The organism is Streptomyces sp. NPDC029122 (assembly GCF_055569445.1).
On the sequence record NZ_JBVHWK010000003.1, the window covers coordinates 250,220 to 292,761 of the forward strand.

The window sequence follows — 42,542 nt, forward strand, 5'->3', positions numbered from 1 at the left end:
TCTCCTCGGTGCCGTCGCCGAGGCGCAGCGTCCACTGCTCGGCGTGGTCCCGGTGGTAGGCGGTCTCCTTCACGGCCTTGGCCGCGAGCGGGGCGAACGGCCCGTCCCCGGCGGCGAGCTCCGTGTACAGCTCGTGCTGGTAGAAGGAGAAGTAGAGCTGGCGGGCGATGGTGTGGGCGAAGTCCCCGTTGGGCTGTTCGACCAGCTGGAGGTTGCGGAAGGAGCGCTCCTCGCGGAGGAAGGCCAGCTCGTCCTCGTCGCCCGCCATGGACAGCAGGAGGCGGGCCTGCCCGAGCAGGTCCAGGGCGATGTTGGCCAGGGCGACCTCCTCCTCCAGGACGGGGGCGTGGCCCGCCCACTCGCCGAGGCGGTGGGAGAGGATCAGCGCGTCGTCGCCGAGGGCGAGGGCGGCCGCGGTACGGGTGTCGGTGCCGGCGCTCACAGGTGGCGCACCCCCTCGGGGATCTCGTAGAAGGTGGGGTGCCGGTAGGGCTTGTCGGCCGACGGGGCGAAGAACGGGTCCCGCTCGTCCGGCGAGGAGGCGGTGATCTCGGTGGAGGGCACCACCCAGATCGAGACGCCCTCGTTGCGCCGCGTGTAGAGGTCGCGTGCGTTGCGCAGGGCCATCTCCGCGTCGGGGGCGTGCAGGCTTCCCGCGTGCGTGTGCGAGAGGCCGCGGCGCGAGCGCACGAACACCTCCCACAGGGGCCAGTTCTGCGTCATGCCTGTACCTCTCGTCCGGTGCTGGTGTGCTTCGCGGCGTACGCGGAGGCGGCCTCGCGGACCCAGGCGCCTTCCTCGTGCGCCCTGCGCCGCTGGCTGATCCGCTGTTCGTTGCAGGGGCCGTTGCCCTTGAGGACGTCCCAGAACTCGGCCCAGTCGATGGCGCCGAAGTCGTAGTGCCCGCGCTCCTCGTTCCACTTGATGTCCGGGTCGGGCAGGGTCAGGCCCAGCGACTCGGCCTGCGGAACGGCGATGTCCACGAAGCGCTGGCGCAGTTCGTCATTGGAGTGCCGCTTGATCCGCCAGGCCATCGACTGCGCCGAGTGCGCCGACTCGTCGTCCGGCGGGCCGAACATCATCAGGGAGGGCCACCACCAGCGGTCGACCGCGTCCTGCGCCATGGCGTGCTGGGCCTCGGTGCCCCGCGAGAGGGCGAGGAGCAGCTCGTAGCCCTGGCGCTGGTGGAAGGACTCCTCCTTGCAGATCCGGACCATGGCGCGGGCGTAGGGGCCGTAGGAGCAGCGGCAGATCGGCACCTGGTTGGTGATCGCCGCGCCGTCCACGAGCCAGCCGATGGCGCCGACGTCGGCCCAGGTGAGGGTGGGGTAGTTGAAGATCGAGGAGTACTTCTGCTTGCCCGAGTGCAGCTTGTCGAGCAGCTCGTCGCGACTGGTGCCGAGGGTCTCGGCGGCGCTGTAGAGGTAGAGGCCGTGTCCCGCCTCGTCCTGCACCTTGGCCATCAGGATCGCCTTGCGGCGCAGGGAGGGCGCGCGGGTGATCCAGTTGGCCTCCGGCTGCATGCCGATGATCTCGGAGTGGGCGTGCTGCGCCATCTGCCGGACCAGGGAGGCGCGGTACTCCTCGGGCATCCAGTCCCGAGGCTCCACGCGCTCGTCCGCCGCCACCGCGGCGTCGAAGTCGGCACGGAGCTGTGCGCCGAGGTCCGCGGACTGCCCGTCCACCGCGCCGTCCACCGTGCCTGACGTGCCCGTTTCCGGGGTCACTGCGACCATCCCGGTCCCCTGTCAGAGTGTGCCGTCCGCCCGACCGACCGATCGTTCGGTTCATCCTCTTCAATGGTGAGACGGCGGCCCGTAGGGTGTCAACCTCTGTGGGCAACCCTGTGGACGCCGGATGATCGGGGCGGGATGGATTCGAACGAGCGCGAGCCTGCGGAAGGAGCACTTCCGCCGGCCGCCGCGGCGGTTCCCGCAGCCCCGTCGCGCGCGCCCGGGCTGGCCGGTCTGTCCGCCCCGTACCGGGTCCTGGCGGCCCTCGCCGCGGCGGCCCTGGGCGTCGGCGCCTGCCTGCACCTGGGGCTGGTCTTCCTGCACGTCGCGCCCTCCAACACCGTCAGCAAGCAGCACGCGCGGCTCGTGGACGGATGGATCTATCCCGAGTTCGAACAGAACTGGAAGCTGTTCGCGCCCAACCCGCTCCAGCAGAACATCGCCGTCGAGGTCCGCGCCCAGGTCCGCACCGCCGACGGCGGCCTCGTCACCCGCGACTGGCGCGACCTGTCCGCCGAGGACGGCGCGGCGATCCGGCACGGCCTGCTGCCGAGCCACACCGAGCAGAACGAGCTCCGCAGGGCCTGGGACTTCTTCACCGGCTCCCACGACGAGGACAACAAGCCCGACGGCGAGCGCGGCGAGCTGTCCGAGCAGTACCTGAAGCGGATCGCCCTCGCCCGGCTGACCGCCGGGACCCCGGCCGTCAAGCCCCCCGAGACGCCCGACGGCGAGCGGATCGTACGGATCCAGCTGCGCTCGGCGACGCGGTCCGTGGCCCCGCCGCCCTGGAGCGAGGAGAAGACCGACACCCAGACGTACTACCGGGAGCTGCCGTGGTGGAACGTGTGACGGGCGCCCTCGCCCGGGCGGCCGCCAAGGCCACCGGGCAGGCGCTGGGCCCGTACCAGAGCGCCGTCGTGCGGATCGGCTTCGCCGCGACCTGGCTGTTCTTCCTGCTGCGGGAGTTCCCCAACCGGCACGAGCTGTACGGGCCCGACGGACCGTGGAGCTGGCAGCTGGCCGAGCGGCTGATCGCCTCGAACCGCGCCTTCACGGTGCTGATGTGGTCGGACTCCGCGCTGTGGTTCGAGACCGTGTACGCGCTCTCCCTGCTCGCGAGCGCGCTGCTGCTGCTGGGCTGGCGGACGCGGGCGACGTCGGTCCTCTTCATGGTCGGGGTGCTGTCGCTCCAGAACCGCAGCGTCTTCATGGGCGACGGCGGGGACAACGTCATCCACCTGATGGCGGTCTACCTGGTGCTGACGCGCTGCGCGCGGGTGTGGTCGCTGGACGCGCGCCGGGCCCGGCTGCGGGGCTCGGCCACGGCCGGGGCGGCGGGGCCCGTGCTGTGGACGGTGCTGGGCGCCCTGTTCGCGTACGGGGCGCTCGCCGGACACCTCGGCGCGCTCTGGCTGACCGCCTTCTCGGTGCTGTGGGCGGGAACGGCGCTGTGGTGGCTGGCCGACCGCCACGAACCGGAGGGCGAGCGGCGGGCGACGCTCGACGTGCTCGCGAACCTGCTGCACAACGCCGGGATGCTGGTGATCGCGGCGGAGGTCTGCCTGATCTACGCGACCGCCGGCTGGTACAAGATCCAGGGCTCGCGGTGGCAGGACGGGACCGCCCTGTACTACCCGCTCCGCCTGGACTACTTCACCCCCTGGCCCTGGCTGTCGGACGTGATGGCGGGCAGCGGGCTGGTGGTGATGCTGCTGACGTACGGGACCGTCGCGGTGCAGGTGGCCTTCCCGTTCGCGCTGTTCAACCGGCGGGTCAAGAACGTTCTGCTGGCGGTGATGATGCTGGAGCACGCCGGGATCGCGGTGCTGCTGGGGCTGCCGTTCTTCTCGCTGGCGATGATCGCCGCCGACGCGGTGTTCCTGCCCACGGGGCTGCTCGTGTGGGCCGGGGCGCGGGTGGCCGGGGCGCGGGCGGCGGCACGGGCGCGGGCCGCACGGGGGACCGGCGCACCGCTGCGCGGAGCCCCGGCCCCGGCTCTGGCCCCGGACCCGTCACCGCTTCCCGGGGTCCCGCCCCGGGCCCCGGTGGCCGCGCCCCGCGGCCCGGCCGGCGGGACCGCGCCCCGGGAGTCCGGCTGAGGCTCCCGCGCCGGGCCCGCGCCGGGCCCGCGCCGGGCCGCTCCCGGCCCCTTCCCGGCGGCTCCGGCGGCGGGCGTCGTAGGGTCGGGGCATGAGTGAGCGGCAGGGTTCCGGTGAGGTCCAGCGGGAGTGGCGCGAGTGCGCCGACCGGGGTGACGTGGTGCTGCTCGACGGGTTCCACGCGCTGAAGCACGCCCTGCGCTTCGGCGCCGAGGTGCTGGCGGTGGTCGCCGACGAGCCCGGCGCCGTACGGGAGCTCGCCGCCGGACTGGCCCCGGACGTGGAACAGGAGGTGGCCCGGCTCGTACGGCGGGCCCCGCTCAAGGAGCTGCTGCCCCGCGTGCACCCCACCGGGGTCGCCGCGCTCGCCGTACGCCCCGGCCGGGAGGCCGGACGGGCCGCGCTGGCGAGGACGCCCCGGCCGGCGCCCATCGTGCTGCTGGACCATCCGCGCAACCTGGGCAACGTCGGCGCGGTGGTCCGCCTCGCCGCCGGCTTCGGGGCCACCGGCGTGGTGACCCGGGGCGACCTGGACCCCTGGCACCCCAACGTGGTCCGCGCCGGGGCCGGGCTGCACTACGCGACCACCGTGGACCGGATGGAGCTGGAGGAGCTGCCCGCCGGGCCGGTGTACGCGCTCGACCCGGAGGGCGAGGACATCCGCGCCCTCACGCTCCCGGACGACGCCCTGCTCGCCTTCGGCTCCGAACGCCACGGCATCTCGCCCGAGCTGCGGGCGCGCGCCGACCACCTGGTCTCACTGCCGATGCGGCCCCAGGTGTCCAGTTACAACCTCGCCACCAGCGTGGCCATGACCCTCTTCCACTGGGGCGGTCCCGCCGCGCGCTGACAGCGGGGCGCCGGGCCGCCGCCGCGCGCTGACAGCGGGGCGCCGGGCCGCCCGCGCACAGGAGGCCCCGCGGGGCCGGCCCGGCGCGGGGCGCGGCACCGCGTACGGGCCCGGCCGGCGGGCGGGCCCGTACACGGTGGCCGGCGGCCGCCATCAGGCCTGGCGGCGGACCTCCACCACGCGGAAGCGGTTGGCGACGAACGCCCCGTCGCACAGCGCGGCATTGGCCGCCGGGTTCCCGCCGGAGCCGTGGAAGTCGGAGAAGGCCGCGGTCTGGTTGACGAAGACCCCGCCGGTCAGGTTCAGCGACAGCTGCGCCGACTCCTCCAGGCAGACCTCCTCCACGGCCCGCTCGGTGTCCGCGGAGGTGGTGTACGCCCCCACGGTCATGGCGCCCTTCTCCCGCACCGTACGGCGCAGCAGGTCGAGGGCGTCCGCGGTGGAGTCCACCGCCACCGCGAAGGAGACCGGGCCGAAGCACTCGGAGAGGTAGGCCGCCTCCGGGTCCGGCTTCCCGGCGTCGAGCTTCACGATCACCGGGGTGCGCACGACCGCGTCGGGGAACTCCGGGTTCGCCACCTCGCGGGAGGACAGCGCGACCTCGCCGAGACCGGCCGCCGCCTCCAGCCGTGCCTTCACGTCCGGGTTCACCAGCGCGCCCAGCAGCGCGTTGGCACGGGCGTCGTCGCCGAGCAGGCCGCCGACCGAGGCGGCGAGGTCGGCCACGACCTCGTCGTACGACTTGTGGCCGGCGTCCGTCGCGATGCCGTCGCGGGGGATCAGCAGGTTCTGCGGGGTGGTGCACATCTGGCCGCTGTACAGCGACAGCGAGAACGCCAGGTTGGACAGCATCCCCTTGTAGTTGTCGGTGGAGTCGACGACGACGGTGTTGACGCCCGCCTTCTCCGTGTAGACCTGGGCCTGACGGGCGTTGGCCTCCAGCCAGTCACCGAACTCGGTCGACCCGGTGTAGTCGATGATCTTGATCTCGGGGCGGACGGCCAGCGTCTTGGCGATGCCCTCGCCCGGCCGCTCAACGGCCAGGGCGACCAGGTTCGGGTCGAAGCCCGCCTCGGCCAGGACCTCGCGGGCGACCTTCACGGTCAGCGCCAGCGGCAGCACGGCGCGCGGGTGCGGCTTGACCAGGACGGCGTTGCCGGTGGCGAGGGAGGCGAACAGGCCCGGGTAGCCGTTCCATGTGGGGAAGGTGTTGCAGCCGATCATCAGCGCGATGCCGCGCGGTACCGCCGTGAAGGTCTTGCCGAGCTCCAGCGGGTCCTTCTTGCCCTGCGGCTTGGACCAGGCGGCCTGCCCGGGAACCCGGGTCTGCTCCTCGTACGCGTACGCCACGGCCTCCAGGCCGCGGTCCTGCGCGTGGGGGCCGCCCGCCTGGAAGGCCATCATGAAGGCCTGGCCGCTGGTGTGCATGACCGCGTGCGCGAACTCGTGCGTCCGCGCGCCGATCCGGGCCAGGATCTCGATGCAGACCAGGGCGCGCGTCTCGGGTCCGGCGTCGCGCCAGGCGCCCATGCCGGCCCGCATCGCGGGCAGCAGCACGTCCGGGTCCACGTGCGGGTACTCCACGCCCAGCTCCGGGCCGAACGGCGAGACCTCGCCGCCCGCCCAGCCGTCGGTGCCGGGCTGCCCGAGGTCGAAGCGGGAGCCGCGGACGGCCTCGAAGGCGGCGAGCCCGTCGGCCGGGGCGCTCTCCCCGTAGGCCTTGGGGTGCTCGGGGTGCGGGGACCAGTAGACGCGGCTGCGGATGGCATCCAGCGCCTGGTCCAGGGTGGTCCGGTGCTTCTCGGTCAGCTGGGGGACGGTGAGCTCGGCGGCCATCAGGGACCAACTCCTCGTTGAGCCGGGCGGGATCAGGCTGGTTCGCAGCACTGGGATCGGGCGGGGGCGGGTGAAGAAGAGCAGACTGGAGTTAGAGTAACCGAACGATCGGTCGGTACAAGAGGGCCCGGCGGGCCTGTGGACAACCGCGTGCGGGAGGATCTGGGCATGACAGCAATCGAGCGCGCTCGCACCGTGGCGGTCATCGGCGCCGGGACCATGGGCCAGGGCATCGCCCAGGTCGCCCTCCTCGCCGGTCATCCCGTACGCCTCTACGACTCCGCGCCCGAGCGGGCCCGCGAGGCCGTCCGGGCCGTGGCCGGCCGGGTCGAGCGGCTGGTCGCCAAGGGCCGGCTGGACCGGGCCGAGGCCGACGGGGCCGTCGGCCGGCTCGATTCCGTCGACGCCCTGACCGGGCTCGCCCCCGCCGCCCTGGTGATCGAGGCGATCGTCGAGGACGTGGCCGTCAAGCGCGAGCTGTTCACGGCCCTCGAAGCGGTGGTTCCGCAGGACGCGCTGCTGGCGACCAACACCTCCTCCCTCTCCGTCACCGAGCTCGCCGCCGGCCTGGCGCACCCCGGGCGCTTCCTCGGCCTGCACTTCTTCAACCCTGCCCCGCTGCTCCCCCTCGTCGAGGTGATCAGCGGCCACGCGACCGACCCGGCCGCCGCCGAGAGCGCGTACCGCACCGTGCTGGGCTGGGGGAAGACGCCTGTCCGCTGCGCCGACACCCCGGGCTTCATCGTCAACCGCATCGCCCGCCCCTTCTACGCCGAGGCGTTCGCGGTGTACGAGGAGCAGGGCGCCGACCCCGCCACCATCGACGCGGTCCTGCGCGAGAGCGGCGGCTTCCGGATGGGCCCCTTCGAGCTGACCGACCTGATCGGGCAGGACGTCAACGAGGCCGTCACCCGTTCCGTCTGGGACTCCTTCTTCCGCAGCCCCAAGTTCACCCCCTCGCTCGCCCAGCGCCGGCTGGTCCAGTCGGGCCGCCTCGGCCGCAAGTCCGGACACGGCTGGTTCCCGTACGCCGGGGACGCGCAGCCGCCCGCTCCGCACACGGCGGGCCCCGAGGAGGCGCCGGAGAAGGTCACCGTCGTCGGCGACCTCGGCCCGGCCGCCGCCCTGGCGGGACTCATGGAGGAGGCCGGGATCTCGGTCACCGCCACCGAGCACGGGGGCCCGTACATCCAGCTGCCGGGCGAGGGCCAGCTGGTGCTCGCGGACGGCAAGACCTCGGTCGAGTTCACCGACGTCGTCTACTTCGACCTCGCGCTGGACTACCGCGACGCGACCCGGATCGCGCTGTCCGCCGGCGAGGACACCACCGGGCGCACCCTCGCCGAGGCGATCGGGCTCTTCCAGAGGCTCGGCAAGGAGGTCTCCGTCATCGGTGACGTCCCCGGCATGATCGTCGCCCGGACCGTCGCGATGCTGATCGACCTCACCGCCGACGCGGTGGCGCGCGGGGTGGCCTCCGCCGAGGACATCGACACCGCGATGCGGCTCGGCGTCAACTACCCGCTGGGCCCCTCCGAGTGGCACGCCCGGCTCGGCCGGGACTGGGCGTACGACCTGCTGCACCACCTCGACGAGCGCTGCCCGGGCGGGCGTTACGCTCCCTCGCTGGCACTGTTCAAGCTGGGCTACGCCGGCGGCGAGGACGAGGACGCGGACGGGGAGGGCACCGCGTGACCACGGCCAGGCGGGACACCTACACCCCGGAGACGCTCCTGTCCGTCGCCGTCCAGGTCTTCAACGAGCGCGGTTACGACGGCACCTCGATGGAGCACCTCTCCAAGGCGGCCGGCATCTCCAAGTCCTCGATCTACCACCACGTCGCGGGCAAGGAGGAGCTGCTCCACCGCGCCGTCAGCCGGGCCCTGGACGGCCTCTTCGCGATCCTGGAGGAGCCGGGCGCCGTACGGGGCCGCGCGGTCACCCGGGTCGAGTACGTCACCCGCCGCACGGTCGAGGTCCTGGTCGCGGAACTGCCGTACGTCACCCTCCTGCTGCGGGTGCGCGGCAACACCCGCACCGAGCGCTGGGCGCTGGAGCGGCGCCGCGAGTTCGACCACCAGGTCGCGGAACTCCTCAAGGCCGCCGCCAACGACGGGGACCTGCGCGCCGACGTGGACATCCGGCTCGCCACCCGTCTGCTGTTCGGGATGGTGAACTCCCTGGTCGAGTGGTACCGCCCGCACCCGGGCACCACCCCCGACCAGCTCGCGGACGCGGTGGTCAGCATGGCCCTGGACGGCCTGCGCACCGCCCCGGCCCCGTAGTACGGCCCGGTGGCACCCCGGCCGCGCGGGTGCGGGGCCGGGGCGCCCGCGCGTCCTGCGTGAGGGCGGGGCCGGTCAGTCCTCGGCCAGGGCCGGGCCGCCGGACGGGCCGGGGTCCAGCAGATCCGTTTCCTCGAACACCAGCAGCGTCCGCGTGGACAGCACCTCCGGGATGGCCTGGAGCCGGGTCAGGACCAGTTCCCGCAGGGTGCGGTTGTCCGGGGTGTGGACCAGCAGCAGGACGTCGAAATCCCCGCTGACCAGCGCGATGTGCGCGGCGCCCGGAAGCTCGCGCAGCTTCTCGCGCACCGTCCGCCAGGAGTTCTGGACGATCTTCAGCGTGATGTAGGCCGAAGCGCCCTGGCCCGCGCGCTCGTGGTTGACCCGGGCCGTGAAGCCGCGGATCACCCCGTCGTCGATCAGCCGGTTGATCCGCGCGTAGGCGTTGGCGCGCGAGACGTGCACCTGCTCGGCCACCGACCGTATCGACGCCCGGCCGTCCGCCTGGAGCAACCGCATGATCGAACGGTCGATGGGGTCCAGGGGGCGGGGCGGGACAGGTGGGCCCGACGGTGCGCCCCCCGGTGGGACCGGTGCGGAACCCGCTCCGGCCATTTGTTCATCCGGCATTGCCCACTGCCTCCCTCTCCTGGACGTCCTGCACCCATCCCAGGGCCCCGCCGCCACTTTGTCCACAGCCTGGAGCCGCCTGTAGCCAAATTGCGCCAACGACCGAACAATCGGTTGGTGAGGCGCCTCACACGTGGCGTCCCCAGCCCGCTTCCCACGAGGAGGTGTACGCCGCCATGACGGTCCAAGAGCTGCCCGGTGCCGGTGCGCCGCACCCGGTCACCCCGCCGCCCGCCTGGAGGCCCCGTATGGAAGCCGCTCCGCTGCTTCCGGACCCCGAGCCCTACCGGGTGCTGGGCACTCCGGCGGCGGAGGGGCTCGACCCCGCCCTGATGCGCCGGTACTACGCCGAGCTGGTGCGGGGACGCCGGTACAACGCGCAGGCCACCGCGCTGACCCGGCAGGGCCGTCTCGCCGTGTACCCCTCCACCGTCGGGCAGGAGGCCGCCGAGATCGCGGCCGCCCTGGTCCTGGAGGAGCAGGACTGGCTCTTCCCGAGCTACCGCGACACCCTCGCCGCCGTGGCGCGCGGACTGGACCCCGTACAGGCGCTGACGCTGCTGCGCGGCGACTGGCACACCGGGTACGACCCCCGCGAGCACCGCATAGCCCCCCTGTGCACCCCCCTCGCCACCCAGCTGCCGCACGCGGTCGGCCTGGCGCACGCCGCGCGGCTGCGCGGTGACGAGGTCGTCGCGCTCGCCATGGTCGGCGACGGCGGCACCAGCGAGGGCGACTTCCACGAGGCGCTGAACTTCGCCGCCGTATGGCAGGCCCCGGTGGTCTTCCTCGTCCAGAACAACGGCTTCGCGATCTCCGTACCGCTCGCCAAGCAGACCGCCGCTCCCACGCTGGCCCACAAGGCCGTGGGCTACGGGATGCCCGGCCGGCTGGTCGACGGCAACGACGCCGCCGCCATGCACGAGGTCCTCACCGAGGCGGTGAAGCGGGCCCGCTCGGGCGGCGGACCGACCCTGATCGAGGCCGTCACCTACCGGATGGAGGCCCACACGAACGCGGACGACGCCACCCGGTACCGCACCGACGCCGAGGTCGAGGCCTGGAAGGCGCACGACCCGGTGGACCTGCTGGAGCGCGAGCTGACCGCGCGCGGGATCCTGGACGCCGAGGGCGTCCAGGAGGCGCGCGACGCGGCCGAGGCGATGGCGGCGGACCTGCGCGAGCGGATGAACGCCGATCCCGTGGTCGACCCGATGGACCTGTTCGCGCACGTCTACGCGGAGCAGACGGGCCGGCTGCGCGAGCAGGCCGCCGTGCTCCGCGCCGAGCTGGAAGCGGAGGGAGAGTGATGACGACCGTTGCCGCGAAGCCCGCGACGATGGCGCAGGCGCTCACCCGTGCCATGCGCGACGCGATGGCCGAGGACCCCACGGTCCACGTGATGGGCGAGGACGTCGGCGCGCTCGGCGGTGTCTTCCGGATCACCGACGGGCTCATGAAGGAGTTCGGCGAGGACCGCGTCACGGACACCCCGCTCGCCGAGGCCGGAATCCTGGGCACCGCCGTCGGCATGGCCATGTACGGGCTGCGGCCGGTCGTGGAGATGCAGTTCGACGCGTTCGCCTACCCGGCCTTCGAGCAGCTCCTCTCGCACGTGGCGAAGATGCGCAACCGCACCCGGGGCAAGATGCCGCTCCCGATCACCATCCGCGTGCCCTACGGCGGCGGGATCGGCGGCGTCGAGCACCACTGCGACTCCTCCGAGGCCTACTACACGGCCACCCCCGGGCTCACCGTCGTGACCCCGGCGACGGTCGAGGACGCGTACGGGCTGCTGCGCGCGTCCATCGCGAGCGACGACCCGGTGGTCTTCCTGGAGCCGAAGCGGCTCTACTGGTCCAAGGCCCAGTGGTCGCCGGAGGCACCCGCGGCCGTCCCGGGCATCGGGCAGGCCCTGGTGCGCCGGGCCGGCACGAGCGCCACCCTGATCACGTACGGTCCCTCGCTGCCGGTCTGCCTGGAGGCGGCCGAGGCGGCCCGCGAGGAGGGCTGGGACCTGGAGGTCGTGGACCTGCGCTCGCTCGTCCCCTTCGACGAGGAGACCGTCGTCGCCTCCGTACGCCGCACCGGGCGCGCGGTGGTGGTCCACGAGGCCGGCGGCTTCGGCGGGCCGGGCGCGGAGATCGCCGCCCGGGTGACGGAGCGCTGCTTCCACCACCTGGAGGCGCCGGTGCTGCGGGTGACGGGCTTCGACATCCCGTACCCGCCGCCGATGCTGGAGAAGTACCACCTGCCCGGCGTGGAGCGGATCCTGGACACCGTGGCCCGCCTGCAGTGGGAGAGCTGATGCCGCAGGTATTCGAGTTCAAGCTGCCCGACCTCGGTGAGGGGCTGACCGAGGCGGAGATCGTGCGCTGGCTGGTGGCCGTGGGCGATGTCGTCGCCATCGACCAGCCGGTCGTCGAGGTCGAGACGGCCAAGGCGATGGTGGAGGTGCCCTGCCCGTACGGCGGCGTGGTCACCGCCCGGTTCGGCGAGGAGGGTGAGGAGCTGCCGGTCGGCGCTCCGCTGATCACCGTGGCGGTGGGTGCGGAGCCGGCGCCCGCCGGGGCCGAGGCCGCGGAAGCGGAGGCCGAGGGCTCCGCCAACGCGCCCCGGCCGCTGATCGGGTACGGCTCCGACCACTCCCGCCCGGCGCGTCGGCGGCGGGTGCGACCCGTCACCGCCGCGGTGTCGGCGCCCGCCGCGGCGCCCGCTCCGGTCGCGCCCGCTCCGGTCGCGGCCGCCCCGGCCCCGGCGGCCGCCCCGGTGGTGTCCGCCGGGCCGGTGCCCGTCATCTCGCCGCTGGTGCGCAAGCTGGCCCGGGACAACGGGGTCGACCTGCGGTCGCTGCGCGGATCGGGGCCGGAGGGCCTGATCCTGCGGGCCGACGTGGAGGCCGCCCTGCGGTCCCCCGAGCCCGTCGCCGTGGCCGCCGTTCCCGCCGCGCCCGTATCGGCGCCGGCGGGGGAGCGGATCCCGCTCAAGGGGCTGCGGGGCGCGGTGGCGGAGAAGCTCTCGCGCAGTCGGCGCGAGATCCCCGAGGCCACGTGCTGGGTCGACGCGGACGCCACCGAGCTGATGGCGGCGCGGGCCGCGATGAACGCCGTGGACGGACCCAGGATCTCGGTGCTGGCGCTGCTGGCCCGGATCTGCACGGCCGGACTCGCCCGGTACCCGGAGCTCAACTCCACGGTGGACCTGGCGGCCAACGAGATCGTCCGGCTCCCGGCCGTGCACCTGGGCTTCGCCGCGCAGACCGAGCGCGGGCTGATGGTCCCGGTGGTCCGGGACGCCCACACGCGCAGCCCGGAGTCCCTGTCGGCGGAGTTCGCCCGGCTGACCGAGCTGGCCCGGGCGGGGAAGCTCGCCCCGTCGGACCTGACCGGCGGGACGTTCACCCTGAACAACTACGGGGTGTTCGGCGTGGACGGCTCCACGCCGATCATCAACCACCCCGAGGCGGCCATGCTCGGTGTGGGCCGGATCATCCCGAAGCCGTGGGTGCACCAGGGCGAGCTGGCCGTCCGTCAGGTCGTGCAGCTGTCCCTGACCTTCGACCATCGGGTCTGCGACGGCGGCACGGCGGGCGGCTTCCTTCGGTACGTGGCCGACTGCGTGGAGAACCCGGCGGTGCTGCTGCGCGGGCTTTAGGCCGACACGGCCTGGGCCGGGCGGGACTCCGACGGCAGGCCCGGGCCGTCGGAGGCCTCCCCGGCCGGGGAGGCTCCCCGGTCAGTGCCGCGCCGGGAGGGCGGGGGCGGTCCAGGCGGTGTGCCGGAGCATCGCGCTGACGCTCGCCCCCGAGGGGGCCAGCCGAAGCGCCGCGTTGCGGGCGGTCACCGCGAGGGGGTGGGCCAGCCGGTGGCCCAGCCGGCCGGCCCGGCGGGCCGCTCGGGCCACCGCCTCGGCGCGCGGCCGCCGCACGGCGTCGTAGCGGGCCAGGGCCGCCTCCACCGTCGGCCCGGCGGCCAGCTCCGCCGCCAGCACCACCGCGTCCTCCAGCGCCTGGCAGGCCCCCTGACCCAGGTTCGGGGTCATCGCGTGCGCGGCGTCCCCGAGCAGCGCCACCCGCCCGACGGCGTACGCGGGCAGTGGGGTCACCAGCTCGTGGACGTCGTGGTGCAGCACGTCCTCGGGTCGGGTCGCCGCCAGCAGCTCCGGCACGGGGCTGTGCCAGCGCCCGAAGCGGTGCCCCAGCGCCGCGAGCGGGTCCGCGTGCCGCAGGCCCGGCGGCGCCGCGAGCACCGCGTGCCATTCGGCACGGCCGTCCGCGAACGCGATGTGCCCGAATTCCGCCCCCGGCCCCCAGGTCAGCGCGAAGTCGCTGTCCGTCCGCACGGGTGCGCCGGTGATGGCGCGCAGCACCGTCGACCCGCTGTAGCGCGGGCCCGGGTGCCCGGGGAAGAGCCGCGCGCGGATGCCGCTGCGCAGCCCGTCGGCGGCCACGACCAGGTCCGCGTCCGGTCGGGCGGGCGTCCCGTCGAGGGTGCCCACTCCCGTCCGCAGGCAGGACGCCGGCAGGGCCTCGCGCAGCAGCCGGTGCAGGGCGGCGCGCGGGAGGCCGGTCATCAGGACGGCCTCCCCGTCCAGCCGGGAGAGCCACCGCCCGTCGGGAGTGCGGGTCCCGCCGGTGTACTGGCGGCGCGCGGCCTTCCGTACGTCCGGGCCGACGCCCAGCGCGTCCAGGGCGCGGATCCCGTTGGCGGCGAGGGAGATCCCGGCCCCCGCGTCGTCGAGCACGGGGGAGCGCTCCAGCACGGTGACGTCCCAGCCCGTGCGGTGCAGTCCGATCGCCGCCGCCAGCCCGCCGATGCCCCCGCCGATGACCAGTGCCGTCCGGCTCATCACACGCCTCTTTTCTACAGCTGTAGAAACCTTGGGCCGCAGCGTACACCCCCGCTTCTACAGCTGTAGAAGCGGGGGTGTACAAAGAGGGGGTGAGCGAAGAACGACGAACCCTCCTGGCCGACGCCGCCATCGAGGTCCTGGCCGAGCTGGGCATGCGCGGGCTGACCCACCGGGCCGTGGACCGGGCCGCCGGGCTGCCGCCGGGCACGACCTCGGCCTACCTGCGCACCCGGGCCGCCCTGCTGACCGCGCTCGTACGCCGCCTCGTGGCCCGGGACCAGGCCGAACTCCAGGCCGCCGGGGAGCGGACCCCGCTCCCCCGCACCCCGGCCGAACTGGCCGACGCCCTCGCCGCGCTGACCACCGCCCGGCTCACCGGCGAAGGGCGCCGGCGGTCCCTGGCCCGCTACGCCTGCGCCCTGGAGAGCGTCCGCGACCCGGAGCTGCGCGAGATCCTCGTCCCCCGCGAGAACGCCGGGCGCGACACCGTACGGGCCTTCCTGGCCTCGTACGGCGTCCCCGACCCGGAGGCCCGCACCCTCACCCTGCTGGCCTGCGTGGACGGCCTGGTCCTCGACCGTCTGCCGACCGGCACCGAGGTCCCCCGCGAGGCCCTGGAGGGGCTCGTCGCCGCAGCCCTGCGCTGAAGCCGCGGCGCGGCGTGGCGTCAGACCGTCAGCAGCAGCTTGCCCACGTGGGTGCCGGCCTCCATGACCCGGTGGGCCTCGGCCGCCTCGGCGATCGGGTACGCCGCGTGGACCACCGGGCGGACCCGGCCGGCGGCGATCAGGGGCCACACGTGCTCCCCCACGGCCGCCATGATGGCCGCCTTCTCCTCCAGCGGGCGGGTGCGCAGCGTGGTCGCCGTGATCGCCGCCCGCTTGGCCAGCAGGGTGCGCAGGTCCAGCTCCGCCTTCACCCCGCCCTGGAGGCCGATCACCGCGAGCCGACCGTTCACGGCCAGTGCGTCCAGGTTCCGCGCGAGGTACTTGGCGCCGATGATGTCCAGGATCACGTCCGCCCCGGCCCCGCCGGTCGCGGCCCGCAGCTCCTCCACGAAGTCCTGCTCGCGGTAGTCGATCAGGATGTCCGCGCCCAGTTCCGCGCAGCGAGCCAGTTTCCGCTCGCCGCCCGCCGTCACCGCCACCCGCGCGCCGACGGCCTTGCCCAGCTGGACGGCCATGGTGCCGATCCCGCTGGAGCCGCCGTGCACCAGCAGGGTCTCGCCCGGGCGCAGCCCGGCCACCATGAAGACGTTGGACCAGACCGTCGCGACGACCTCCGGCAGCGCGGCCGCGGTCACCAGGTCGACCCCCTTCGGCACCGGCAGCAGCTGCCCCGCCGGGACGACCACCCGCTCGGCGTACCCGCCGCCGGACAGCAGCGCGCACACCTCGTCACCCACCGCCCAGCCGGAGACGCCCGGCCCGAGTGCGGCGACGCGCCCGGAGCACTCCAGGCCGGGATGGACGGAGGCGCCCGGCGGGGGGTCGTAGAAGCCCTGCCGCTGCAGGACGTCGGCGCGGTTCACGGCGCTCGCCGCGACCTCGACGAGCACCTCCCCCTCGCCCGCCACCGGATCGGGTACTTCGGCCCAGACCAGGGCCTCGGGGCCGCCGGGCCGTTCGATCGTGATCGCATGCATGGCGCGGAATCTACCGGCCCTACTCCACCGGGCCCAGGGTGACCTGCGGACCGGCCGGGGGTACGGCCCGCACGATGGTGATCACGCGGTCGGTCAGCTGGAGCGGACTCGCGTGCGGGTCGTCGTACGGGAGCAGCCGGTGTCCGCGCAGGACGCTGACGACGAGGTCACCGGTGTCGCGGACACTGCGGCCCACCTCGGCCTTGGTAACGGGCCGTTCGATCAGGTCCAGGCCGCTGCCCTGCTGGATCAGGTCCTCCATCACGGTGCCCGCGCTGGGGCTGAGCACCGACAGGCCCAGCAGCCGTCCCGCCGCGCTCGCGCTCGTGATCACCGCGTCCGCGCCGGACTGCTTCAGCAGCGGTGCGTTCTCCTCCTCGCGGACCGCCGCCACGATCTTGGCGCCCCGGTTGAGCTGCCGGGCCGTCAGGGTCACCAGAACGGCGGTGTCGTCGCGCTGGGTGGCGATGATGATCTGACGGGCCTTCTGGAGCTCGGCCCGCAGGAGCACTTCCGAGCGGGTGGCGTCGCCGACGACGCCGGTGAACCCCTCGGAGTTGGCGATGTCGATCACCTTGGCGCTGGGGTCCACGATGACGACCTGCTCCCTCGGGAGGCCGGTCGCCAGCAGCGTCTGCAGGGCGGAGCGGCCCTTGGTGCCGAAGCCGACGACGACCGTGTGCTCACGCAAGTTCTTCCTCCAGCGGTTCAGCCGCCACTCTTCGCGGGTCCGTTCGGTCAGGACCTCCAGGGTGGTCCCGACCAGGATGATCAGGAACAGCACGCGCAGCGGGGTGATCAGCAGGACGTTGACCAGCCGCGCGCTGTCGCTGTGGGGGACGATGTCGCCGTAACCCGTGGTCGACAGGGTCACGGTCGCGTAGTAGACGCTGTCCAGGAAGTCGACCTTCCCGTTGGCGTTGTCGTGGTAGCCCTCGCGGTCCAGCCAGACGATCAGCACCGTCAGACACAGGACGAAGAGGGCCATCAGCAGTCGCCGGCTGACCTGCCGCAGTGGTTGTTCGACGATCCGGGTGGGGAGTTTGATGCGGCGTGAGACGAGCTTCTCGTCGGCGCCCCGCGCCATGGCGTCGTGACCGTGGAGTTTCACGTGAAACATCCTCCCGCAGCCCAGGGCAGATCGAGGATCTCCAGGTCCTGCCCCGACCGGGCACCGTGCGGCGGTACGACGGCCAGCGCGTCGGCGCCCGCCACCCCGCGCAGCATCGCCGGGCCGTTGTAGCGCAGCGGTACGGCGTGTTCGTCGGTCAGCAGCACCGGCACCAGCCGGGTGTCGTACGGGTGGCCGGGCACGTCGCCCTCCACCGGCACCGTGTAGCGGGGCCGCTGGCGGCGGCCGGCGAGGGCGCGCAGCAGCGGCTCGGCGAGGGTGAGCAGCCCGGACACGGCGGCGAGCGGATTGCCGGGCAGGCCGACCACGTGCCGGGCCTCCTCCCGGTCCCCGAGGCGGGCCAGCAGCATCGGATGCCCGGGGCGCACGGCGACCCCGTCCACGAGCAGCTCGGCCCCGGCGCGCTTCAGCACGGGGTGGACGTGGTCGACGGGGCCGGAGGCGGTGCCGCCGGTGGTGACGACGACGTCGGCGGTGGAGCCGGTGACCGCCTCCAGCAGGGCCTCGGCCCCGGCCGGGTCGTCGCCGAGCCGGCGCGTGCCGGTGACCTCGGCGCCGAGCCGGTTGAGCCAGGGGCCGAGCATGGGGCTGAGGGCGTCCCGGATCAGGCCGTCGTGCGGGCGCCCCTCGGTGAGCAGTTCGTCGCCGAGGACCAGGATCTCCACGCGGGGCCGGGGCCGGGTGACCAGCTCGTCGTACCCGGCGGCGGCGGCGAGGCCGAGCACGGCCGGGGTGACGAGCGAGCCGACGGGCAGCAGCAGGTCGCCCGAGCGGCACTCCTGGCCGCGCGGCCGGATGTCCTGCCCAGTGTTCACGGGCCGGTCGGCGTACAGCTGGGTGCCGGACTCGCGGGCGTGCTCGCTGCGGATCACGGCGGTGGTGTCGACGGGGACACGGGCGCCGGTGGCGATCCGTACGGCCTCGCCGTCGGCGAGCGGCGCGGGCGGCTCGTTCCCGGCGAGGATCCCGTCGCCGGGGCGGACGCGCCAGGGGCCGGGGCCCGCGACGGCCCAGCCGTCCATGGCCGAGGTGTCGAAGGACGGCAGGTCGCTGAGGGCTTCCAGGGGCGCGGTCAGCACCTCGCCGAGCGCGTCCGCGAAGCGCACCCGGTGGGTGCGGGCGGGCACGGCGGTGCCCGCCCGTGCGGCGGTCTCGCGGGCGCGCAGCCAGGGGACGGCGCGGTGGCCGCCGGCGCCGCCGGCGTCGGGGGTGCGGCTGACCAGGGCGAGGGCCTCGTCCAGGGCGCCGTCGGCGTCGGTACGGGTCATCCGGAGCCGGTCTCCTCGGGGTGGGGGTTCTGGGCCTCGGCGGCCCAGCGCAGTGCCAGGTCGGCGGCCTTGCGGGAGGCTTCCGCGACGGCCTGGACGGGGTCGGCGCCGGTGGCCTCGGCGCGGGCGGCCGCGTAGCCGACGAGGAACGTCGTCAGCGGGGCCGCGGGCCGGGCCACGCCGTGGGCGGCGTCACGGGCGAGGTCGAGCAAGGTCGCGACGTCGACGGCTACGTCGTCGATCCCGAGTTCGCTCTTGGCGGCGGTGATCCAATGCTCCAGCACGTTCCCATGCTCCCTGATCCGGGCGCGGGCCGCTGCCAGGTCCTCCCAGGTGTCGCAGTCGAAGGAGGCCAGGGGCGCGGCGGAGACCACCCGGGCCAGGTCGAGTTCGGCGGTGAGGGCGCGCAGCGGGAGGCCGTGGAGGGTGCCGTGCTCGGTGGCGAGCAGGGCGATCTCACGGCGCAGGGGCTCGGTGCGGTAGGCGGCGACGAGGGGCTGGTCGCGGCCGTCCGCGTCCCGCAGCAGGGCGCCGTCACCCGGGCCGTCGGCGGCGGCCGTGAGCAGGGCCCGGACGGTGTCCCGGTCCAGGAAGGGCAGATCGGCGGAGAGTACGAGGACCAGCCCGGCGGTGGTCCGGCGGATCCCGGCGTCCAGCGCGGCCACGGGGCCGCCGCCGGGCGGGTCCTCGCGGGTCCAGCGCACGGGGCGGGCCGTCGCCGTCCGGGCGCCGACCACGACGGTCTCGGCGGCGTCCGGGCAGGACGCCAGGACGCGGTCGAGGAGGGTGCGGCCGCCGACGTGGAGGGTGGGCTTGTCCGCCCCGCCGAGGCGCCGGGCGGCGCCGCCGGCGAGGACGATGGCGTCGTAGCTCATGCCCCTGAGTATGCGCGGCCCATCTCGCGGCCGTCACCGCCCTCTTGGGGGGCGCCCGACGGATCACGGCCGGACTCCCGCCCCGCAAGGAGCGGGCCGGAACGGACGCGGGCCCCGCCCGGCGGTGGCCGGACGGAGCCCGTTGCAGCGGTGGGGCGGCCGGTGCGGCGCCCCGGTCGGCACCGCGCGAGCGGTGCGGGGATCAGAGGTAGGGGCCGGAGCGGACGGCGCCGTGGGGGCCGTCCTCGCTGTCGTCGTCGTGCGAGCCGCCCGGCGGGAGGGCCCGGCGCATCTGTTCCAGCTGGGCCCGCGCCGCCATCTGCTGCGCGAACAGGGCCGTCTGGATGCCGTGGAAGAGGCCCTCAAGCCACCCCACCAACTGTGCCTGCGCGATGCGCAGTTCCGCCTCCGAGGGGACCGTCTCCTCGGTGAACGGGAGGGAGAGCCGCTCCAGTTCCTCGACCAGCTCCGGCGCGAGGCCGTCTTCGAGTTCCTTCACCGACGCCGCGTGGATGTCCTTCAGACGGACCCGGCTGGCCTCGTCCAGAGGGGCGGCGCGCACTTCTTCCAGAAGTTGCTTGATCATGCTGCCGATGCGCATGACCTTGGCGGGCTGTTCGACCATCTCCGTCACCGGGACCTCGCGCGACTCGTCATCGGTGCCGCCGACCGCCATCCCGTCCTGGCCCACGATCAGCACGTGCGGGGGGCTGTCCTGCGACCGTTCACTCCTCGGCATCTCCATGCCGTCATTCTCTCGCACACCTGCGTCTCACCACGGTGTGCCCCCGTACGGGCGTGATCCACCCTGTACGGGGGCAGTGACCTCAGCCCGCCGCCCGCCGGGCCAGCGCCCCGCTCGACCTGGTGACCAGCGCGGCCAGCAGCGCCGCGCCCAGCGGTACGAGGACCAGCAGGCCGGCCAGCGTCTCCCACGGCACCGCGATCGGTACGTACAGCTCGGTGTCGAGCGCCGAGGCGTTGCCCGATTCGATGCCGTACCGGATGAGCCGCAGCTCCTCCCGCTCCTGGGTGAGCCGCAGCCCGACCGCCGGCAGGATCCCGGCGGCGGAGCCGAGGACCACGCCCATCAGGGCCACGACCCCGCACTGGAAGCCGCTGAGCGTCCGCCGTACGCGCGGGGCCGCACCGACCGCCGCGAGGGTCTTCAGGTCGGCCTCCGAGTCGGCCTGGGCCAGGCCCGTCGCGATACCGGCGGCCCCGATGGTGACCATGCCCGCGAACACCCCGAGGATGAGCAGGCCCAGCGTGTGCTGCTCCTGGTAGCCCTCCTCCAGCTTGAGTTCGGCGTCGGCGCCCATCCGGTCGATCTCGCCGTCCATCCGCTGCCGTTCCTCGGTGGCCGCCTTGCGGTCGAGGCTGAAGTACGAGCCGACGGGGGCCGTCGCGAACCCCGCGGCGCGGGCGGCGGCGGGCGGCAGGACCAGTTCGACGCCCCAGGCCTTCGCGGTGTCGGGTGCCTGGTGGACGGCGAGGACCTTGTCCTGGCCGGGCGGTTCGGTGCGCCGCTCGGCGGCCTTCTCGGCGGCGGCCGCATCGGTGACGACCCGCAGGGTGACCTTCCCGTCCTTGACCTGGTTCCGGTTGAAGGAGACGGGCCGGCCCTCCTTCAGCGCGGCCGCGGAGCCCGGGTCGCTGACCGCCAGGACCTGCATCAGCTTCTCGTCGGCGACGACGGTCAGGAAGGGGGTGGGGAAACGCTTCTCCGCGCAGCGCGGGTCCTGCCGCAGCTCCCGTAGCCGGTCCGGCGGGAAGGAGGCCGCCCCGTGCTCGGCCTCGGAGATAGGACAGCGCTGTTCCTTCGGGACGATGACCTCGACCCGTCCGCACACCTGCGTCCCGCCCCTGGAGGAGCAGTTCGGGTTGCCCACGACCAGCCGGTCCACGTCGGCCCGTACCGCCACGGGCAGGGTCTTGGAGAGGGTGTCGCGCAGGGCCGGCACGTCCTTGTGACCGCTGTTGTCGCGACTCGTCAGATACCCGGCACCGGAGGGGAGTGCGGCCACGTACTCGTGCCGGTACTGGACGTCACGGCTGTGCTGGTAGGTGGAGACCGCCACCGTCCCCGCGACGGCGGCCAGTACGGCGGCCACCGCCGGGGCCGTACGCCCCCGGTTGCGGACGGCGTCGCGCAGGGCGAGCCGGGGCGACAGCGGCAGCCATCGCCCGAGCCGTCCGAACGCGCCGACCAGCAGCGGAGTGAGGGCGACGACGCCGAGCTCGGCGAGCGCACTGCCGCCCATCACGAAGGTGGTGCTGACCCGGTACCGGCTCCCGTACACGACGACCGCCGTGCCGCCGGCGATGGCGAGCACCCCGATGAGGGGGAGTATCCGGCCGGCGCGGCGCACCCCGCGCCGGCCGGTGAGGGAGGACAGCACCGTCTGTCGGGAGGCGGTGACGGCGGGGGCGACCGCGGCCAGCAGGCCGGTCACCACGGCGAGCAGGGCGATGCCGAGCAGTTCCAGCGGGCGCGCCTCGAAGCCGCCGAAGCGGGCGCCGAGCTTCTCCTCCAGCAGGGGCCGCAGCCCGAGCGTGAGGGCAACGCCGGTCAGCGTGCCGATGACCGCGGCCACCGCGCCGAGCACGATGCCGCCGGAGAGGACGACGGCCCGGATGTGCCGCCGGTCGCCGCCGTTGGCGCCGACCAGGCCCAGCTGGCGGCGTGAGCGTCGGGCGCCGACCGCGAAGGCGGGTCCGGCGAGCAGGCAGATCTCCAGCATGGCGAGGCCGACGACGGTGACCAGTACGGACCGCTCGGTCACCCCGCCCTGCTCCGGCAGGGTGAACTGCTCCTTCGGCTGCTGCTTGAACAGCGGTACCTCGGAGTCGGCCGGCGGGTGCAGGGCGACGGCGCGGGAAAGGACGAGCGCGCCCCGCTTGTTGACCTCCGTGACCATGTTCCACGTGAAACCACCGCCGCCCACCGAGACGAGGTAGGAGGACCGGGGAGTGATCCCGGGTGCTCCGGTGGCCTTGAGCGCCTTGTCGAGGGGGTCGAGCACGGCGCCCGGCAGGGCGAGCAGTTCGGGGTGCAGGAGCTTGTCGGGGATCTCGTACGCGCCCACGATCCGGTACGGCACCTGGGAGCCGCGCGGGGTCGTGGAGGAGCCCACGGACAGGCCCGAGGCCTTCAGGAAGGCATGGGTGGCGACGACCTCGCCCGGGCCCTCGGGCATGCGCCCCCGGCCGAGCGTGACCAGGCCCCGGGTCAGCGGGTCGCGCACGTCCAGCTCGCGCAGGTCGGTCCCCAGCAGTCCGTGCGCGGTGTGCATCTTGGCGAAGCCCTTGCGGTCCTCGACGGCCCGCACCCCGGGCGGGAGCGCCGACTTCAGCGGCTGCCGGTCCTCCTCCCGGCCGGGCCGGTACTTCTCGTAGCCGCCGACCGGGGCGTACTGCTCGCCGTTCGGGTGCTGGTAGACGGCCGCGTCCAGGCCGGAGGGGCTGATCCGGGCGTCGGCGGCGCCGAGCTCACGGGTCATCCGCTGGTCGGTGGAGAGCTGGGCACTGCGGAAGGTGAGGTCGAGGGCGCTCATCCCGATGACGGGCAGGGCGAGCATCGCGAGGACCAGGGCGCTGCGGCCCTTGGCGCGCCACGCGTCGCGGCGGGCGATGCGCAGGGCGGCGATCCAGGAGTGGTACCAGGCGGCGAGGGGGAAGGTCACAGGCCGGCCGCCCGCCCGGAGAGCAGCGAATCGGCCTGGCTGCGCAGGGTCTCGTCGACGACGCTGCCGTCGCGCAGGAAGACGACCCGGTCCGCCCAGGCGGCGAAGCGGGGTTCGTGCGTGACGAGGACACCGGCCGCGCCCGCGTCGCAGCGGGCGCGCAGCAGCGCGAGTACGGACTCGCCGGTCTCGGAGTCGAGGGCGCCGGTGGGCTCGTCGGCGAGGACCAGGCGGCGTTCGCCGACCAGGGCGCGGGCGATGGCCACGCGCTGCTGCTGGCCGCCGGACATCTCGTCGGGGAAGCGGTCGGCGAGCTGCGGCAGGCGTATCTCCTTCAGCGCGGCGAGGGCCGCGCGGCGCGCCTTCCGGGCGGAGGTCCCGTCGAGTTCGAGGGGCAGGGCCACGTTCTCGGCGGCGGTGAGGGCCGGTATCAGGTTGTAGTCCTGGAAGACGTAGCCGATGCTGCGCCGGCGCAGTGCGGCCAGCTGCCTGCGGGAGGCGGTGGTGATGTCGACGCCTTCGACCAGGACACTGCCGCTGGTGGGGGTGTCGAGTCCGCCCGCGAGGGTGAGCAGCGTGGACTTGCCGGAGCCGGAGGGGCCCATGACGGCGATGAGTTCGCCGGGGTGGACGTCGAGGTCGACCCCGCGCAGGGCGTGCACCTCCGTGGCGCCGCTGCCGTGAGTGCGTACGAGGCGGTTCAGCTGGAGTACGGGGCGTGAGCCGTGGTGCTGCTGGTGCTGGTCAGGCATGAGGGATCCCCCCTGGATCGTTCGTTCAGCCGCGCCGCGTGCGGGCGGCGGGGCTGGTGGGGCCGGTAAGGCTGGTGGGGCCAGTGGCGCCCGGGCTGATGGCGACCGCGGACACCGCGGACACCGCGGACCCCGCGCCGAATGCACCGCCCACGCGGCCGACGCCGCCCGCCCCCGCCGCGCCGCCCGTGCCCGCCGCGCCGCCCGTGCCCGGCGTTTCGGGTCCCGGGCCGGCCGCGTCCGCCGGGCCGAGCGCGGCCAGCCGGACGAGCCGGGACTCGCAGTGGTCGAGCCAGCGCGCCTCGGCCTCGGTCTGGAAGATCAGCTGTTCCAGGACCAGCAGCCAGGCCAGGTCGTCGCGTTCGCGCGCCTGCCCGCTCTCGATGGCGGTGAGGGCCCGGGCCTTGAGCCGGGTGTAGTCCTGCATCGCCTTGAGCGTGGCGTGCCGCTGGGCCTGGATGACGGCGCGGATGTCCACGCCCGGTGCGCCCACGGCCATGGCGAGCTTGATGGACAGCTCGTCGCGGGGCGGGTTGGTGCGGTCGACGGGGCGCTCGTACCAGTCGTGCAGTTCGGCGAGGCCGCCTTCGGTGATGGCGTAGAGGGTGTGGCCGGCCTCGTCCTCGCCGCCGGGGGCGACGAGCCCGTCGCGCTCCAGACGGGCCAGGGTCGTGTAGACCTGCCCGACGTTGAGCGGCCAGGTGGAGCCGGTGCGGGATTCGAATTCGGTGCGCAGCTGGGAGCCGTAGCGGGGGCCCCGTTCCAGCAGTGCGAGAAGGCCGTGACGGATCGACATACTCAGTATGTATACCGAGTATGCTCGCTGGTGCAAGCTCCCCCGGGCCGCCTCGGGCCGGCCGCGGAGAGCTGACGGGACCCGCTACCGGCCCCGTCGCAGCCGCATGCCCATGTACCCGAGGCCCAGCCCCATCAGGGCCAGCCCGGTGCCCAGCGGGAGCAGGTCCGCGGCCAGGTCGGCGGCCCGTTCGTTCTGCTCGGTGCCCAGCACGGTGAGGGAGGCCGTCGGGCTCGGGGCCGCACTCGGCGGCGGCGTGGCCGGCCCGGGCCGCTCCGGCGGGGGGCGCTCCGGCAGGGGCCGCGCCGGAGGGACGGGGTGTGCCGGGCGGACCGGGCGCACGGGGCGGGAGACGGCGGCGAAGCCGGGGGCGACCGGTTCGTCGGAGGGCCGCCCGGGGCGCTCCCGTCCGACCCCCGCGGGGCTGCCGGCGAGCTCCTCGTACGCCTCATGGGGTACTTCGGCCACCCGGCCGGGGCGTTCGGGTGCGGCGACGGCCGGGGCGCGGGCGGGGGTGGCGCTCGCGGGCGCCATGGCCAGCAGCGCGGCGGCGGCCAGCGAGGCCCCGGCGGTCCAGTGCGGCAGGCGGAGGCGTGGAGTCACGGGGTGCCCCTCCCCTTCCATGCGGCCCGGACGTCCGATGCCGGACGTCGCACTCAGGCTTGCATAGTGGGGCGAAGTGGGCATTCCGGGTGGCCCGTCAGGGTGCCCGGGACGCCGGTACCACCGGTCCGGCGGCACGCGGCCGCGCACCGGGGGCGGCGGCCGCGGCGGCGGCCGCGCCCTGCGACCGCCGACGTGCTCCCGTCTACTGCGGGTTGCCGGTGGACACGACCAGCGTGAACTCCGTGCCCTCCTTGGCCACGTCGGTCCCGGAAGCCGGCAGCTGCTCCAGGACGGTGTCCTGGCCGTAGACGGCCTCGTCGCGCTCCTGGATGGTGAACCTCCAGCCCGCGGCCTGGATGCATTCCTTGACCGAACGCAGGTTCTTGTACCGGAAGTCCGGGGCCACGACCTTGGTGGCGTCCTTGTAGGACTTCGTCGGGCTCTTGCACTTCTCCACGTCGATCGTGCGCGAGGGGTCCGGCCCCTTGTGGCCGGCCACCGCCGAACCGGACGCGGACGCCGAGGCGGACGGGGACGCGCCCTTGCCCTTGTCGTCGTCGTCCATGTTCAGCACCGCGACCAGGCCGCCGATGGCCAGCAGGGCCACCGCGACGGCACCGGCCACGACCGGCGTGTTCCGCTTCCCGCCGCCCGACGAGGCGGTCGTGGCGGGCGTGGGCGAGATGGTGAAAGGCGGCGGCGTCTGCGGCGCGTACTGCTGCTGCGCCATCGGCGCCGTGGTGTGCGGGTAGGCGTAGCCGCCCTGCTGGGCCTGCTGCCCCTGCGGCGCGTACGGGGACGGCGGCGGGGTCTGGGCCTGGTACGGCTGCTGGAGCGACTGCGGCGGCGGCGACTGGAAGCCGGAGTCCACCGGCGGGAAGACGGCCGAGCCGACGCCCGCCCCGCTGCCGCCGACGGCGGCGTTGGGCACGATGGCCGGGGCCCCGGTGTGACCGGCCGACATCACGCGCATGATCTCGTCGCGCATGGCCGCGGCCGTGGGGAAGCGCTCGTTCGGGTTCTTCTTCAGCGCCCGCGCGACCAGCGCGTCCATCGCCGGGGTGATCGACCGGTTGACGGTCGACGGAGCCACCGGCTCCTCCTGGACGTGCGCGTACGCGATGGCCAGCGGCGAGTCGGCGTCGAAGGGGATCCGGCCCGTCAGCAGCTGGAACAGCATGATGCCCACGGAGTACAGGTCGGAGCGGGCGTCCACGCCGCGCCCCAGCGCCTGCTCGGGCGAGAGGTACTGGGGGGTGCCGACGACCATGCCGGTCTGCGTCATCGAGGTGACGCCCGACTGCATGGCGCGGGCGATGCCGAAGTCCATCACCTTGACCACGCCGCGCTTGGTCATCATCACGTTGCCGGGCTTGATGTCGCGGTGGACGAGGCCCATCTCGTGGCTGGTCTCCAGCGCCGCCAGCACGTCGGCCGTCACCTTCAGGGCCTTGTCCGCCGGCATGGCGCCGTACTGGCGCACGTCCGCCTCGAGGACCGAGCCGAGCGGCTGCCCCTCCACGTACTCCATGACGATGTACGGCATGACCGTCTCGTCGCCCCCGCCGGAGCCGAAGGTGACGGTTCCCTCGCCGGTGTCGAAGACCGAGACGATGTTCGTGTGCGACAGTTTCGCAACAGCCTGCGCTTCGCGCCGGAAGCGCTCGCGGAAGGACGCCTCGCGCCCGAGTTCGCTGTGCAGGGTCTTGATCGCGACCTGGCGGTCGAGCGCGGAGTCGTACGCGAGGTAGACCGAGGCCATGCCCCCCTCGCCCAGCAAATCCCTTAGCTGATAACGGCCACCGGCCAGGGAGCCGCCTGCGTACCGGCCCTGCGTGCCGTCCTGGCTCATGACTGTTGCTTCCCCTCGGGCTGTTTCCCTACGCGTCTGGCTGAGCGCATGTCGCGCCCAGTCTGCCGGAGGGCAAGCACACGTCAAGCCGGTGCCCGCTGCGTGACCACGGGCCTACGGGGCGTCTGTGGCCGAACGGTGACCGGTTCGGAGGCTGTAGCGTTCATCGGAGCACCCGATGGGACCCACCGCTAGAGCGGACGAGAGAGACGACGGCGAGGACTGATGGCACCCGAACCCGAGGGAAACGGCGCCGGGATGGCCGACGGTCCTGAGCACTGGGGCGCGGGCGGTCTGGTGGGGGACGGCCGTTACCGGCTGACCCACCGCCTGGGCCGCGGCGGCATGGCGGAGGTGTTCGCGGCCGAGGACGTACGGCTGGGACGCACCGTGGCCGTCAAGCTGCTCCGCGCCGACCTGGCCGAGGACCCGGTGTCCAAGGCCCGCTTCACCCGTGAGGCGCAGTCGGTCGCCGGCCTCAACCACCACGCCGTCGTCGCCGTGTACGACTCGGGCGAGGACCGGGTCGGTCCGAACGTGGTCCCGTACATCGTGATGGAGCTCGTCGAGGGCCGCACCATCCGCGACCTGCTGATCAGCGCCGAGGCCCCGGGCCCGGAGCAGGCGCTCATCATCGTCTCCGGGGTGCTCGAAGCGCTCGCGTACTCGCACCAGCACGGCATCGTGCACCGCGACATCAAGCCCGCCAACGTCATCATCACCGACACCGGCGCGGTGAAGGTGATGGACTTCGGCATCGCCCGCGCCCTGCACGGCGCGCAGTCGACGATGACCCAGACCGGCATGGTCATGGGCACCCCGCAGTACCTGTCGCCCGAGCAGGCCCTCGGCAAGGCCGTGGACCACCGCTCCGACCTGTACGCCACCGGCTGCCTGCTCTACGAACTCCTCGCGCTGCGGCCCCCCTTCACCGGCGAGACCCCCCTGTCGGTGGTCTACCAGCACGTCCAGGACGCGCCGGTGCCGCCCTCGCAGCTGCCCGAGGGCGGCTCCATCCCGCAGGAACTCGACGGCCTGGTCATGCGGTCGCTGGCCAAGGACCCGGACGACCGGTTCCAGAGCGCCGAGGAGATGCGGGGGCTCGTCCAGTACGCGCTCCAGATGCTCCAGGACCAGGGGGCCAACACCGGCACCTGGAACACCGGCCCCGTCACCATGGCGCTCCCGCACGGCCAGCCGGGCGGCGCGCCCGCCTCGGCGATGGGGCCCGCGAACGGCGGCCCGCGCCAGCAGTACCCCGCGCACGCCACGACCTCGCAGTTCCAGCAGCCGATGGTCCCCCCGCTGAACCCGGACGACGGCACGGCGTTCCCCGGCGGCGGCAACCGGGGCCACGGCGGCGGCCAGGGCGGTCGCGGCGGCTACGACGGTTACGACGGCTACGACGACCGCCGGCGCGGCGGCGCGTGGAAGGCGTGGCTCTTCGCGGTGCTCGCGGTCCTCGCCATCGCCGGCGGGGTCGCGTACGCCATCAAGAGCGGCGGTCTCGGCGGCGGCGGCGGTGGCGGCGGCAACAAGCCGAAGACCACCGTGAGCACGCCCGGCGCCTCGCAGAGCAGCGGCGGCAGCACGGAGCAGACCCCGTCGGCCACCCCGAGCGCGGAGACCGGCCGCTCGCACACCGACGAGACCTACCAGCCGGCCCCGAGCCGCAGCAAGTACACGCCGAGCAACACCCCGTCGGCGCCGAGCACCGCGTCGTCGACGCCGAAGACGACACCGCCGGTGGATCCGACCACGAAGCCCTCGCCCCCGACGGACCCGCCCACCAAGCCGACGCCGCCCACGGGCGGCGGCGGAAGTCCCGCCAGCGAGGAATGACAGCGCGGGGAAAAGGGCCCGGAGGAAGGAATTCCGCCGGGCCCTTTCCTTAGGTGCGGGCAGTCACGAGGCGTGCTGGTACGGCCGGTCCGGAGAGCCGGCGCGGCTTTCCGGGGCCGGGTTTCCGGTCAGGGTGTGCACGGATACGAGCTGGGGTTCGATGCGCATGTGGACGGGGTCGAAGACCTCCCCGTCCACGAAATGCGGAGCCGGTCCGAATAGCCGCAGTTCCGCGGTGGACGGCTCGACGAGTTGCGCCGTACCGGTGAACTGCACCGTCCACAGCGCGGCCTCGCCGGAATGGAAGTTGTCCGCCCCATAGGCGACGACACTGCCGGCGCACGCCTGGTGGTAGCCGAAACCGGCGTGCATTCTCAGCACGACCCTGCCCTCCACCACGATGTGGCGGGCGACGGCGAGGAAGGGGAGGGCGCGCATGCTCGTGGCGACCCGGCCGTACGGCACGCGGCGCAGCAGTTCGATGGCGTGGAGTTCCTCTGGGGACATGAAGTCACTGTCGGGCACCGGCGGAGCGCCCGGAAAGAGGATCCCGCCCCCGATGATCGAGGACGTTGGTCCCGAATCGCACCATCCACCCCCATCCACCGGGGCGCGGACGCCACGGCACGGCCGCGGGGCGGCGCGCTCGGGAACCGTTCGACGAGCGGTGCAGGCGGGGTCGAGCGGGGTCGCGCGGGGACGCACCGCCGTGCCGGCCGGCGCCGGGCCGGCCCGAGGTCCGCGCTAGCGCCGCTCCGCCTGGAGGCGGGCCACGTACGCGGCGGCCTGCGAGCGGCGCTCCATGCCGAGCTTGGACAGCAGGCTGGAGACGTAGTTCTTGATGGTCTTCTCGGCCAGGTGCAGCCGCTCCCCGATGACCCGGTTGGTCAGGCCCTCGCCGATCAGGTCGAGGATCTTGCGCTCCTGCTCGGTGAGGTTGGAGAGCCGGTCGTCACCCTTGCCGTTCTTGCCGTCGCGCAGCCGCTCCAGCACGCGCGCGGTGGCCACGGGGTCCAGCAGCGACCTGCCGGCCGCCACGTCGCGCACCGCGCTGAGCAGCTCGTTCCCGCGGATCGCCTTGAGGACGTAGCCGGAGGCGCCCGCCATGATCGCGTCGAAGAGCGCCTCGTCGTCGGCGAAGGAGGTGAGCATCAGGCACTTGACGCCCTCGTCCTGCGAGCGCACCTCGCGGCAGACCTCGACCCCGCTGCCGTCCGGGAGGCGTACGTCGAGGACGGCGACGTCGGGGCGGGTGGCGGGGATGCGGACCAGCGCGTCGGCGGCGGTGCCGGCCTCACCGACGATCTCGATGTCCTCTTCGACCGACAAAAGCTCATGAACGCCCCGACGTACCACTTCGTGGTCGTCCAGGAGAAATACCTTGATTTTTCCGTCTTCGCGCACGAAGTCATCTTCACACACTCACCTCTTCCCTGGCGGGGTTACCCGGGATAACGTGCCGTTGTTCCGGCCCCCTGCAAGGCTGTGACCAGTGGATGTTCCCCAGGCGGCCGATTTACTTGGATATCCAAGCAAAATCGCAGGTCAAACGGGGTTTCGCAGTTATGCGTCGCACTGGGTAACGTGCTGTGCGCAGGGCACTCGCCGGGGCACCTGTCACGCCTGAATCCGTCACATTCCGTGCACCCACCCCGTGTGCGGGTACGGATACAGGTGAGCCGCACTGGTCCCCGGAGAACCCGGGTGCCGGACCGACGGAGGAGCACACGTGACCGTGGAGAGCACTGCCGCGCGCAAGCCGCGACGCAGCAGCGGCACCAAGCGGGCGGCCGGCGCGGCGAGCGCCGGCAAGACCGCCGCTGCCACCGCACAGCCGCACGACGCCGAGCCTCAGCTCGTACAACTGCTGACGCCCGAGGGTGAACGGGTCGAGGTCGAGGGCAACCCCGACATCGCCGAGTTCGCCCCCTTCGTCGCGGACATCACCACCGAGGACCTGCGGGCGCTGTACCGCGACATGGTCCTCACCCGCCGCTTCGACGGCGAGGCGACCGCCCTCCAGCGCCAGGGCGAGCTGGGCCTGTGGGCCTCGCTGCTGGGCCAGGAGGCCGCGCAGATCGGCTCCGGCCGGGCGCTGCGCGACGACGACTACGTCTTCCCGACCTACCGGGAGCACGGCGTGGCGTGGTGCCGTGGCGTCGACCCGACGAACCTGCTCGGCATGTTCCGCGGTGTGAACCACGGCGGGTGGGACCCGAACACCAACAACTTCCACCTGTACACGATCGTCATCGGCTCGCAGACGCTGCACGCCACCGGCTACGCGATGGGCGTGGCCAAGGACGGCGCCGACTCGGCGGTCATCGCGTACTTCGGCGACGGCGCGTCCAGCCAGGGCGACGTGGCCGAGGCCTTCACCTTCTCGGCCGTCTACAACTCCCCCGTGGTGTTCTTCTGCCAGAACAACCAGTGGGCGATCTCCGAGCCGACCGAGCGTCAGATGCGCGTGCCGCTCTACCAGCGCGCGCAGGGCTTCGGCTTCCCCGGCGTCCGCGTCGACGGCAACGACGTACTGGCCTGCCTGGCGGTCACCCGCTGGGCGCTGGACCGCGCCCGCCGCGGCGAGGGCCCGACCCTGGTCGAGGCGTTCACGTACCGCATGGGCGCCCACACCACCTCCGACGACCCGACCAAGTACCGGCTCGACGAGGAGACGGCGGCCTGGGAGGCGAAGGACCCGATCCTGCGCCTGAAGACCCACCTGCTGGCTTCCGGGGGTGCCGACGAGGCGTTCTTCGAGGAGCTGGAGGCCGAGAGCGAGGCCCTCGGCAAGCGGGTGCGCGAGGTCGTGCGCGCCATGCCCGACCCCGACACGATGGCGATCTTCGAGAACGTCTACGCGGACGGGCACGCGCTCGTCGACGAGGAGCGCGCCCAGTTCGCCGCCTACCTCGCGTCCTTCGAGGAGGGTCACTGATGGCTGTCGAGAAGATGTCGATCGCGAAGGCGCTCAACGAGTCCCTGCGCAAGGCCATGGAGACGGACCCGAAGGTCCTGGTCATGGGCGAGGACGTCGGCAAGCTGGGCGGTGTCTTCCGCATCACCGACGGGCTCCAGAAGGACTTCGGCGAGGAGCGGGTCATCGACACCCCGCTCGCCGAGTCCGGCATCGTCGGCACCGCCATCGGCCTGGCCCTGCGCGGCTACCGGCCGGTCGTGGAGATCCAGTTCGACGGTTTCGTCTTCCCCGCGTACGACCAGATCGTCACGCAGCTCGCGAAGATGCACGCCCGCGCGCTCGGCAAGATCAAGCTGCCGGTCGTCGTGCGCATCCCGTACGCCGGCGGCATCGGCGCCGTCGAGCACCACAGCGAGTCCCCGGAGGCGCTCTTCGCGCACGTCCCGGGCCTGAAGGTGGTCTCGCCGTCGAACGCGAGCGACGCGTACTGGATGCTCCAGCAGGCGATCCTCAGCGACGACCCGGTGATCTTCTTCGAGCCGAAGCGCCGCTACTGGGACAAGGGCGAGGTCGACACCGAGGCCATCCCCGGCGAGCTGCACAAGGCGCGCGTCGCCCGCTCCGGCACCGACCTCACCCTGGCCGCGTACGGCCCGATGGTGAAGGTCTGCCTGGAGGCCGCCGCCGCGGCCGCCGAGGAGGGCAAGTCGGTGGAGGTCGTGGACCTGCGCTCGATGTCGCCCGTCGACTTCGACGGACTCCAGGCGTCGGTGGAGCGGACCCGCCGGCTCGTGGTCGTCCACGAGGCGCCGACCTTCCTGGGCATGGGCTCCGAGATCGCCGCCCGCATCACGGAGCAGTGCTTCTACCACCTGGAGGCCCCGGTGCTGCGCGTGGGCGGTTTCCACGCCCCGTACCCGCCGGCCCGCCTGGAGGACGAGTACCTGCCGGGCCTGGACAGGGTGCTCGACGCCGTCGACCGCTCGCTGGCGTACTGAGGAGAGCCCCGCCATGACGATCCGCGAATTCAAGATGCCCGACGTGGGCGAGGGCCTCACCGAGGCCGAGATCCTCAAGTGGTACGTCCAGCCGGGTGACACGGTCACCGACGGGCAGGTCGTCTGCGAGGTGGAGACGGCGAAGGCGGCCGTGGAGCTGCCGATCCCCTTCGACGGGGTGGTGCACGCGCTGCTCTTCGAGGAGGGCGTGACCGTCGACGTCGGCCAGGTCATCATCTCCGTCGAGACCGGTGACCCGGCGGGCGCCGTGGCCGAGGCCCCGGCGGCGGCAGCCGCTGCCGCCCCGGCGGCCCCGGAGGCCGCCGAGGAGCCGGCGGCCGCGGCCCGCCAGCCCGTGCTGGTCGGCTACGGGGTCTCCCAGGCCTCGACCAAGCGCCGCCCGCGCAAGGCCCCCGCGGCCGCCGTCGCGGGGCAGAACGGCACGGCCGCGCCCGCAGCGCCCGCCGCCGCTCCGGCCGTGGTTCCGGCGCAGCCGGCCCCCGCCGCCGCCCAGGCCCCGGCCGCCGCCCCGCAGAACGGCACCGCGCTGCCGTCGGCGGAGCGTCCGCTGGCCAAGCCGCCCGTGCGCAAGCTCGCCAAGGACCTCGGCATCGACCTGGCCGCGGTGGTCCCCACCGGCGACGGCGGGGTCGTGACGCGGGAGGACGTGCACGCCGCCGCGGCGGCCGCGCTCGCCCCGCAGGCGGCGGCCCCGGTGACGGCCCCGGCGGCAGCGCCGGCGGCGGCCTCCGCACCGGCTCCGGCCACGGCCGGGACGGCGCAGGCGCCGGCGTTCGAGGCGGGAGCACGGGAGACCCGTATCCCGGTCAAGGGCGTCCGCAAGGTCACCGCCCAGGCCATGGTCGCCTCCGCCTTCACCGCGCCGCACGTCACGGAGTTCATCACCCTCGACGTGACCCGCACGATGAAGCTGGTCCAGGAGCTGAAGGAGGACCCGGACCTCTCCGGTCTGCGGATCAACCCGCTGCTCCTGATCGCCAAGGCCGTCCTCATCGCCGTCCGCCGCAACCCGGAGGTCAACGCCTCCTGGGACGAGGCGGCCCAGGAGATCGTGCTCAAGCACTACGTCAACCTGGGGATCGCGGCGGCCACCCCGCGCGGCCTGATCGTCCCGAACATCAAGGACGCCCACGCCAAGAGCCTGGCGGAGCTGTCGACGGGCCTGTCGGAACTGGTCGCCACGGCCCGCGAGGGCAAGACCTCCCCGGCCGACATGCAGAACGGCACCCTCACCATCACCAACGTCGGCGTCTTCGGCGTCGACACCGGTACGCCCATCCTGAACCCCGGCGAGTCCGCGATCCTCGCGGTCGGCGCGATCAAGCTCCAGCCGTGGGTCCACAAGGGCAAGGTGAAGCCGCGTCAGGTCACCACCCTGGCGCTGTCGTTCGACCACCGGCTCATCGACGGCGAGCTCGGCTCCAAGTTCCTCGCCGACATCGCGGCGGTCCTGGAACATCCGCGCCGGCTGATCACCTGGTCGTAGCGCACACGACCGGGCCGTGAGCGGTCCGGCCCGGTCGCGGCCCGTGCCGCCCGCCCGTGGCGCACGCGCCGGCACCCGCCGACGGCCGGTCCCCTCCCCGGGGGACCGGCCGTCGGCGTCGGGCCCCCGGCGGGCGGGAAACCCCTGGCCAACGCCACCTGCCGGTGTGATCATCTGGCTGATGAGATTCCGCGCTGCCGCAGCAGACCCCGCAGACCTCGACCGCGCCCTGGCCCACCCGGCCGACGGCCCCGTCGCCGCCCTCACCCCCGACCGGATCCGCGAGGAGTTCGCGGCGAACCGGATGCGTCCCGAGTGGACCTGGTTCGCCGAGGACGCGGACGGCCGGGTGCTGGCCCGCGCCCTGTGGTGGGGGCGCGCCGACAGCGAGCGGCCCGTCGCCCTCGACTGCCTCCAGGTCGCCGGCACGGTCGCCGACCCGGCCGCCCTGGCCGCCGCGCTGCTGGAGGCCGGTCACACCGCCTTCGGCAAGCGCCCGGGCTACAACCTCTCCCTGCCGCGCGACTGGCGCGCCGACCCCGGCCTGGCCGGGGCGGTGGCATGGCGGCAGGAGGCCGCGTACCGGGCCGGACTGACGCGGGAGATCGAGCGGCTGCGCTACGAGTGGACCCCGGCCGCCGGAACGGCGGAGCCGACGGGCGGGCTCGTCTTCCGGGAGGGCGCCGACGAGGAGTTCCTCGACGTCTTCGCCCGGCTCTCGCGCGGCAGCCTCGACCTGGCCACCCGGCACGAACTCGACAGCATGAGCGAGGAGGAACTGGCCCGCGAGGACTTCGAGTTCTACCGCGACTGCCCCGGCGAGCGCTCCTGGTGGCGCCTGGCCCACCTCCCCGACGGCACCCTCGCCGGGATGGCCCTGCCCTCCGCGACCCCCTACCACCGCAACGTCGGCTACCTGGGCGTCGTCCCCGAGCAGCGCGGGAAGGGCCTGATCGACGAGGTCCTCGCCGAGATCACCCGCTTCCACGCCTCCGAGGGCGCCGAGCGCGTCACGGCGACCACCGACACCGTCAACCTCCCGATGGCCGCGGCCTTCGACCGGGCCGGCTACGAGGTCACCGAGATCCGTCTCGTCCTGGAGGCCCCGCCCGGGAACTGAGGCGGTAGCCTCCCCGGATGCCGATCGCCGAGTTGCAGGTGTACGACGTGGAGGAGGCCGACGTCACCGGTGGGGTGTGCCTCGTGCGGTGCGTCGGCGGGGTGGCGCGGGCCGGACAGGTCTACGCGGCCGGGGAGTCGCGGGTCTGGCTGCGCGCGATAGAGCGGTACGGGCGCGACGTCGGCTCCTTCGACGCCGGGCACACCGCTCGGGTCCGCCTCGCGGGCGCCGTCGTCGCGCTGCTGAGCCGCGGCCAGGTGCTGACCTGCGTACCGCCCGACGGGCACGGCCTGGCGGAGCTGGAGGCCTGGCTGGCCACCGGGCCGCCGCTGACGGACGAGCCGCGCCCGCGGACCCTGCGCGGCCTCGCGGTGGGCGGGATGCAGGACGCGCTGCTGCCGGACGCGACGCGGCTGCGCTGGGGCCGGGTGGCGCAGGCGGCGGCGTACCGCTGCGCGGCGGCGGAGGGCGCGTCCGATCTGGTCCGGGGGATCGAGCTGGCCTTCGTACGCGGTTACCTGCTCCGGGAGTTCGGGCCCGGGCCGGGCGGCGACCCGGCCGCGGTGTGCCGGGAGTCGCTCGCGCTCGTCGACCTCACTCCGGCGGAGGCGGCCGCGCGGGCGCGCGTCTGGCGCGAGCTGCCGCGCGCGGAGATCGTGCACCTGCGCCACCTCAAGATCCTGCTGCGGTGGACGGGCGCCGCCCGGCCGTACCTGGTGGACGGCGATCCGTCGGCGGTGGCGCTGGACGCCTGGTCGCGGGTCCGTCCAGTCCTGCCCTAGACCCGGTCCGGGCGGGGGTCGTCATCCGGCCCGGTAGGCGCGCAGGAAGGCCGAGACCCCGCCGGTCAGCAGCCGGTCGGTCTCCTCCTCGGACAAGGGCAGGAGGCCGTAGTGGGACTCCTGCACGATCTGCTGCGCGGACAGCGCCGTGAAGTGGGTGCCCGTCAGTTCGGCGTCGCCGCGCACGTCGATCAGCCCGGCGGCGGCGAGGCCCTCCATGGCCTCGGCGAGGGCGCGGGCGACCGGGCGCGGTCCGGCGTCCTTCCACGCCTCCAGCACCTCGGCGGGTACGTGGTTGACCTCGGCGTGGATGTGCCGGACCAGCGCGAAGTGGTCGGAGTGCTCGAACATCGTGCGGACCAGGGCGCGGGCGAGGGCCGTCAGATCGCGTTCCAGGTTGTCCGGGTGGGGCGGCCGTGCGGGGTCGAGCAGGGCGCGCACCTTCGCGGTGTGGGCGTCGCGGACCTCGCCCGAAGTCCACGTGACGACGGTGGCGAAGAGCTCCGCCTTGCCTCCGGGGAAGTGGTTGTAGAGGGTCCGGGTGGAGACGCCGGCGGCCTCGGCGAGCGCGTCGACGGAGGCGCGTGCGTACCCCTCGCGGCCGAAGAGGGGGCAGGCCGCTTTCGCCAGGGCGATCCGCTTCGCGAGCTTTCGCGGCGGGACGTCGCGCTGTACGTCTTCTGTCCGGGTGCCGTTGCTGGCGGCCACGCCTGCCTCCTTCGTTTTACAACGATCGTTGCAGTTTTTACAACGCGCGTTGTAGTTTACCGGGGTGGAGGCCGCACCGGGCGGCGCTCCGCTGTCCAAGGGAGATCATCATGTCTGCCGCCGAAACAGTCCCGGACGAGCCGCTGCGCGCGGCCGTCACCCAGAGCCCCGCCGGGAGCCCGCCCGGACGTCCGGACCGGCGCGGACGTGCCCCGCGGACGGCACGCGCCACGCGGCCCCACGAGGCCTGAGGGAGCTGGACGCCATGACCGCAGCACCCGCCTCCGCTTCCACCGCCCGCCCCGAAGCCCCGTCCACCGGATCGGGGCCGTTAGGGAAGACCGTCGCCGTCGTCATCACCGGCTCGGTGATGGCGGTCCTCGACATGACCATCGTCAACGTGGCCCTCGGCCGGCTCTCCGAGGCCTTCCACGCCCCGCTGGAGACCATCCAGTGGACCGCCACCGCCTACACCCTCGCGCTGGCCGCCGTCATACCGGCCGCGGCCTGGGCCATGGGCCGGATCGGCGCCAAGCGCACCTACCTGACCGCCCTCGTCCTCTTCACCCTGGGCTCCCTGCTCGCCGCCTGCGCGTGGAGCGCGGGCAGCCTGATCGCCTTCCGCGCCCTCCAGGGGCTCGGCGGCGGACTGCTGATGCCCGTCGGCATGACCATGGTCATGCGGACCGCCGACCGGGCCCGGCTGGGACGGGCGATGGCCCTGCTCGGGCTGCCGATCCTCGTCGGGCCGGTCGCCGGCCCCGTGATCGGCGGCCGGCTGATCGACTCCGCCCCCTGGCAGTGGATCTTCCTGATCAACCTGCCCGTCGGAGCGGCCGCCCTGCTGCTCGCGGCGAAACTCCTGCGGCCCGACGGCCCCGCCGACCCGGCGTCGGCGCCCCGGCTGGACGCCGCCGGGCTGCTGATGCTCTCCCCGGGCCTGGCCCTGCTGCTGTTCGGGCTGTCCCGGGGCGGCGAGGGCGGCGACTTCACCGCCCCCGGCGTGCTGCTGCCCACCCTCGCCGGCGCGGCCCTCGCCGCGGGCTTCGTGCGGCGTGCCCTCAGGGTCCGCGAGCCGCTGCTGGACCTGCGGCTGCTGCGCGACCGCACCTTCGCCGCCGGGATCACCACCCTCGCCCTCTTCACCTGCGGCTACTTCGGGTCGATGCTGCTGGCCCCGATGTACTGGCAGCAGGCGCGCGGCATGAGCGCCGGCGCGGCCGGGCTGCTCGTCGCCCCCGTCGGGCTCGCCGTCGGCCTGGTCATGCAGATCGCCTCGCGGCGCGTCGACAAGGTCTCGCCGCGCGGCCTGATCGCCGCCGGCGCGGTGGTGGGGGCCCTCGGCATGCTGGCGTCGGCCCTGCTGACCGGCACCCCCGGGGCGCCGGTCTGGCAGGTGGTCGGCGCGGCGGTTGTCATGGGCGTCGGCTCCGGCATGGTGCTGATGCCGGCGATGACCACCGCGAGCCGTGACCTGCCCGGCGAGCGGATGGCCGCGGCGAGCACCGCCCTGAGCATCAACTCCCAGCTGTGGGCCTCCGTGGGGACGGCCCTGCTCTCCGTCCTCCTCGGCGGAACGGGCCCGGGCCCGTCCGGCTTCCGTCTCGCGTACGGAGCCGCGGCGGTGCTGCTGGCGCTGTCCGTGATCCCGGCGCTGCGACTGCCGGGCCGGCGGGCGTAGGCCGGCCTCAGGCCTTCGCGGCGTTGCCGAGCACCTTGGACGGGGTGATGCGCACGACGACGCGTACGGCTCCGTCGGAGGCGTCCTGGTACTCCTTGCCACCGCCCGGGCCCAAGTACTCCTCGGCGATGCGGACGGCGACCGTCCGGCCGGTGTCCTCGGTGAGGGTGGCGGTGCCGCGTATCTCCGCGTACAGGTACGGGTTGGCGAGGTCGAAGACGGTGAGGCCGACCCGCGCGTCGCGGGCGATGTTCCGCTCCTTGCGGCGGCCGCGCTCGGTGGAGACGAGCAGGTCGTCACCCTCCCGGGAGACCCACACCACCGAACTCTGCGGGCTGCCGTCCGGGTTGAGGGTGGAGAGGACCGCGGGGTGGGGGGCGTCGAGGAGCCGGCGTACGGCGTCGTTCAGGGCAATGGTCATGCGGACGAGGGTAGTTGGGGGCCGGTCCGGTCTCGACGGCCTTGCGGCGGGCCCCGGCTACTACCCGAGGTCGGTCAGTCCCAGGGGATGTTGCGGTACGGGCTCGCCGGATCGGTGGTCAGGGTGAGGTGGGTGGCGAGCGAGGAGCCGTACCAGCGCCCGAACTCCTCCTCGTCGAAGTGCAGGCAGCGCCCCAGCGCGTACCCGGCGGAGAACTCCTCCCACGAGCGGTACGCGCCCCGGGCGGCCGCGCCCGCCCGGAGCACCGCGCGTTCGGCGTCCTCCAGGGTGCCGTAGCGGGTGGCGACGCCCCAGCGGGCCATCTGGGAGGCCCGGCCGTGGTCCCAGGCGTGCACCGAGCGCACCCAGCCGTCCTCGGGGAGCAGCCCGTCGGCCCGGAAACGCTGCTCGTAGCGGGCTATCCGGCCGATGAGCCGCCGCACGCCTGCGATCTCCCCCTCGACCTCCGCGACGGGGCGGGGGGCGGCGACCGTCACCCCGTCGGGGGTGAGCTGCGGCTCCGCGGCGATCTCGGCGCCGCGCCGCAGGCTCGCCTCGGCGGCGTGGCGCCAGTGCTCGACGTCGAGGGGGCCGGCGAAGTCGGAGGCGAGCAGGCGGCGCACGCGCAGCGCGTACTCCCAGACCGGGCTGACGATCTCGGCGTTCAGCATCCGCTGGAGCACCTCCAGCCAGCCGGCGGTGCCGGTGACGCCCCACGCCTTGCGCAGGCGTTCGCGCTCGTGGGTGTAGCCGTTGCCGTGGTGGGCCAGGGCGTTCCAGAACTCGCCGTTGGACACGGCGAGGTGGGCCCCGACGGCCAGCCCGTGCGCGACGGGACCGTGCAGCGGTCCGCCGGTGTGGAGGGCGTGCAGGGTGCCGGGGGTGAGGCCCCAGGTGGCCGCGGCGTCCCAGTGCGCGCGCCAGCGGGCCCGGTCGGCGGGGGTGGTGGTCAGGTACGCCTCGGCGGGCGTTCCCGGGTTCACGGCGAGGTGGGCGGGGTCCCGGTGGTCCCAGGCGTTCGCGAACCAGGCGAGGCTCTGGCGCAGGAACACGGTGTCCGCGTCGGGGACGGGGAGCACGCCCCGGGTGTACACGGCGAGCCCGGCCGGGCCGGGGTGGAACCGGGCCGCCCGCGGATCGGCGTCGACCTGGGCCCTGGGCTGGGGCAGGAACAGCTCGGCGCGGGCGAGGGCGTCCAGGTACGCGGACCAGTCGCCGCGCCGCTTCGCCTCGTACAGCTCCCTCTCGATCGCACTCGGCGCCGTCCAGCCATCCATACGGGGACCCTATACGGGCCCCGGGAGCCCCCTTCGGCCCGCACGGAACCGGTGTGCGGCCGGAGGAGGGTGCGGGGAACCGGCGGCTACGGCCCGGGCGTTCGGGCCCCCTCCCTTTGAGACGTCCGTGAGACTCCGGGCGGCCTTCCCGCTCGTAACGTCGGTGGAGTCCGCCTCTGAACGCAAGGGGGCAGAGGCCCACCCGCGAGGGTGTCGGGGATAGTGAGGGGAAGACATGATGCGACGCATGCGTACCGCCCTGCTCGGGGGAGCAGTCGGCCTGGGCGCGCTGATGTTCGCCGCGGTTCCGGCTTCGGCGGCGCCCACGCCGGCCGGGACGTCGGCGAAGGTCGTACTGGCGGCCGACGGGGCCACCGCCCAGGGGGCCCAGGCCGCCGACTGCCGGTACGCCGGGTGGATCCGGTACTCCGACGGCACGGTGGTGCACGTCTACATCTGCGGTGAGTGACGTCCGGGGGTGAGGGACCGCTCCGGGAGGCCCGGGCCGACACGGCCCAAGGCCTCCCGGAGCAGCCGGAACACCCTCGTCCGCAGCTGCCCCGCTCCTATCATCGTCAGGCCGGACCGTGCTCCACAGGTCCGTGCCGAGCCGGTGACCGAGGGGCGGGGGCCAGCACATGGAAAGAGCACCAGCCGAGCCCGCGTTAGCCAACGCAGGGCAAGCGGCCGTCAGGGACGCGGTGGCGGCGCTCCTCGCGGGGGCGGGGCAGGGCGTCGTGGTCGACCTCGTCGGACCCTTCGGATCCGGGAAGAGCACCCTGCTGGCCGGACTCGCGGACGGGCTGCCGGTCGTCAGCGCCCGGCGGGACGACCTGAGGGCCGCCCTGCGCGAGGCATCCGGCAGCGCCCGGCCCGTCGTGCACGTGGACGACGCCGACGCGCCCGGCTTCGGGGGCGTCCTGCGCGACGAGCTCCGCCGGGCTGGGCCCGGGGTGCACGTCGTGCTCGCCAGCAGACATCCGTTACCCGGTACGTCGACGGTCGTGGTCCCGCGGTGGACGGACGGGGAGGTCCGCGACCTGGCCGTCGCGCTCGGCGTCACCGCCGGGCTCGACCTGGTGGTCGCCCTGGCCGGGGGGCTGCCCCTGGTCGCCGGCGGGCTCAGCCGCGCGCTGCTCGCGCCGACACCGCCGGACGTGCCGGGAGCCGTCGCCGACCGGGCGCTGCGCGAGATCCTGGCCGGCGTCCCCCTGGACCGGCACCTGTCCGACGTACTCGAAGCGCTGGCCGCGGTGGGCCGCGGGGACGAGGAACTGCTGGCCGGCCTGGTCGAACCACCGGACGGGCCGGACTGGTTCGCCGCGCTCACCGACCTCGCGCTGATCACGGTCACCGAATGCGGGCCCACGGTGGTCGAACCGTTCCGCACCCTCCTCGACCTCCGGTACCGCTGGCGCCGCCCGGTCGCGCACCGCGCCGCGATCACGCGGGCCGCTTCCCGCAACCTCCGCCTGCTGGACGCCACCGCCGACGACCGCCGCCGACGGGCCCTCGCGGTGCATTCGCTGTACCTGACGGACGACCCGGTCGTCCGGAGCACGCTGTTCCCGCCCGCGCCGGAGGTGCCGGCCGTACGAGAGGCCCGGCCCGGCGACCACGAGTGGATCGCCGCGCTGGCCCACCAGTGGGCGCGCCGCGGCGGCCACAGCACCGCCCGTACCGGCCGGCTGCTCGACGGCTGGCTCCGGCACACCCCCGAGGGGTTCCGCGTGGTGTGCGACCCGGACGACCGGCCGGTGGGCATGAGCTACACACCGCTGCTCACCGACCGGACCCTGGCCGTGATCGAGGCGGTGACCCGCCAGCACACCGACCGGCTGGCGGCCGGGGCCGGCGGGGCGTTCATCGGGATGGCGGCGTGCGAGGACGGACACCCGGGCGCGCACGCCGCACTGCTGCGCCGGATCCTGGCCGACGGCATCGGGCAGCGGCGGATGGTGGTGGCCACGCCGTCGCCGGACTACCAGCAGCTGGTGCGCAGGCTCGGCTTCGGCTTCGTCGGCACGGCCCGCCACGAACCGTCCGACGGCGGGCCGAGCGCGGAGATCCACGAGCTGGCGTTCCCCACACCCGAAGGCCTGGCCGCATGGCTGGGCCGCGTCGCCGCCACCGGCCCGGCCGGGCCCGTGCCGCCGGACCTGCGGTGGTGCGCGGCCGAGGTCCGCAAGGCGCTGGAGGCCCTCCACGACCCGGCCCGCCTGGCCCGGAGCGCCCTGCTGGCCGTGGTCACCACCGCGACCCCGCAGGGGCTGCGCGCGGCGCTGGGGGGGGGGGGGGGGGGGGGGGGGGGGCGGGGGGGGACCGCCCCCAACCCCAAGGGGAGGGGAGGTGGCGGCTCGCACATGCCGCAGAAGATATGAGCAGTT

38 protein-coding genes and 1 pseudogene (1 of these 39 cut by a window edge) are annotated in these 42,542 nt (G+C 74.0%); 18 read left to right on the plus strand and 21 right to left on the minus strand.

The genetic code is table 11. The features are described from left to right. The 3 genes in view from paaC to paaA are tightly spaced (each overlapping or abutting the next) and all read right to left on the minus strand, a layout consistent with a single transcriptional unit that may run on beyond the window. Nucleotides 1–442, minus strand: partial view of a 1,2-phenylacetyl-CoA epoxidase subunit PaaC gene (paaC, locus tag ACZ4WZ_RS05750; RefSeq protein ID WP_467885496.1) — the 5' portion only. The gene continues 293 nt to the left of window position 1, outside the view; only the first 442 of its 735 coding nucleotides appear in the window; the start codon lies at nt 440–442; the stop codon falls past the left edge of the window. Continuing rightward, a complete protein-coding gene (gene paaB / locus ACZ4WZ_RS05755) occupies nt 439–723 on the minus strand; it encodes a 1,2-phenylacetyl-CoA epoxidase subunit PaaB (protein WP_125813338.1) in 285 nt (94 codons plus the stop codon). The genes paaC and paaB overlap by 4 nt, the downstream gene beginning before the upstream one ends. Beyond that, nucleotides 720–1,736 (minus strand): 1,2-phenylacetyl-CoA epoxidase subunit PaaA, encoded by a 1,017-nt coding sequence (gene paaA / locus ACZ4WZ_RS05760; protein WP_467885499.1) that lies wholly within the window; start codon nt 1,734–1,736, stop codon nt 720–722. Before paaA ends, paaB begins: the two co-directional genes overlap by 4 nt. Nucleotides 1,737–1,871: 135 nt before the next feature. On the opposite strand from paaA, the gene ACZ4WZ_RS05765 reads away from it, so the two are divergent. The 3 genes from ACZ4WZ_RS05765 (at nt 1,872) to ACZ4WZ_RS05775 (ending at nt 4,685) form a co-directional block, all read left to right on the plus strand. Further along, complete coding sequence (locus ACZ4WZ_RS05765) at nt 1,872–2,585, plus strand: DUF5819 family protein (protein WP_467885501.1); 714 nt, start codon at nt 1,872–1,874, stop codon at nt 2,583–2,585. After that, on the plus strand, nt 2,570–3,835 hold the full coding sequence (locus ACZ4WZ_RS05770; RefSeq protein WP_467885503.1) for an HTTM domain-containing protein: 1,266 nt from the start codon (nt 2,570–2,572) through the stop codon (nt 3,833–3,835). Before ACZ4WZ_RS05765 ends, ACZ4WZ_RS05770 begins: the two co-directional genes overlap by 16 nt. A 91-nt stretch (nt 3,836–3,926) precedes the next feature. Further along, the gene (locus tag ACZ4WZ_RS05775; RefSeq protein WP_467885506.1) at nt 3,927–4,685 is read left to right on the plus strand and encodes a TrmH family RNA methyltransferase; all 759 of its coding nucleotides are present in this window, start codon (nt 3,927–3,929) and stop codon (nt 4,683–4,685) included. Between the two features lie 153 nt (nt 4,686–4,838). Here the strand turns inward: ACZ4WZ_RS05775 and paaN are convergent, their stop codons facing one another. After that, nucleotides 4,839–6,521, minus strand: coding sequence for a phenylacetic acid degradation protein PaaN (paaN, locus tag ACZ4WZ_RS05780; protein ID WP_467885509.1), 1,683 nt, complete (start codon nt 6,519–6,521; stop codon nt 4,839–4,841). 168 nt (nt 6,522–6,689) lie between these two features. Here paaN and ACZ4WZ_RS05785 point away from each other — a divergent pair, with 168 nt between their 5' ends. Together ACZ4WZ_RS05785 and ACZ4WZ_RS05790 are read left to right on the plus strand one after the other, a co-directional pair. After that, the gene (locus ACZ4WZ_RS05785; RefSeq protein ID WP_467885512.1) at nt 6,690–8,216 is read left to right on the plus strand and encodes a 3-hydroxyacyl-CoA dehydrogenase; all 1,527 of its coding nucleotides are present in this window, start codon (nt 6,690–6,692) and stop codon (nt 8,214–8,216) included. Then, nucleotides 8,213–8,806 carry a TetR/AcrR family transcriptional regulator gene (locus tag ACZ4WZ_RS05790; RefSeq protein WP_467885515.1) on the plus strand — a complete coding sequence of 198 codons (594 nt, stop codon included), beginning with the start codon at nt 8,213–8,215 and terminating at the stop codon, nt 8,804–8,806. The genes ACZ4WZ_RS05785 and ACZ4WZ_RS05790 overlap by 4 nt, the downstream gene beginning before the upstream one ends. Nucleotides 8,807–8,881: 75 nt before the next feature. Here ACZ4WZ_RS05790 and ACZ4WZ_RS05795 read toward each other — a convergent pair whose 3' ends face one another. Further along, the gene (locus ACZ4WZ_RS05795) at nt 8,882–9,436 is read right to left on the minus strand and encodes an Lrp/AsnC family transcriptional regulator (protein ID WP_386381869.1); all 555 of its coding nucleotides are present in this window, start codon (nt 9,434–9,436) and stop codon (nt 8,882–8,884) included. Nucleotides 9,437–9,612: 176 nt separating this feature from the next. Between ACZ4WZ_RS05795 and pdhA (ACZ4WZ_RS05800) the strand changes: the two genes are divergently transcribed. The 3 genes from pdhA (ACZ4WZ_RS05800) to ACZ4WZ_RS05810 are packed head-to-tail and all read left to right on the plus strand — an operon-like array spanning nt 9,613 to nt 13,090. After that, complete coding sequence (pdhA, locus tag ACZ4WZ_RS05800; protein WP_467885517.1) at nt 9,613–10,746, plus strand: pyruvate dehydrogenase (acetyl-transferring) E1 component subunit alpha; 1,134 nt, start codon at nt 9,613–9,615, stop codon at nt 10,744–10,746. Further along, on the plus strand, nt 10,746–11,744 hold the full coding sequence (locus ACZ4WZ_RS05805; RefSeq protein WP_467885519.1) for an alpha-ketoacid dehydrogenase subunit beta: 999 nt from the start codon (nt 10,746–10,748) through the stop codon (nt 11,742–11,744). Before pdhA (ACZ4WZ_RS05800) ends, ACZ4WZ_RS05805 begins: the two co-directional genes overlap by 1 nt. Continuing rightward, the gene (locus tag ACZ4WZ_RS05810; RefSeq protein WP_467885522.1) at nt 11,744–13,090 is read left to right on the plus strand and encodes a dihydrolipoamide acetyltransferase family protein; all 1,347 of its coding nucleotides are present in this window, start codon (nt 11,744–11,746) and stop codon (nt 13,088–13,090) included. Before ACZ4WZ_RS05805 ends, ACZ4WZ_RS05810 begins: the two co-directional genes overlap by 1 nt. 81 nt (nt 13,091–13,171) lie before the next feature. On the opposite strand, the gene ACZ4WZ_RS05815 is transcribed toward ACZ4WZ_RS05810, so the two are convergent. Further along, nucleotides 13,172–14,284 carry an FAD-dependent monooxygenase gene (locus ACZ4WZ_RS05815; protein ID WP_467885525.1) on the minus strand — a complete coding sequence of 371 codons (1,113 nt, stop codon included), beginning with the start codon at nt 14,282–14,284 and terminating at the stop codon, nt 13,172–13,174. Nucleotides 14,285–14,376: 92 nt separating this feature from the next. On the opposite strand from ACZ4WZ_RS05815, the gene ACZ4WZ_RS05820 reads away from it, so the two are divergent. Then, nucleotides 14,377–14,934 (plus strand): TetR/AcrR family transcriptional regulator, encoded by a 558-nt coding sequence (locus ACZ4WZ_RS05820; RefSeq protein ID WP_467885527.1) that lies wholly within the window; start codon nt 14,377–14,379, stop codon nt 14,932–14,934. Nucleotides 14,935–14,954: 20 nt separating this feature from the next. On the opposite strand, the gene ACZ4WZ_RS05825 is transcribed toward ACZ4WZ_RS05820, so the two are convergent. The 10 genes and pseudogenes from ACZ4WZ_RS05825 to ACZ4WZ_RS05870 form a co-directional block, all read right to left on the minus strand. Beyond that, nucleotides 14,955–15,932: an NAD(P)H-quinone oxidoreductase gene (locus tag ACZ4WZ_RS05825; RefSeq protein WP_467885530.1), complete on the minus strand. Its 978-nt coding sequence runs from the start codon at nt 15,930–15,932 to the stop codon at nt 14,955–14,957. A gap of 19 nt (nt 15,933–15,951) precedes the next feature. Beyond that, the gene (locus ACZ4WZ_RS05830) at nt 15,952–17,052 is read right to left on the minus strand and encodes a potassium channel family protein (RefSeq protein WP_467885533.1); all 1,101 of its coding nucleotides are present in this window, start codon (nt 17,050–17,052) and stop codon (nt 15,952–15,954) included. After that, nucleotides 17,040–18,332: a molybdopterin molybdotransferase MoeA gene (locus ACZ4WZ_RS05835; protein ID WP_467885536.1), complete on the minus strand. Its 1,293-nt coding sequence runs from the start codon at nt 18,330–18,332 to the stop codon at nt 17,040–17,042. The genes ACZ4WZ_RS05830 and ACZ4WZ_RS05835 overlap by 13 nt, the downstream gene beginning before the upstream one ends. Then, entirely contained in the window at nt 18,329–19,207 is an 879-nt protein-coding gene (locus tag ACZ4WZ_RS05840) for an NTP transferase domain-containing protein (RefSeq protein ID WP_467885539.1), read from the minus strand. Before ACZ4WZ_RS05840 ends, ACZ4WZ_RS05835 begins: the two co-directional genes overlap by 4 nt. Before the next feature lie 202 nt (nt 19,208–19,409). Then, entirely contained in the window at nt 19,410–19,952 is a 543-nt protein-coding gene (locus ACZ4WZ_RS05845) for a bacterial proteasome activator family protein (protein ID WP_467885542.1), read from the minus strand. Nucleotides 19,953–20,034: 82 nt separating this feature from the next. Beyond that, on the minus strand, nt 20,035–22,788 hold the full coding sequence (locus ACZ4WZ_RS05850; RefSeq protein WP_467885917.1) for an FtsX-like permease family protein: 2,754 nt from the start codon (nt 22,786–22,788) through the stop codon (nt 20,035–20,037). 101 nt (nt 22,789–22,889) lie between these two features. After that, nucleotides 22,890–23,645, minus strand: a complete 756-nt coding sequence (locus tag ACZ4WZ_RS05855) for an ABC transporter ATP-binding protein (protein ID WP_467885544.1) — start codon at nt 23,643–23,645, stop codon at nt 22,890–22,892. Between the two features lie 157 nt (nt 23,646–23,802). Further along, nucleotides 23,803–24,441 (minus strand): annotated as a pseudogene (locus tag ACZ4WZ_RS05860) (PadR family transcriptional regulator); the annotation flags it as partial. An 84-nt stretch (nt 24,442–24,525) separates the two neighbouring features. Beyond that, complete coding sequence (locus ACZ4WZ_RS05865; RefSeq protein ID WP_467885547.1) at nt 24,526–25,044, minus strand: hypothetical protein; 519 nt, start codon at nt 25,042–25,044, stop codon at nt 24,526–24,528. A 205-nt stretch (nt 25,045–25,249) separates the two neighbouring features. After that, nucleotides 25,250–26,899 (minus strand): Stk1 family PASTA domain-containing Ser/Thr kinase, encoded by a 1,650-nt coding sequence (locus ACZ4WZ_RS05870; RefSeq protein WP_467885549.1) that lies wholly within the window; start codon nt 26,897–26,899, stop codon nt 25,250–25,252. A 225-nt stretch (nt 26,900–27,124) separates the two neighbouring features. On the opposite strand from ACZ4WZ_RS05870, the gene ACZ4WZ_RS05875 reads away from it, so the two are divergent. Then, a complete protein-coding gene (locus tag ACZ4WZ_RS05875) occupies nt 27,125–28,741 on the plus strand; it encodes a protein kinase domain-containing protein (protein WP_467885552.1) in 1,617 nt (538 codons plus the stop codon). A 63-nt stretch (nt 28,742–28,804) separates the two neighbouring features. Here ACZ4WZ_RS05875 and ACZ4WZ_RS05880 read toward each other — a convergent pair whose 3' ends face one another. Both ACZ4WZ_RS05880 and ACZ4WZ_RS05885 read right to left on the minus strand, forming a co-directional pair. After that, nucleotides 28,805–29,248 (minus strand): pyridoxamine 5'-phosphate oxidase family protein, encoded by a 444-nt coding sequence (locus ACZ4WZ_RS05880; protein WP_467885555.1) that lies wholly within the window; start codon nt 29,246–29,248, stop codon nt 28,805–28,807. A gap of 237 nt (nt 29,249–29,485) precedes the next feature. After that, nucleotides 29,486–30,145, minus strand: a complete 660-nt coding sequence (locus tag ACZ4WZ_RS05885; RefSeq protein ID WP_467885556.1) for a response regulator — start codon at nt 30,143–30,145, stop codon at nt 29,486–29,488. 325 nt (nt 30,146–30,470) lie between these two features. On the opposite strand from ACZ4WZ_RS05885, the gene pdhA (ACZ4WZ_RS05890) reads away from it, so the two are divergent. The 5 genes from pdhA (ACZ4WZ_RS05890) to ACZ4WZ_RS05910 all read left to right on the plus strand — a co-directional run bounded on the left by pdhA (ACZ4WZ_RS05890) (nt 30,471) and on the right by ACZ4WZ_RS05910 (nt 36,068). Next, nucleotides 30,471–31,679 carry a pyruvate dehydrogenase (acetyl-transferring) E1 component subunit alpha gene (gene pdhA, locus ACZ4WZ_RS05890; RefSeq protein ID WP_467885559.1) on the plus strand — a complete coding sequence of 403 codons (1,209 nt, stop codon included), beginning with the start codon at nt 30,471–30,473 and terminating at the stop codon, nt 31,677–31,679. Continuing rightward, nucleotides 31,679–32,659, plus strand: a complete 981-nt coding sequence (locus tag ACZ4WZ_RS05895) for an alpha-ketoacid dehydrogenase subunit beta (RefSeq protein WP_467885561.1) — start codon at nt 31,679–31,681, stop codon at nt 32,657–32,659. The genes pdhA (ACZ4WZ_RS05890) and ACZ4WZ_RS05895 overlap by 1 nt, the downstream gene beginning before the upstream one ends. 13 nt (nt 32,660–32,672) lie before the next feature. Continuing rightward, nucleotides 32,673–34,166 (plus strand): dihydrolipoamide acetyltransferase family protein, encoded by a 1,494-nt coding sequence (locus tag ACZ4WZ_RS05900; RefSeq protein ID WP_467885564.1) that lies wholly within the window; start codon nt 32,673–32,675, stop codon nt 34,164–34,166. A gap of 181 nt (nt 34,167–34,347) precedes the next feature. Then, nucleotides 34,348–35,286, plus strand: a complete 939-nt coding sequence (locus tag ACZ4WZ_RS05905) for a GNAT family N-acetyltransferase (protein WP_467885568.1) — start codon at nt 34,348–34,350, stop codon at nt 35,284–35,286. 17 nt (nt 35,287–35,303) lie between these two features. Continuing rightward, a complete protein-coding gene (locus ACZ4WZ_RS05910) occupies nt 35,304–36,068 on the plus strand; it encodes a hypothetical protein (protein WP_467885571.1) in 765 nt (254 codons plus the stop codon). Between the two features lie 21 nt (nt 36,069–36,089). On the opposite strand, the gene ACZ4WZ_RS05915 is transcribed toward ACZ4WZ_RS05910, so the two are convergent. Continuing rightward, a complete protein-coding gene (locus tag ACZ4WZ_RS05915) occupies nt 36,090–36,776 on the minus strand; it encodes a TetR/AcrR family transcriptional regulator (protein ID WP_467885573.1) in 687 nt (228 codons plus the stop codon). A 265-nt stretch (nt 36,777–37,041) separates the two neighbouring features. Between ACZ4WZ_RS05915 and ACZ4WZ_RS05920 the strand changes: the two genes are divergently transcribed. After that, nucleotides 37,042–38,457 (plus strand): DHA2 family efflux MFS transporter permease subunit, encoded by a 1,416-nt coding sequence (locus ACZ4WZ_RS05920; RefSeq protein ID WP_467885576.1) that lies wholly within the window; start codon nt 37,042–37,044, stop codon nt 38,455–38,457. A 7-nt stretch (nt 38,458–38,464) separates the two neighbouring features. Here ACZ4WZ_RS05920 and ACZ4WZ_RS05925 read toward each other — a convergent pair whose 3' ends face one another. Together ACZ4WZ_RS05925 and ACZ4WZ_RS05930 are read right to left on the minus strand one after the other, a co-directional pair. Beyond that, the gene (locus ACZ4WZ_RS05925) at nt 38,465–38,878 is read right to left on the minus strand and encodes a PPOX class F420-dependent oxidoreductase (protein ID WP_467885579.1); all 414 of its coding nucleotides are present in this window, start codon (nt 38,876–38,878) and stop codon (nt 38,465–38,467) included. Between the two features lie 74 nt (nt 38,879–38,952). Continuing rightward, nucleotides 38,953–40,155, minus strand: a complete 1,203-nt coding sequence (locus ACZ4WZ_RS05930; protein ID WP_467885580.1) for a DUF1266 domain-containing protein — start codon at nt 40,153–40,155, stop codon at nt 38,953–38,955. 247 nt (nt 40,156–40,402) lie between these two features. On the opposite strand from ACZ4WZ_RS05930, the gene ACZ4WZ_RS05935 reads away from it, so the two are divergent. Together ACZ4WZ_RS05935 and ACZ4WZ_RS05940 are read left to right on the plus strand one after the other, a co-directional pair. Continuing rightward, on the plus strand, nt 40,403–40,624 hold the full coding sequence (locus tag ACZ4WZ_RS05935) for a hypothetical protein (protein ID WP_467885583.1): 222 nt from the start codon (nt 40,403–40,405) through the stop codon (nt 40,622–40,624). Between the two features lie 169 nt (nt 40,625–40,793). After that, nucleotides 40,794–42,536, plus strand: coding sequence for a hypothetical protein (locus tag ACZ4WZ_RS05940; protein ID WP_467885586.1), 1,743 nt, complete (start codon nt 40,794–40,796; stop codon nt 42,534–42,536). Nucleotides 42,537–42,542 lie beyond the last annotated feature (6 nt).

Bases quoted from the DNA above. Each gene is read 5' to 3' on its own strand.
- ACZ4WZ_RS05920 (WP_467885576.1), top strand. From the start codon at position 37,042: ATGACCGCAGCACCCGCCTCCGCTTCCACCGCCCGCCCCGAAGCCCCG.
- ACZ4WZ_RS05815 (WP_467885525.1), bottom strand. From the start codon at position 14,284: ATGAGCCGGACGGCACTGGTCATCGGCGGGGGCATCGGCGGGCTGGCG.
- paaN (WP_467885509.1), bottom strand. From the start codon at position 6,521: ATGGCCGCCGAGCTCACCGTCCCCCAGCTGACCGAGAAGCACCGGACC.
- ACZ4WZ_RS05880 (WP_467885555.1), bottom strand. From the start codon at position 29,248: ATGTCCCCAGAGGAACTCCACGCCATCGAACTGCTGCGCCGCGTGCCG.
- ACZ4WZ_RS05775 (WP_467885506.1), top strand. From the start codon at position 3,927: ATGAGTGAGCGGCAGGGTTCCGGTGAGGTCCAGCGGGAGTGGCGCGAG.
- ACZ4WZ_RS05925 (WP_467885579.1), bottom strand. From the start codon at position 38,878: ATGACCATTGCCCTGAACGACGCCGTACGCCGGCTCCTCGACGCCCCC.
- ACZ4WZ_RS05875 (WP_467885552.1), top strand. From the start codon at position 27,125: ATGGCACCCGAACCCGAGGGAAACGGCGCCGGGATGGCCGACGGTCCT.
- ACZ4WZ_RS05900 (WP_467885564.1), top strand. From the start codon at position 32,673: ATGACGATCCGCGAATTCAAGATGCCCGACGTGGGCGAGGGCCTCACC.
- ACZ4WZ_RS05940 (WP_467885586.1), top strand. From the start codon at position 40,794: ATGGAAAGAGCACCAGCCGAGCCCGCGTTAGCCAACGCAGGGCAAGCG.
- ACZ4WZ_RS05810 (WP_467885522.1), top strand. From the start codon at position 11,744: ATGCCGCAGGTATTCGAGTTCAAGCTGCCCGACCTCGGTGAGGGGCTG.
- ACZ4WZ_RS05850 (WP_467885917.1), bottom strand. From the start codon at position 22,788: ATGCTCGCCCTGCCCGTCATCGGGATGAGCGCCCTCGACCTCACCTTC.
- ACZ4WZ_RS05825 (WP_467885530.1), bottom strand. From the start codon at position 15,932: ATGCATGCGATCACGATCGAACGGCCCGGCGGCCCCGAGGCCCTGGTC.
- ACZ4WZ_RS05870 (WP_467885549.1), bottom strand. From the start codon at position 26,899: ATGAGCCAGGACGGCACGCAGGGCCGGTACGCAGGCGGCTCCCTGGCC.
- ACZ4WZ_RS05930 (WP_467885580.1), bottom strand. From the start codon at position 40,155: ATGGATGGCTGGACGGCGCCGAGTGCGATCGAGAGGGAGCTGTACGAG.
- paaB (WP_125813338.1), bottom strand. From the start codon at position 723: ATGACGCAGAACTGGCCCCTGTGGGAGGTGTTCGTGCGCTCGCGCCGC.
- ACZ4WZ_RS05855 (WP_467885544.1), bottom strand. From the start codon at position 23,645: ATGCCTGACCAGCACCAGCAGCACCACGGCTCACGCCCCGTACTCCAG.
- ACZ4WZ_RS05765 (WP_467885501.1), top strand. From the start codon at position 1,872: ATGGATTCGAACGAGCGCGAGCCTGCGGAAGGAGCACTTCCGCCGGCC.
- ACZ4WZ_RS05910 (WP_467885571.1), top strand. From the start codon at position 35,304: ATGCCGATCGCCGAGTTGCAGGTGTACGACGTGGAGGAGGCCGACGTC.
- ACZ4WZ_RS05785 (WP_467885512.1), top strand. From the start codon at position 6,690: ATGACAGCAATCGAGCGCGCTCGCACCGTGGCGGTCATCGGCGCCGGG.
- ACZ4WZ_RS05845 (WP_467885542.1), bottom strand. From the start codon at position 19,952: ATGGAGATGCCGAGGAGTGAACGGTCGCAGGACAGCCCCCCGCACGTG.
- ACZ4WZ_RS05805 (WP_467885519.1), top strand. From the start codon at position 10,746: ATGACGACCGTTGCCGCGAAGCCCGCGACGATGGCGCAGGCGCTCACC.
- ACZ4WZ_RS05840 (WP_467885539.1), bottom strand. From the start codon at position 19,207: ATGAGCTACGACGCCATCGTCCTCGCCGGCGGCGCCGCCCGGCGCCTC.
- ACZ4WZ_RS05830 (WP_467885533.1), bottom strand. From the start codon at position 17,052: ATGTTTCACGTGAAACTCCACGGTCACGACGCCATGGCGCGGGGCGCC.
- ACZ4WZ_RS05905 (WP_467885568.1), top strand. From the start codon at position 34,348: ATGAGATTCCGCGCTGCCGCAGCAGACCCCGCAGACCTCGACCGCGCC.
- pdhA (WP_467885517.1), top strand. From the start codon at position 9,613: ATGACGGTCCAAGAGCTGCCCGGTGCCGGTGCGCCGCACCCGGTCACC.
- ACZ4WZ_RS05795 (WP_386381869.1), bottom strand. From the start codon at position 9,436: ATGCCGGATGAACAAATGGCCGGAGCGGGTTCCGCACCGGTCCCACCG.
- ACZ4WZ_RS05895 (WP_467885561.1), top strand. From the start codon at position 31,679: ATGGCTGTCGAGAAGATGTCGATCGCGAAGGCGCTCAACGAGTCCCTG.
- ACZ4WZ_RS05935 (WP_467885583.1), top strand. From the start codon at position 40,403: ATGCGTACCGCCCTGCTCGGGGGAGCAGTCGGCCTGGGCGCGCTGATG.
- ACZ4WZ_RS05835 (WP_467885536.1), bottom strand. From the start codon at position 18,332: ATGACCCGTACCGACGCCGACGGCGCCCTGGACGAGGCCCTCGCCCTG.
- paaA (WP_467885499.1), bottom strand. From the start codon at position 1,736: ATGGTCGCAGTGACCCCGGAAACGGGCACGTCAGGCACGGTGGACGGC.